We start from the raw sequence: 57,671 nt of genomic DNA on the forward strand, positions 1-57,671 counted from the left end.
GATGTGATCCAAAGAGCCTGAGATAAGCTCGCCGAATGCCTTTACCGTCTCGGAGACAGGTACGTATCTCGGAGCAAAACCTGTCGAATCAGCTGTAACGAAGAAAGGCTGTGACAGATAACGCTGAACCTTACGCGCACGGGATACCATGATCCTGTCCTGCTCGGAAAGCTCTTCCATACCGAGGATGGCAATGATGTCCTGAAGTTCCTTATATCTCTGGAGCATCTCCTGAACCTTACGCGCAACATGGTAATGCTCGGCACCAACTACGTCTTCCGTAAGCACTCTCGAAGAAGATTCGAGAGGATCGACGGCCGGATAGATACCGAGCTCGACTACCGCACGGGACAAAACGATGTTTGCATCGAGATGTGCGAATGTCGTAGCCGGAGCAGGGTCCGTTATATCGTCCGCAGGGACGTATACAGCCTGGATGGAAGTGATGGAACCGTTCCTGGTGGAAGTGATCCTCTCCTGAAGTTCTCCGACTTCTCCACCAAGCGTCGGCTGATAACCGACGGCTGAAGGGATACGTCCGAGGAGCGCGGAGACTTCCGATCCTGCCTGAACAAATCTGTAGATATTATCGATGAAAAGGAGCACGTCCCTGTGCTTTTCGTCTCTTAAGTATTCAGCCATCGTAAGACCGGTCAGAGGGGCTCTCATTCTCGCACCCGACGTCTCGTTCATCTGACCGAATACCATGATGGTCTTGTCGAGGACACCGGAAGCCTTCATCTCGTTCCAAAGGTCATTACCTTCACGTGAACGCTCGCCGACACCGGTAAATACCGAATATCCGCCGTGCTCGCTCGCGATGTTCCTGATGAGCTCAAGGATGAGGACCGTCTTACCTACACCTGCACCTCCGAACAGACCGATCTTACCGCCTCTTGAGAAAGGAACGAGAAGGTCGATGACCTTGATGCCCGTCTCGAGCATCGTCTCTGCAGGATACTGCTCTGTAAAGGAAGGCGCTTTTCTGTGGATGGGCCAGTAAGCATCACAGTTTACTTCGCCCTTATTGTCTATCGGGCGGCCGATGGCATCAAAGAGTCGTCCGGTAATGTTCTCGCCGACGGGAACCTTGATGGATGAGCCGAGAGATTCGCATACGAGACCTCTCGTAAGACCTTCAGTCGGATTGAAGGAAACGCATCTTACGATGCCGCTGCCCCTCTGCTGAAGGACTTCGGCGTATACATCGCTGTCACTCTTAACGACGTCAAGCTCGACTGCAGAAGTATCTTCCTCGGCAGATACCGAGGGAGTCTTTTTCATGATCCTTATGGATTCATTGATCTTCGGGATCTCGCCTTTAGCGAATTCGCAGTCGATTACAGGTCCTATTATCTGTACTACTTTGCCGTATGCCATATCTTATTCCTCACATCTTATCTGCCTGCTGTGCACCGTTGACGATCTCGGTAAGTTCTGTCGTGATCTTCGCCTGACGTGCGCGGTTGCTCATAAGCTCAAGTTTCTTCATCATCTCTTCCGCATTATCCGTAGCATTCTCCATCGCGGTAAGTCTTGCGGTCTGTTCGCTCGCGAATGCATCAACCATTGCGCCGTATACCATCGCGTTCGTATATGAATCGATGAGGTATCCGAATACCGCATCCGAATTCGGGAAATATTCAAGGTTATCTCCCTTTTGCACGGCCATTCCGGCATCGTCAAGATCCTTTGGCAGGAGTCTTGAAATGGACTTGGTATCAACCGGCAAAAGTCTTAATGCAACGGGCTCCATCTTTACCGGAGAGTCCATGCGTGTATATAAAAGATAAACAAGATCGTAATCATCTTTAAGGAATCTGTTCCTCATGATGGCGCTAACCTGTCTCGCATCTTTATAAGTCGGTTCCGAGATAGGGAACGAAAATCCCGAATTGACGTTATAACCGAATCTCGTAAGCTTTTCCCTGGCAAGACGCCCGAAAACATTGAGTTCATACTCAGTGGAGATATTCTTTTGCGAATTCTCCATCACCTTCTGTCTTATGTGGTCTTCGGTGATCTTAACCATGTTGTTATTGTATGCACCTGCAAGACCCTGGTCTCCGGAAAGAACGTAATATCCGATCTTCCAGGTATCACCTTCCTGCTTCTGGTCGAGAACGAAAAAAGGATTGTCGAGATGCTCGTTGTTCCTGATCATTTCCTGCATACTTTCGACGCAGAAAAGGAAGAACGGATACATCGATTCATGGAGGAGCTGCGAGCGGCGCATCTTCGCGCTCGACACGAGCTGCATGGCATTAGTCATCTGACTAATGTCATTGACGCTCTTCATTCTCTTCTTTATCGCGGAAAAGCTCTCCATAAGATCAGTCGTCCTCGACGTACTCCTCGTGTTCGGCAAGGAATGTTTCCTTATATTCCTCATATGCCGAATCGATCTCGGACTTTATCTCGTCTGTAAGCACCTTGCCGTCCGTAAGTTCCTCGAAGATATTGGGATGACGGAGTCTGATGTCATTAAACAATTCCTCATAGAACTCGGTAATGTCTTCCGTCGCAAGGAAATTGAACTTATCCGTTGTAGCGCAGTAGAGCAGCACGACTTCCGCGGCCATCGTAAGCGGAGCGAATCTCTCCTGCTTAAGGACTTCGTTGAGAACGACGCCTCGCTTGATCTGGAGCTGCGTATTCTCGTCAAGGTCAGATCCGAACTGCGAGAACGAAGCCATTTCGCGCGCCTGAGCAAGGGAAATTCTCAAAGGACCGGCAACCTTCTTGACAGCCTTTGTCTGAGCGGCACCGCCTACACGGGATACCGAGAGACCGACGTTTACGGCAGGTCTCTGACCCGAGAAGAAAAGTTCGGGTGACAGATAGATCTGACCGTCGGTGATCGAGATGACGTTCGTCGGAATATATGCGGAGATATCGTTTCCCTGTGTCTCAACGATCGGAAGCGCGGTAATGGAACCGCCGCCCAGTTCGTCGGACAGTTTAGCGGATCTCTCCAACAGTCTTGAATGCAGATAGAAGACATCGCCCGGATAAGCTTCTCTTCCCGGAGGTCTTCTGAGGAGCAGTGAGATGGCTCTGTACGCCTGCGCATGCTTCGAAAGGTCATCGTAAACGATGAGCACGTCCTTATGGTAGTCGTACATGAACTTCTCAGCGATGGCGCATGCGGCAAAAGGTGCCACATACTGCATTGCAGCAGACTCCGAAGCCGATGCGGCCACTATGACCGTATAGTCCATGGCGCCGTGCTTTTCAAGCAGTCCGGCAGTTGCAACGATATTTGCCATCTTCTGGCCTATGGGTACATAGACGCAGATAACATTCTCATTCTTCTGGTTGATTATCGCATCAAGTGCGATGGAAGTCTTACCTGTCTGACGGTCGCCGATGATGAGCTCTCTCTGTCCTCTTCCGATGGGGGTGAGGGCATCGATGGCCGTAATGCCGGTAAACAGAGGCGTATCAACGGGTGCTCTCTCAATGATTGTCGGAGCGGGTGACTCGACAGGTCTTTCCTCCGTATATCTGATGACGCCCTTGCCGTCTATAGGATGGCCCAAAGCGTCTACTACTCTTCCCAAAAGACCCATGCCTACAGGAACCGAGCATGTTGTCATTGTACGTTTGCAGCTCATGCTCTCGACAACGGTGTCCTCACCTGTAAGGAGAACGACGCCGACCTTTGTTTTTTCGAGGTTCATGGCGATGCCCGTCGCGCCGGACGCAAAATAAATGAGCTCATTAAGCATGCAGTTTCTAAGACCGGTTACCGAAGCAACACCGTCTGATATCGAGGCGACCTTACCGATCTCATCCTTATGTTCCTGGAAGAGCAATGTATCTTCGACGAGCTTATCAAGCTCCTCATCTGCCAGGCTCACGATCTCTATATTGTCGATGCTGAGCTTATGTGATTCGGGGAACTGCTCGAGTGCTTCCTCAAGATCTTCCTTGATCTTCGAAGCCGGGAATTCCTCCTTGGAAAGTGCAGCCTTGGAATCACCGCCGTCTTCATCGTTTGATTCAAACGATCGTGTCTGCTTGATGAATGCGCCTATTCTTCCGAGCTGTCCCTTGACGGAATAGTCGTAGCGGCTTCCCTGGTAATAGATGATAAAACCGCCGATGAGATCGTCGCGCTGTTCTATTGTAAGACGGTATTCCTCGATCTCATTGATCTTGGCAAACTTGGCGGCAACCCTGATGAGCTTGTCCTCAGAGATATCACCTGCGGTCTCGATCCTGAGGGACGGACCTTTTGCCTTTTTTTCCTTATTGTCAGCGGGGTTATTACTCACTCTTCTCTACCTCTTTATCGAGGATCTCTTCCGTGTGCTTAGCAGCGGACTTTTTGAGTTCTTCCTTGGAAACGGCGTCACCAATGATATGACCGGCAATCTGTACTGACAGATCTGCGATATCGTCCTTCATGGTCTCAAAGGCATTGCGCTTCATCCTCTCGGCATCTTCTTCGGCTCTCTCGATGATCTGCTGGGCCTCGTTATTTGCCTGATCGATGACGGCCTTGCTCTGCTTTTCGGCATTTGCCTTGGCCTCTTCCATGATCTCAGAACCTTTTCTCTTAGCATCGTCGATAGTCTCCTTAGAGGAATCGACTATCTTCTGAGCCTCTTCCCTGGACTGCCTTGCAGCTTCAAGTTCAGCATCAAGAGCTGCCTGACGGTCATTGATCATCTTAATGACCTTCTTATAAAAGAAAAGCCTGAAGATGATGAAGACCAACAGGATATTGAATATGGTTATGACCGCGGTGACGGCATATCCTGCAAACTGATCCGGCGAGAAGAGATTTGACTGCTCTCCTGCATCAAATAGCAGTGTCGGTAAATATGACATACTGTTATGCTCCCAAATTATTACGTGGATCTTCCCTGATTACTGGACTGTGAAGATCAAAAGGAATGCAACAACGAGTGAATAGATACCAATTGACTCGATGAATACGATCGAGAGAAGCAGCATGGTCTGGAGCTTGCTTATGATCTCAGGCTGTCTTGCACCGGCTTCAAGAGCTGCACTTGCCGCCTTACCCATGGCAAATGTGGAAGCAATTGCACCGCAGGAAATCGCGATAGCTGCCGCTAATGCTGCGATTCCTCTCGTCTCCAATGCAGCTAAGATAGGTAATGCTGCGATAAGAATGCCGTTCATATATGTTCCTCCTAAAATAATTATCCGGTTTTATCTGATCAGGCTGCTACAGCCTCAGACTTCTTATTCTTCTTTTTCTTTTGGTGTTCCTCAGGGTGCTCGTTATATTCGTTTATTGCCTCAACATTCTCGCCTATATAAGACATTGTAAGATATGAGAATACTATGGCCTGGATCAATCCGTCGACGATATCGAACCAGAGTCCGGCAACACCGGGAAGGATCAGAGGCACGGATATCGAGAGGAATTCCATAAATACGAAAGCTGCGAAAACATTACCGAAAAGCCTCAATGAAAGAGACAAAGGCTTTACTACATAGTCCAGGAGTTTGAAAGGCAGCATGATGCTGATAGGCGTCGTAAGTGTTACCCAGAAGCCCTTTATGCCGACGAACTTGATGGACATGACTATTACATAGATGATCGCCGTGATGGCGCAGCCTATAGGAAAGGCAACATTCTTTGCCGGAGGCGGAAGATGGAAATACGATATCGAGTTGCATGCAGTGATCACGATACCGAATGTCATGATCATCGGGGTAACTTCCTCTGCCTGCTTGCGGTTCATGCCGAAACTCATAGCCGTATTGATGACAAGCTCGGTCAGCGAGATGATAAGCGCCTGCCCCTTTGTCAGCTTCAGATCCTTGGAAGGCTTCCCGATCAGGATGCTGAGCAGGATTATAAAGATAATGACGGCTAACCAGGTCACGATGACCGCATCTGTGATCAGGAGCTTATAATCACCCAGATTAAAGTACATCTGAACCTGCATTATGGCTTCACTTATCTCGGCTCCGATATCCTTATGCGCGATATCGAATCTTTCAGCGAACTGCTCAGCGAACGCCGCAAAGAATTCCGACAGCCATGAACCGGCCAAAACCATTGCCATTGTCATAAATCAGATCGCCTGTCCCTTCTTTTCAATAAAGACATTTTAAACCTAAATGCATATAAAGTCACATATTTTAAATTAATAATGTAACCCTTGAAATAAGGTCTATGTCATTAATCTTTGTAAATTTACTACAAAAGCAGAATTTTTCCAAACACCCTCAGGATCAGACCTCATCATTCTGAAAACGGGACAGATGCTCAAACGGGAGGATCTGCCTTCCCCTGAAAAGACCGCATCCGTCGTTTATCAGATGGTTGTTATAGGCTTTGAACATATTCACCTTTATGTCGGCAAGGTCCAGTTCCTGCAGTTTTATGAGCCTCTCATAAGCTTCATCGAAAGTCTTGCACTTTCCCGGAGGGATGATGTTCCTTTTGCTGCGGTTCTCCTCCTGGCTCTTTTCATAGCCGAAATGATTTGCAGCGCCGATCTCGGCATAATCGTCCATATCCTTCGTCCGGAGCTGAACCTCGGTATAGCACCTGGCAGGATTGTCGTAGAAAGTGATGTGCATTGAACGGTATCCCGACGGTCTCGGCGTATGAACATAATCCCTGTAGTACGGACTGACGTTCTCATCAAGACCCGGAGCTCTCTCCCCTTCAGGAAGTCCCGAGAGTTCCGGAGTAAAGCCCCTTTCCTCAAGGAAACCCGGAAGAACATTAGCTATCTCATAAAGATACCTTATCTCCTGCGTTTCCAAGTCCTCATCATCTTTTACATGACACTGGGGCAGGGATATTACTATCCTGTAAGCAATAAGATCCCTGAAACAGTTCAGATTGTTCTTGATCTGGGCATCGCCGGGGAAAGTCCCGTGTTCCTTGTAATAGTTATAGATATATTCAAGTATGTATGCGTTGAACTTCTCTTCGGCGCGGATCAAAGACTTGATCCGTCCCTTGAAGGTGAATGCCAGGAACGGATATTTCTGCGTCATGTAGAGATAGAATTCCTTTATCCTGTGGGACTGTGACGTCAGGAAGTCCGTGTGCTCGAGCAGTTCCGTTATCTGGATAAGGAAATTGCTGTGTGCAAGATCTATCGGATTGTGCGTCTCCTTAGCTTCATTCTTCAGGTCAGCTGAATACCTGAGAAGGATCTTAAGGACGGTGTCGCCTGAATACAGATAATCATTTAATGTGATCATAAGATAAAATACCGCTTTCTTTATCTAGTTACCGAAATATTATACCCAAAGTACGAGGCTGTCTCTGCATATGCGGGAGACAGCCTCATACTAAAGCGGGTGTAAATATGAGTACAAAATACTCTTTACTGTCTTACTCTACGTCCTGCAATGCAGCGTAGTTTTCTTCACCGGTACGGATCTTAACGACCTTGCCTACGTTGTATACGAAGATCTTACCGTCACCGATATGTCCTGTATAAAGAACTTCCTTAGCCTTCTCGATAACCTTTTCGACAGGTATCTTGGAGACAACGACTTCAACTTTGATCTTAGGCAAGAGCGTAGCGTCTACCTCGACACCTCTGTACTTCTCGCCTGCACCCTTCTGGATGCCGCAGCCCATAACCTGAGTTACTGTCATACCGGTTACACCGAGGTCGTTCATAGCCTTTCTGAGCTTATCGTAGCGTGAGAGCTTTGCGATGATTACAACCTTATGCATGCCTGTGTCGATCTCAGGAGCAACTGCAACCTTGATCGCTGCATTCTTCTGAGCCTCAGAAGCTTCAGCATATTCGGGTGTACCGAGGTCTGTGTTCTCGTTCTCTTCCATCATTGCGCCTGAAACGTCCATGAGGGAGAAGCCGGAGTAAGCACTTGCAAGACCGTGCTCTGTAACGTCAAGACCTGTGAGCTCTTCTTCCTCGGAAGCTCTGAGACCGAAGATGGCCTTGATGATGAGGAATGTGATCGTAATAGTAACTGCTGTCCAAGCTGCTGTTGCGAGCATACCTGTCATCTGGATTCCAAGGAGCTTGAATCCGCCGCCATAGAACAAACCAACCATCTCGTTGCCTGCTGCATCAGCGATAGAGTAAGCAGGAGCTGTGTTTGTAGCGAAAAGTCCTACTGCGATTGTACCCCAAATACCGTTGAACATATGAACTGCAACTGCACCGACAGGGTCGTCAACTCTTAATACGTTATCAAGGAACCATACACCGAATACTACGAGTACGCCGGAAACAGCACCGATGATCGTTGCGCCTAATGCGTCTGTTACGTCACAGGGAGCTGTGATTGCAACGAGTCCTGCGAGGGAAGCGTTGAGACACATAGAAACGTCGGGCTTACCATACTTGATCCATGTGAAGATCATGCAGACTACTGTAGCGATTGCGGGAGCGATTGTTGTTGTTACGAATACAGATCCGAGCTGGCTCATATCTGTGCAGGCAGCGCCGTTGAATCCGTACCAACCGAGCCAGAGGATGAATACACCTAAAGCACCCATGGGGATGTTGTGGCCGGGGAAAGCGTTAACCTTTGTAACCTTACCTGCCTTATCCTTAACGAACTTACCGATACGGGGTCCAAGAATAGCTGCACCGATCAAAGCTGAGATACCACCTACCATGTGGATACAGTTAGAACCTGCGAAATCGTGGAATCCCATCTGAGACAGCCACCCGCCGCCCCATGTCCAGTGAGCTTCGATAGGATAGATGACTGCTGAGATAACTGCGGAATATACGCAGTAAGATAAGAATCTAGTTCTCTCTGCCATAGCACCTGATACGATAGTTGCTGTTGTGGCACAGAATACAAGGTTGAATACGAAATTAGACCAATCGAATGTAGCGTAATTTGTGAATATATCGAGGTTCGGGATTCCGACGAGTCCGAAAAGTGCATCTTCACCGAGGAACAAACCGAAACCGATTGCGATAAATACTACTGTACCGATACAGAAATCCATCAGGTTCTTCATGATGATGTTACCTGCGTTCTTCGCTCTCGCAAAGCCGCACTCCACCATCGCGAAACCAGCCTGCATCCAGAAAACCAATGCCGCGCCGATCAGGAACCAGACGCCAAAGACTTTCTCATCAATCAAGCTGCTGATTAAATTAGTGTCCATAAACTCTCCTCCTTCAAACCATTTCCAAAAGGTATTGATATTATGTCTCAATGCTTTTTGGCTATCGTTATTTGATTTCAAGTGCAATTGTAGCGTTAACCTCAAAACAAATAAAATACGAATAGTTTGAGCATAATGATACCTTTTGGGTATGATTTGATATTTGGCAAAACAGTCCCTGATGCCTGAAACCCTTTATTTCAGGCATTCCCGCGAAAATAAAGGCTCCGGGAAATCCGAAGCCTTTTATACTGATCAAATATTATTGAACAATTGACTATGCCTTATAGTCAAAAAACGATATCAAAATCTTACTTAAAATGTTTCTCCTCGATCTCTTTGATACCGTTTACTCGCGTTGCATGCCTTCCGCCTGCGAACTCTTCCTCAAAGAAAGCATCGATCATGCCGAGAGCAACGCCTAAGCCGACGACACGTTCACCGAACGCAAGGATCTGTGCGTCGTTATGCTGTCTACTCATCTTTGCCATGAACTCGTTAGTGCAGAGAGCGCACCTTATTCCCTTGTATTTATTGCAGACAAGAGAGATGCCGATACCCGTACCGCAGATGGCGATACCCCTTTCGGCTTTTCCGCTTGATACGTCTTCAGCGACCTTTATGCCTGCGTCAACATAAGAATAGGAATCCGTTCCGTTGGGAGCGCCGCCGTCAAGGACCTCAAAGCCCTTTTCCTCAAGGTACTTCCTGACCTTCTGTCTTAATTCATAACCTGCGTGATCTGATGCTATAGATACGATCATATATATGCCTTCTTTCTTATTAGATTTCGTGATGAATGTGCTTGAACTTTTTTGAACCGTCACAATATGGACCTACGATATCGCCGTTACCCACGAGACGGTACTTGTAAGAAACAAGTCCTTCAAGGCCTACAGGACCTCTTGCATGGATCTTCGATGTGGCAATTCCTACCTCTGCACCGAATCCGTAACGGAATCCGTCAGCAAACCTTGTCGAGCAATTTACAAGAACACTTCCTGAATCGACCATGGTCATGAAACGCTCGGCGGAAGCCTTGTTCGCGGTAATTATCGCATCGGTGTGTCCCGAACCGTAGTGATTGATATGTGCGATAGCTTCGTCAATATCCTTAACGATCTTGACGGAACACTTCATAGCAAGGTATTCGTGATGCCATTCTTCGGCCTTGTTAACGCCGAATGTCTCAGATACATAATCATCTCCGAAAACCTCTACCCCTGCATCCTGCAAAGCTTTAATGAATCCGGGCAGGAATGAATCCTTCAGAGCCTCATTTACGAGGAACGTCTCCGTGGCATTGCAAACAGACACATACTGAGTCTTTGCATCGAGTGCCACCTTAATAGCCAGATCCGTATCAGCCTCACTGTCGATATAAGTGTGGCAGACTCCGTCTGCATGTCCGAGCACCGCGATATTCGTGTTCTGCATTATGTACTGGACAAAAGAATTGGATCCTCTGGGTATGATGAGGTCGATATATTCATCGAGCTTGAGCATGTCAGCGATCTCGGAACGCAGCGTCAGGAGATTGAGCCAGCCTTCAGGAAGACCTGCATCCACACCTGCCTTGCTGATAACAGCAGCCAGTGCCTTATTTGTATTGATCGCCTCCGAACCGCCCTTGAGGAAAACAGCGTTTCCGCTCTTGATGCAGAGTGATGCGATCTGGACCAATGCGTCAGGTCTGCTCTCGAAGATAACTCCGATAACGCCGATAGGGCAAGTAACTCTTGTAAGCTCAAGACCGTCATCCAGAGTTGTCCTCAGCGTGACCTTGCCTACGGGATCTTCCAGATCGATGAGACTCTCGATTCCCGAGATGACGTCATTTAATTTATCTTCATTGAACTTAAGCCTTTTAATGAGCGGCGTCTCAAGAGCATTCTTCTCTGCCTCTTCGAGATCGGTCTTATTAGCGGCAAATATCTCTTCCTTAGAATCCCTTAAAGCCAAAGCTACATTAGCAAGTGCCTTGTTCTTAACATCGCTTCCCAATGAAGCCATGATGTAAGACGCTTCACGCGCAAACTTCGCTGTATCGTGGAGTTCAGACATGTGAGCCTCCTCCTTATATTTTTCTTCGAAAAATTATAACAAACATTCGAGCAACTTGCTTGCAAGGATGTGAGTTATAGTCAGTTTTTGAGCTGGCTTAAAAACTGACTGATAACGAACAGCCTTCAAATAAGGGTTGCGAGAAGTTTGGCTATATCGGAGATATAACAAACATTCGAGCAACTTGCTTGCAAGGAAACTATGCAAAAATTGCTATCGGGAAATTAGTGTCAAAAACACTTGTCAAGAGCCAATTTCGTTTTTTTATTGTACTTCCCTCGTGGACACCCATTTCCGAACAAAGGTTCAACGAACCTCAAAACGCCCTGATTCATTGACTTTCAAAGTTTTGCTAACATTCTGTAATTGTTTTGTCAACAAACAGTAATAATTTGTCAAATTCAATGTTTATCGGGCCTTCGGGGACTTTCGGATGTGAAGTGTTTGTTTTTATAGTTATAAACAAAGTTATGCACATTATGAACATTTTTGTAGATTCGCGGATTGTATCAATCGTGCTAAAATTCAGTTTCTCCGTCCCCTTTTCTTCCGCGTGTAATATAGGATTTTACAAGCAACTTATACTTTATTTTGATATACTTTCTCCTATGAAAATAATAATAACCACATTATTCGGACTTGAATCGCCCACCAAGGGAGACCTCCTGGACAGGGGCTACGAAAAAGACAGGATCACCGTGAATGACGGCGTTGTTACGCTCGAGGGTGATTATCTTGATGTAGCCCGGGCAAACATGTGGGCAAAACACGCCGAGCGCATCTTTTTCGAGACCGGCGAATTCGCCTGCGGCGCCTCTGATGATCCTGACACGAACTTCAACGCATTCTTTGAAGGATGCAGAGCGATCAAATGGTCTGACTTTATACCTGCCAACTGGGCATTCGTCGTAAACGGTTTTTCAAGGAAATCAAAACTCTACGGTGTCCCTGCCCTTCAGAAGCTCGCCAAGAAGGCTATCGCCGAGAGTCTTGCGGTATCAAGAGGACTCTCCGTTGATACGCTGATAAGCGAGAACGAGGAACTGGGCACGGTAAAGATACAGTTCGGCATCGTAAATGACACATGCCGTTTCATGGTCGATACATCCGGCGCCGGACTGCACAAGCGCGGATACAGACCGCTGACGCACGAAGCCCCTATCAGGGAGACTCTGGCTTCCGGTATGCTCACATACGCGAAATACCGTCCTTACGGCAACGAAGCGCTCGTAGATCCGTTCTGCGGATCGGGCACCATCGTTATCGAGGCAGCAAGGACTGCCTGCGGCATAGCACCCGGCAGAGACCGTCATTTCGCTTACGAAGCGCTCCCGTACATCGGGAAAGGCCCGTACCAGAGAGCACTCGAGGAAGCACGCGACAACGAAGATACAGAGCCCATGGACGACTGTTACTTCTATGGCTCCGACATCGATCCGAAAGCCGTTGAATCAGCTAAAAATAATGCAGAATCCGCAGGCGTCGGAAAGCTCGTAAAGTTCAGGCTCGCGGATGCAGCCAAGATGACGCCCGAGTATCTGGAAAAGCTCACTTCCCTTCCCCGCCAGCTGGTGATAACAAATCCCCCGTATGGCGGAAGACTCATGACGCCCGAGGATGCCGATAAGATATACCGTCTCATCGGACACAATTACCTCACGAGGGACGGCTTCTGCAAGAAAGGCCTGAGGCTCTCCGTTATCACTCCCGAGAATGCATTCGAGGAAGCGACCGGCTACAGGCCCGATAAGCGCGTCAAGCTCTATAACGGAGCCATAGTATGCACGCTGAGCAATTATTTCAAACTGGGTGACAGGAACAATGGTAACCGCTGATATACCCTTCTTTGATCTGAAGAAGATCGCCGATTCAGGCCAGGCCTTCAGGATAAAGGTAATAGACAACACTCACATAGAGCTGGTCGCTTTCGGCAGATACCTGCAGATCGCTCAGACCGGCGCTGAAACCTTCGCTTTCTCATGCACCGAAAAGGACTTCGAAAAGATATGGAGTACATTCTTCGATCTCGGAAGAGATTACGAAGGCATCGTCAGGTCCATTGACAGGAATGACCGTTATCTTACCGACGCGGCAGAATTCGGCAAAGGAATAAGGATCCTGAAGCAGGATGTTTTCGAGACGACGATAAGCTACATAATCTCGCAGAGGCGTTCCATCCCTTCGATAACCACATCCGTTGAGAGGATATCAAGGCTATGCGGAAAGAAGATAGCGGCTCCGAAGCTCGAAAAACCATTTGCAAGACCGCTATGCAGCGAATACTATGCCTTCCCCACACCGGAGGAACTGAACGGGCTGCCTTTTGAAGAACTCGAGAACACGGGCGTCGGATACCGCGCACCCTATATAGCTCAGGCAGCTGAAGGATTTGCATCTGGGAAACTCGTACCCGGTGAATTGGCAGCGCTTTCAGATGACGATCTTTACAAGGCGCTGACTTCCATGTACGGTGTCGGAAAGAAGGTCGCCAACTGCATCATGCTCTTCGCCTTCTCTAGAACCGCAAGCTTTCCCGTAGACGTCTGGATCCAGAGGATCGAAGACAGATATTACGGCGGACATTTCGACTGCACTCCCTATCCGGACACCGCAGGGATAATGCAGCAGTTCATGTTCTACTACGAGCGCAGGAAGGACGATCTCATAAAGCCGGACTGATCACTTGAAAAAAGTTGCCGGATAATTATGAAATAGCACTTGACACAAAAAAACTCTAACCTTATAATTACAAGGCTTGCTTACAAGCGGCATATATGCGGCCGTGGCGGAACTGGCAGACGCGCACGTTTGAGGGGCGTGTGAGTAACTTCATACGAGTTCAAGTCTCGTCGGCCGCACCAAACAAAGAGGTTGTCCTATCCGGGCAACCTTTTTTGTTTCCCCAAAAACTGCCGTCTTTCCTTGCCTTATTATTTATTTATTTGTATTATTTTCCTTGATTATGACGAGATTCTTCAGAGGTGGAAAATGGATTCTAACAACGCACGTTCAACACTCATGAGAGCTTCCCGCTTTCTGTTCGACAGTTTCAGGAAACCTCAGCTCCTGTTCTTTTCCGTTTTCGCTGCAGCATCTTTCATTTTGGAATTGCTCTCGTACATCGTTTCGCGCACCCAGGCCTCTGTCAATGTTCCGTCAATAATAACTTCAAGGATATGGTTCACGGGAATAATCCTGTTCTTCATTTCTTTTATCGGGATCGTTGTAGTCCAGATTATGGAAGATTACAGGAACAAGAAATACCTGCTGCCTTTGATATTTACGGCCATTCTGGCTTTCTTTATCTTCCAGATAGGCAATTATGCTTTCAGCGACTTAAGTTATGAATCCACCCAGGAAACAGTTTCGGGACTTAATGCATTTAAGGCTCTCGACTGGAATTATACCGGCAAGGGATATATCGGATATCCCGTAAAGCAGTACATGATCAACGCTTTTCCTTCTCTTATCTTGGGAAGAAGCTTTTTCGCGCTGAATCTCGGATTTGCCATCCCCTTCCTTACCGGTCTTACCCTTCTGTTTATCGAACTGCGTAAATTCCTGGCCTACATCGGAACGGATGAAAAGTATGCCATCCTCCCCATCCTGATGATATCCTTCTGCCCCTATATCGATGAGTACTACTACATCTTCGAACAGACGCTTACTCCCGTCGCCATTGCAATGATCCTCATAGCACTGTTCCTCAGGACCATGAGAAGGCCGTCTCTGTTCTCGTTTATGCTCTTTGCCATAACCGGAAGTATGCTGCCGTTCGTATATACGCCTGCACTGGCATTTATGGGACTTTTTACCGTAATCCTCTTCTATCATGCATTTATGGTGTTCAGAGGCAGATCAGTCTATTCGAAAAGAAGACAGAGCGATATCAATTACCTGGTTGCTGTCGGAATAACCGCTGTCCTTCCCATACTCAACTTCGTCTGCACCCTTATAAGCAAGCGCGAGGATGAATTCGTCACCACTTATAAGGAAGGTTTTTCCGCAGATACTCTCAGGAATTACTTTGTTTCCTTTGCCCGTTTCTTCACGACCGGCGACTCGCTCTTCTTCGGAGTGTTCGGTGCAATCGTACTGATCTATATGCTCGCATCCCTGACGATGAGGATAAAGTTCCACAATCTCATGATAGCCCTGTGGTGCATAGGTACCGCACTGTTCTCTTTCATGCTCCCCGGCGCAGCAGCCAAATTCAATTTCAACTACGATCCCAACGTTCTTGCTCAGAGAAACATGGTAATAATCCCCGTAGTTTCCGTCGCCTGCCTTTTGGCTGTCGCTGACTTCCTCGCCAAGCATGAGATATCATTCAGGAAAGATGCCCTTGCGGTCGTTTCAGCCGCTTTCATACTTTACGGCGTCAGTTCGTTATTTGCGGTCCACAAGGCCTTCACGATGAACAATTACAACCAGACAATGAAATATCTTATGAAGTACTGCCAGGAAGTCACCGAGTACCATGATGTGGCATACGACGATGAATTCTGCCTTGTAATCCATACAGACAACAATCTCTACAGCCATCCGGACGACTACATCCGCTACTTCTTCCCTAACATTAAACTCTATGTCTTCAAGGCAGAAGATTTCGGCGGCATCGGAATAAACGATGCCATATTCCCGCGCTTCGTATTCTCAGAGTCCGAAAAGACCAAGGATTTTTACTCGACTCCGTTCAACTCCAGATCATTCAACGACGTACGCTTTAATACCGAGTATTCACTGTACTTCCAGTATAAAGAACCGGATTACAGCTATGTAAGCTTCTATGACGATGACTATATTGCACGCTACGATCTGGGCGCATACGTAACGGAGCCTACCTGATCGTCTTAATTTTTGGTTTCCTTCATCGTTGATCAAAACTCAAGAAGAGTACGTTTTTTGGTGTGATTTACGTACTCAAAATTGCACATAGCCGACAATGTGAACTTTAGAGTACGGTTTTACAGAAAAAAGCGTACTCTAATTTACACAATCGGCATAAGCTTGATTAAGCTGATCCTTTTTGATTTTTTACTAATAATGCTTCCCCGGTAATAATGCCACTTTTTCACTGGTGCGATATCAAATCAGCACACTAGTCAAACGCGTATAATTTCGCACGCTTCGCTCTTTGAGCCTCGCGCTCTCAACGGTGTCCAAGTCTACATAAATCGAGTAGGGGGAATTTAATCCCCCTCTCACACCACCGTACGTGCCGTTCGGCATACGGCGGTTCAACTTAACTTCAAAGCGTGACGCTCATTGTAGTAATCAAGGCAACTGATAAGACCTGCCCTGCCAAGCACCTCTTTTGAGATCGCCCGTGATACGCAAGTCTTTGTCACGACCCATTGGTATCTGTCTCCACAATACGATGTCAGTCTTGCTAAGTCTTTGGAGACTCCGAGTTTTTGGAGTCCCCATTGTCTCTTGCTTGGCACCTTCCATTGTTTCCATATAATGGTTCTAAGCCTTGTCCTTAAGTGTGCGTCAATGTCTGATATTGTTGACTTCATATCCCCTAATGCAAAGTAGTTTATCCAACCTCTCGTTACTTGGTTAATCTTCTCAATTCTCAATCCTAATCTCATTGAATTCTTTCTTTGCGTCAAGGCTTTGAGTCTGCGTTTGAACTTGGCGACAGAGTCTTGGTGTGGTCTTGCTTTCCATTCAAGTGTCTTTGGGTCTTTGTAGAATCCGAACCCGAGGTATTTTACTTTTGTCGGTCTGACTATCTTAGTCTTCTCCGCATTAACCTTGAGACCGAGTTTCCTTTCTATCCAAGACGTGATGGAGTACATCACACGCTTTGCACTTGCTTCGCTCTTTACTGCAATTATGCAGTCGTCAGCATATCTTGCGAAGTGCAGTCCTCTGTTTTCAAGTTCTTTGTCCAATTCATTCAGCATTATGTTGCTAAGTAATGGTGAGAGGTTGCCGCCCTGCGGTGTTCCCATTTCTGTTTGCTCGTATCCTTCCGGGGTCATTACACCTGCCTTGAGATATTTGCGTATCAGAGATTCCGTGTCTCCATCGTTAATCAGTATGTGAACGTAGCTCATTAGTCTGTCTTGTGGTACGTTGTCGAAGAATTTCTCCAAGTCTATATTCACAATCCACGTGTAGTCCTCATTTAAGTATTCAAGGACTTTTCTTATTGCCATCTCACAGCTTCTGTTCGGACGAAAGCCATAACTGAACTCCGAGAAATGCGGGTCGCATATCGGTCCTATCACTTGTACTATTGCCTGCTGGATTACTCTGTCCATTGCTGTAGGGATTCCAAGTTTTCTCTTTCCGCCATTAGGTTTGGGTATTTCTACTCGTCTGACGGGTTGAGGCTTGTATTCCCTTCGTAGTATCTGCTCTTTTATCGTAGGCCAATTTGCCTTGATATACTCACCAAGTTCATCTGTACTGACACCGTCAACTCCGCCCGCACCCTTATTGGCACAGACCCTTTTGTAGGCTTCGTTCATATTGTCCTTATGTAAGATTTTGTCGAGCAGTTCTGACATTGCCTTGTGTGCTCTTCTCCTTTCCGCTCCCTCAGACTCAGCCTTATGTTGTGTGTTCAGATTTCATATACGTTTCATCCTACCACTGTCGGGCATATCCTCAGGACATACATTTGCGTCGCACGGTTAAATTGTTCCGCCCTTCCCGATTCCTCGGTACTATGGCTTCTGCTGACTTCTCACAGTTCGTTGTTACTACGGATCGTGCTCCGCCTGTGAGACCTCACGGGATAAGCCCCGAACCTTTCCCCGTTTACTCGCCTGATTTACGCATTGAAGTTACGGTTGCCTTTTGGACTTTGATGCGTTTGGTCATCTTATCCGTTCAATACGCCTTAATATCAGGTTTCTGTCCGTCGAGCCACGGTTTCGCTATTGCTTCTTCTCGCCTGTACCTCACGATACAAACCTTGCAAGTCGCTTTAAGGTTCGTCGGCAACTACGCCCCTCGGGACTTCCACCCGAGGTTCGGGACATGCCCGTCATACCAAATAAGGGGCTGTCTCAAAACAAAACGAGATAGCCCCTAACTATTTCAAAAGAAAACGGGTCCCGAAGGGCCCGTTTATTGTTAGAATTGAATTGTGAAAAAAACTCTAACATTACAGTCTGACTATAGCAAAAACGGGAGCTATATTCAACTGTCACTTCCAATTCAAACCGAATGTTTAATTCCCGTAGACGATTCAGTGCGACTCATAGATCAGGTTTTAGAGGAGATAGATTACAAAGAATTGTACCTGACCTACTCGTCCGAAGGACGAAATCCTGCAGTCGAACCGAAGACTCTGTTCAAGATAATGGTATATGCATATTCGCAGCATATCTATTCTTCGCGAGAGATAGAAAAGGCCTGTAAGTTAAATCTGGCGTTTATGTATCTGCTCAGAGGAGAAAATGTTCCTGACCACAATACCATAGCAAGATTCCGCCAAAAGCATCTAACGCATTGTGTAGAAGGCCTGCTTACTCAGCTGGTTAATCTGTTGGCTGAAGCTGACGAGATACAATTTGAGAACCTGTTTATAGACGGAACAAAGATAGAAGCCAATGCCAACAAGTATTCCTTTGTATGGCGTGGTTTTATTGAAAAGAGCGAAGCAAAGCTCCAGATAAAGGCAACCAAATATCTCAAAGAAGAATTGGGCATCACTGTTGTTCCCGAATACATCACGGCTCAGTATCTTCAGAAAGTGCTGAGTGATCTTGTGCTGATAGCAGACTGCCAGGGAACTGAATTTGTTTATGGCTCAGGCAAGAGAAAGACAGAATTACAAAAACAGATAGAAACAATAGAAGACTTTAAGACCAGACAACAAAAGTACGAGACTGCCCGGGCCACCTTTAAAGGCAGAAACAGTTATTCCAAGACAGATAAAGATGCAACCTTTATGCACATGAAAGAAGACTATATGCGTAACGGTCAGTTAAAGCCGGGATATAATATCCAGGCAGCCGTTGAGAGCGAATACATAGTTGGAATAGATGTATCAGCTGAACGAGCAGATATGCGTACTCTTATTCCTTTTCTGGACAAGCTTAACAGAAACTACGGCAGGAACTTCGGCAATCTGATTGCCGATGCAGGCTACGAGAGCGAAGAGAATTACGACTATCTCAAGCGCAATGGAATCACGCCGTATATAAAACCATCCAACTACGAGTATTCCAAAACAAAGAAATTCCAGAAGGATATGGAATTCAGGCTTGCAATGGATTACGACAAGGAAAAGGATGTATACACCTGTAAAGGCGGACGGAACCTCAAGTTATCCGGAAACAAACACAAGAAAGGTTTCATGGGTTATGAGAGCACTATTAAGATCTATAAATGCGAATCCTGTGAAGACTGCCCATACTACGGCAAGTGTTACAAAGGACAATACACAAAGAGCATTCAGGTAAGTGAGGTCTTCGATGCATTCAGGCAGGAAAGCCGGAACAATATCACTTCGGAAAAAGGAATCCAACTGAGAGTCAACAGATCCATACAAGCCGAAGGTGTCTTTGGAATAACCAAACAGGATTACGGATTCAAGAGGTTTCTTACGCGGGGCAAAGAAAATGTTGCAACTGAATACACATTGTTAGCAATAGCATTTGACCTCAACAAACTCCACAACCGAATACAAAGCGGGCGGATCGGACAAGCGCTGTTTCCTCTTTCCGAATCAGCTTAGAAAAACATAAAAACAGTTCGGAAACCATCCTGAACCGGCGTTAGCATGCTCAAAAAACAAGTTATCTACAAAAACTGCCATTGAGACTCGATTTTTAACGATTCTAGAGGTGTTTTGCGTTCGGTTTTGAACAATTTAAAAGGAGTTGCCTCTCTGTGAACTAGTCACTTTTGAGACAACTCCTTTGTTAAACTACGATCTTATGTTTCAGATCCTTCTTCTCTTAAAGCGATAGACTCCGAAACCTGTAAGCAATGCAACAGCAAATCCGATAATGATCACACCGATTATTGTCGTTATGCCGAGTTCCTCGCCGGTAGCCGGGAGAGGCTTATGTTCAGATGAATCGTTCTCAGATTTATATGTAGGATCGGCCTTATCGACCATAACGATCGGCGAACCTGCAATATAGATCTTGCCGCGGCAATCAAATGAACCGTCATCTTTCAGCTCAAACTCGATGGCATCAGCTGTCAGGTACTTCTTAGGTGTAACAGTCTCAGTAAGTCTGTATCTTCCTGCTCTGAGACCGATTACCTCAGATTGTGAAGTGTCTACAGTCTCATAAGAGATGGACATCTTATCTGCAGAAACCTTAGGATAGATCGTCTTGTTACCCTGGATAAGCGTAACACCGGACATATCATAACCGTCTAAGCTGGTCAGCGTAAGCTCTGCCTTAGCGATTTCCTTTCCTGCAACATCCTGCTTGGAGATCTTGATCTTAAGATCTGCCGGCGGAGGTGTAGGTGTCGGAGTATCTGTAACCGGAGGTGTAGGTGTATCCGTTACCGTAGGCGTAGGAGTATCCGTTACTGTAGGTGTAGGTGTATCCGTTACCGTAGGCGTAGGAGTATCCGTTACCGTAGGTGTAGGTGTATCCGTTACCGTAGGTGTAGGTGTATCCGTTACCGTAGGTGTAGGTGTATCCGTTACCGTAGGTGTCGGTGTATCCGTAACCGTAGGCGTAGGAGTATCCGTTACTGTAGGTGTAGGTGTATCCGTAACCGTAGGCGTAGGAGTATCCGTTACTGTAGGTGTAGGTGTATCCGTTACCGTAGGTGTAGGTGTATCAGTAACTGTAGGTGTCGGAGTATCCGTTACTGTAGGCGTAGGTGTATCCGTAACCGTAGGTGTCGGAGTATCCGTTACTGTAGGCGTAGGTGTATCCGTAACCGTAGGCGTCGGAGTGTCAGTTACCGTAGGTGTAGGTGTAGGTGTATCCGTTACCGTAGGTGTAGGAGTGTCCGTTACCGTAGGTGTAGGTGTATCCGTTACCGTAGGTGTAGGAGTATCCGTTACCGTAGGTGTAGGAGTATCCGTTACTGTAGGTGTAGGAGTATCCGTTACCGTAGGCGTCGGAGTATCCGTTACTGTAGGTGTAGGAGTATCCGTTACCGTAGGCGTCGGAGTGTCAGTTACCGTAGGTGTAGGTGTATCCGTTACCGTAGGTGTAGGTGTATCCGTTACCGTAGGTGTCGGTGTATCCGTTACTGTAGGCGTAGGTGTATCCGTTACTGTAGGTGTAGGAGTATCCGTTACCGTAGGTGTAGGAGTATCAGTAACCGTAGGCGTAGGAGTATCCGTTACCGTAGGTGTAGGTGTATCCGTTACCGTAGGCGTAGGAGTATCCGTTACCGTAGGCGTAGGCGTATCCGTTACTGTAGGTGTCGGTGTATCCGTTACTGTAGGCGTAGGAGTATCCGTTACTGTAGGTGTAGGAGTATCAGTAAGCGTCGGAGTAGGCGTGTCAGTTACTATGACATTGGCGTCGATCATGATTATAGGTGTCTTGCTGGTAACAACACCGTTTTCAATCGTAATAGTCTGCTGTTCAGCCTGCTCATAACCACCCGGAACATTTGTCTCTGTGAGCGTATAAGTTCCGTCGGGCAAGCCCTTGATCATAGTATCGCTGCCGCTTACTGTCGTGAAGCTGATCTTATTTCCGCTTACGTTCAGACCTGATGCAGGTCTTCCGTTCTGTGAAGCCGTAACTCCAAGCTTTCCAAAATCAACAGTGGTGTCATTAGCAGTAAGAGCAAGTGTTGCACCTACTACTTCCTTACCTGCACTGTCTCTCTTCTGGATCTCGATGTCAGTCTTGTGATCATCGATCATGATCACAGGATTGGACGGGCTTGTAACCTTACCTTCCTTGATCGTGATCGTCTGGCTTTCAGCCTTAAAATAACCGTTAGGTGTTGTTGTCTCAGTAAGAGTATATGTACCGTCAGGCAGGCCCTTTACTACGGTGTCATTACCGCTGACAGTCGTGAAGCTGATCGTGTTTCCGCTTACGGAAAGATCCTTTGCAGCAGCAGTACCCTGAGTTGCAGTAACTCCGATCTTGCTGAGATCAACTGTCGTATCCTGGGCAGTAATGGTCAGCTTGGCTCCGACTACTTCGTTGCCTGCGCTGTCCTGTTTACTGATCACTAATTCAGAATCGAATGCGTCTACCATGACTACAGGGTTGGCGCCTGTAACTTTGCCGTTTACGACCGTGATCGTCTGTGACTCAGCTGTAAGATAGCCGTTCGGTGTGGTTGTTTCTGTAAGAGTATATGTACCGTCAGGAATACCCTTGATGATGGTATTTCCGCTGTCGACAGTCTCAAAGCTGAGTTTATTTCCGCTGACAGCAAGATTCTTAGCCTCGCTGCCGTTCTGGGTTGCAGTTACGCCGAGCTTAGCAAAGTCTACTGTCGTATCAGCAGCTGTGAGTGTGAGTGTAGCGCCTTCAACTTCCTTGCCTGCGCTGTCCTCTTTTCTGATCTCAACATCGGTCAGTAATCCATCGACCATAACTACCGGGTTAGCACCTGTTACCTTGCCGTTTACGATCGTGATCGTCTGTGACTCGGCAGTGGAATATCCGTCAGGTGTAATTTCCTCAGTAAGAGTATATGTACCGTCTGGCAAGCCCTTAACGATCGTGTCATTACCGCTTACTGTCGTGAAGCTTATCGTATTGCCGCTTACGGAAAGATCCTTTGCAGCAGCCGTACCCTGTGTAGCTGTAACACCGAGCTTAGCGAAATCGACAGAAGTATCCTGAGCTGTGATCGAAAGCTTAGCTCCGACTACCTCGTTGCCGGCACTGTCCTGCTTCTTGATCGTTACATCCGTCTTGAATGCATCAACCATGACTACAGGGTTGGCACCCGTAACCTTGCCGTTTACGACCGTGATTGTCTGTGACTCAGCTGTGAAATACCCGTCAGGTGTGGTTGTCTCTGTAAGAGTATATGTACCGTCAGGTATGCCCTTGATGATGGTATTGCCGTCGGCAACTGTCTCAAAGCTGATTTTGTTTCCATTGACTGTAAGATTCTTTGCTGTCTTGCCGTCCTGGGTTGCTGTTACACCGAGCTTAGCGAAGTCGACTGTCGTATCAGCTGCTGTGAGCGTGAGTGTAGCGCCTTCAACTTCATTGCCTGCGCTGTCCTCTTTCCTGATCTCAACATCGGTCAGGAATGCGTCTACCATGACTACTGGGTTGGCGCCTGTAACTTTGCCGTTTACGACCGTGATCGTCTGTGACTCAGCTGTAAGATAGCCGTTCGGTGTGGTTGTTTCTGTAAGAGTATAAGTACCGTCAGGTATTCCCTTGATGATGGTATTTCCGCGGTCGACAGTCTCAAAGCTGAGTTTATTTCCGCTGATAGCAAGATTCTTAGCCTCGCTGCCGTTCTGGGTTGCAGTTACGCCGAGCTTAGCAAAGTCTACTGTCGTATCAGCAGCTGTGAGTGTGAGTGTAGCGCCTTCAACTTCCTTGCCTGCGCTGTCCTCTTTTCTGATCTCAACATCGGTCAGTAATCCATCGACCATAACTACCGGGTTAGCACCTGTTACCTTGCCGTTTACGATCGTGATCGTCTGTGACTCGGCAGTGGAATATCCGTCAGGTGTAATTTCCTCAGTAAGAGTATACGTACCGTCTGGCAAGCCCTTAACGATCGTGTCATTACCGCTTACTGTCGTGAAGCTTATCGTATTGCCGCTTACGGAAAGATCCTTTGCAGCAGCCGTACCCTGTGTAGCTGTAACACCGAGCTTAGCGAAATCGACAGAAGTATCCTGAGCTGTGATCGAAAGCTTAGCTCCGACTACCTCGTTGCCGGCACTGTCCTGCTTCTTGATCGTTACATCCGTCTTGAATGCATCGACCATGACTACAGGGTTGGCACCTGTGACCTTGCCGTTTTCGATAGTGATCTTCTGTGATTCAGCCGGGAAGAATCCTTCAGGTACGATCGTTTCTGTAAGAGTATATGTACCGTCAGGTAATCCCTTTATGTCTGTATTGCATCCGGATACTGTTGTGAAGCTGATCGTGTTTCCGCTGACAACGAGATCCTTTGCAGTCTGTCCGTTCTGTGTGGCAGTAACTCCGAGAGCACTGAAATCAACTGATGTCTTGTCAGCAGTGATCGTGAGGGTTGCGCCGGGAACTTCTTTTCCTGCGCTGTCTTCTTTTCTGATCGTGATATCAGTCTTGAAAGCATCGATCATGACAACAGGATTGCCGGGATTCTTAACAACACCCTTCTCGATGGTGATCGTCTTGGATTCGGCAGTCATGTATCCTTCAGGTGTTAATGTCTCAGTGAGAGTGTACTCACCGTCAGGCAGACCCTTGATGACTGTATCATTGCCGCTTACCGTAGTGAAACTGATCTTATTGCCGCTTACTGAAAGATCCTTTGCGTTTTCAGTTCCCTGAGTTGCAGTAACGCCGAGGTTTGCAAGATCGACATTCCTGTCAGAAGCAGTAATCGTAAGGGTAGCTCCGACAACTTCATTGCCGGCAGTATCAGCCTTTCTGATAGTGACATCCGTCTTATACATCTTATCGATCATTTCGACATGATTACCGCCGGTAATCAAACCCTTCTCGATGATGATAGTCTGTGATTCGGCTGTCTCATATCCGAAAGGAGCTGTCGTCTCTGTAAGAGTATATGTTCCGTCAGGCAGACCCTTGATCTTTGTATCGGAATCTGCGAGTGTCTCAAAGCTTACGGAATTGCCCTCGACCTTAAGATTCTTTGCAGTATCGTTACCCTGTGTTGCTGTTACACCAAGATCTGCAAGATTTACTGTCGTGTCATTATTAGTAAGTGTAAGGACAGCACCGGCAATCTCTTTGCCTGCAGTATCCTTCTTGCTGATATCCAGATCAGTCTTGTACATCTCATCAAGGATAACAACCGTAGTATTTTCGATGAAACCGTCATTCGGATTGGCGATAGGTGTAGTCTCGGTAATAGTTCCGTCTGCGCCTACAGTAAACTCGATAACGGAAGATGACGGCTTAAAGCCTGCAGGAGCGATCGTCTCAGTGAGTGTGTAATCACCGGGCTTGATGCCTTCGATAATTACCGGGCCTTCCTCAGAAGAAACAAAGGAAACATAACCTGTTGAAAGCTCGCCTTCGCTTGTGACATCCACACCGTTACGGAAGAGTTTGACATTCGTCATATCGATGCCTGTATCGTTTCCGACATAGGTAACGGTAAGCTTTGCGCCCTTGACCTCTTCGCCGTTAGGTTTGTTGACGTCGCGCTTGCTTATCTCAACGTAATTCTGCTTTACCTTATTATAGAAAGCGCCAAGGTCGAACTGGACACCGGACATCTTGATCTCGGTACCGTATACCTCACCGTATTCTCTAAAAATGACACCGTCACCAGTTACAGACTGATAATCCACAAAGTAGGTGAACTTACCATTTTCATCAACCTTGACTTTAAGTCTGATGTTGATGTGGCCGTTAGAGTTCTCGATACCCTTTGGAGCATTCGTTGTATCCTCAGTGATCGTGAAGAAGAACATCTTCTCCGTACCCTTAGGTACATTGTAATGGGCATTGGAATCATTGCATGTAAAGCTAAGGATCGGGAACGTAACTGTACCGATGGACTTTGCCCATACCTCCTGCTTTCTGCCATACGCACGCTGGAATTCTCCGCGGTAGCCGTTCTCACGCTCGTATTCCTGGATATAGAACTTATATGTATTATCGTCAGGAATGCTTACTGATGTATCCTGAACAACGGAACCGTGCGCTGCATAAGTATCCGTGAAGGCCTTGGTAAGAGCAAAGTGCATGTCACCGTAGCTGTCCTTGCTCGATCCGGAATAAAGGAAATGGAATTCCTTAGCCATCTCGAAAGTACCGCTTGTAACGACCCAACCGCTTGAGTTACCGTCACTTAATGTGACTTTCTTTGTAGCAGGAGCGAGAACTGCTCCACCGAAATCCTCAAGTTCGATGTTTGAGGACTCCATGATGTTCCAGATAACTGTCTCGTTGTAGTATCTCTGCTGATCAGCTGCCTTCGGATCTTTACCAAACGAATCGGTCTGTCCGACATATTCCACACCGTTCGTGATGACACGGGGTTGTTTCATATTAAGTGTTCCGCCGTTAAAAGCATTATCCTCAATATTGATAACGACAACAGAAGATTCGTTCTTGTAGATCCTGAATCCGCCGCTCTTCTGCAGATAATTGAGCAGTTGGGAATCAGCATCAACATTGATATATACAACCTTACCGTCAAATGAAGGGTCGGTAAGATCCACCTTTACATAAGAGTTCATATCCGTGAAATAGGGACTGTTAGGTATTGCAGCCTTGCCCTTCGGATTCAGAACATAAGCAGCGTCGTTTGCTCTATTCTGCAGGAAATATGCCCAGCCGATCTCGGCATCCTCTACCTTCTCCGTCGAGCAGATTCTGTTAATAAGTCTGTTAACGTTTACGGATGCATTCTCATTCTCGGCAGCGATGAAAGGCACACTGTCTTTCCACTCAAACCTGAAGTTTCCGTTAGGTCCCATCGGTTCTTTTGAGGGATCGAAATCATCACCGTAAACAACTTCAGGTGCCTCGAAATACAAAGCGCTCGCAGTTGTCGTACCGAATCTGATATATCTGTTATCAGCTGCACCGGGTGTATATGAACCGACCAGGAAAAGAGCCGTCGATGTAATGTAGTCGACATCGATATTATCCTTAACATGAACAAAGCTGTTGGTAGCGAAAGTAGACTCTGTGTGGCTGGTCTGAACGATCTCATTGGCTACAACACCATAGTCCACGGCACCGCCAAGGATAGTGGCGTAATTGATGGCGCTCGCCGAATCGAACCGCGTAGCGTCGGCATTTACCGTGCCGTTGATGTTGTCAGTATTGGGATATAAAGCCAAAGTTCCCAATACTACCGCGCCGGCTATGGCAGCCGAAGTTGCTCTTTTAAAATAATTGTGCATAAAAAATCTCCCGGGTTTAAGATTTTTTGATAGTTAAGTTTATGAACAATTTGTTAAAAAAGCAAGCGAAAAAGTACAAATTTAGAACAAATACGACACTGGTAGCAATAATTGTTATAAAAAAGCCGCCAATTTGTGATGATTTATCACATTTTGACGGCTTGTTTATCATTTTGTGATGTGATGCTTTTCGCGATCAGTTATTCGAGAAGAACCAGAGCAATACACCGATAACGGCAATGGCAATCGCGATCGCGATGGCAACCTTTGCAGGAGATACAGGTGCCTCGCCTCTGATCTGACCTGTCTGTCCGTTTACAACGATGTTATAGACCTTATCCTTGAACTTGAAGTTTGCGATCCAGATAGGAGCAAGAACATACTTATAAGTAACCTTTGAATAAGCTGTATTGAATGTAAGCTTCGATACGCTGTCAGCCTTACGCTTCTTCTTCTCCATGCTGCGGATCTCGCTGTCGATCTTGGACTTGATCTGACCCTTTGCGATATCCCATCCTTCATCGAGTCCTACCGTATATCTCTCGGCAAGGAAACCTGCAATGAATTCAGGCGAATACTTACGGAGCTTTGTGAAGTCGAACTTTGAAGCCTGCTTGATGTAAGGGTTGTTCGTCTTCTTGCTGGCATAGACGGTCTCATCGTCGATGAAGCGCTCGTAGATGCCGCGGTAAGTCCTGTAAGTAGTCGTTGTGTTGCCCTGGCTGTCCTTGCTGTTGAAACCCAGCTTGATCTCATAAGGAGATGTCGTCTGTGAATCGTATGTCCAGTAAGGAAGGTAAACACCGCTGAAGTTCTTTGCTTCGCAGCTCTTCTTGGCCTCATTGGGAGCGAAGAGCTTGCCCTTCATCCAGCCATGGAAGAGCTGTGCAGCCTTTTCCTTTGTGATCTCGAAAGGTACAACGCCGCCGGGAGCAACGACATCATCGTCGTTGTCAACGGGCATAACCTGTGTCGATCCGCAGTAAGGGCAGCACTGTGCAGTATCTGCGGTATCCATGATCGTCTCAGCTCCGCAGTTCTTGCAGACCAGAGACTTCTTCTCTTTACCCCAGTCAAGGCTCTCACGGTTCTTTGCGGAAGAGAAATCGAGCTCTTCAACATCCTGGCCGTTGTCCTCAGGCTTGGGAAGCTGCCTTGAATAGCCGCAGAACGGGCAAGTCATGGCAAGAGTATCAGGATCGTAAACAACAGTAGCGCCGCAATTAGGACACTTCTTATCAGTTACGTCTTCGGTTTGGCCCTCGGTAATGACTTCAATCTGTTCATCTGTGTTTCCCATGTTCTCTGCCATAGTATCACCCCTTTATATAAATTAATTATCAGAATTCTCTTCTTCTGCCCTTAGGATTCTCGGAAGCGCCGCCGTCATCGTCATCGTTGAAGGGTCTTCTTCCGCCGTTTCTTCCGGCAAATCCGCCTCTTCTCTCACGGTTAGGTCTTCCCTCTCTTCTTCTGGGTTCTTCCTCTACGAAGCCCTCAGGCTTGGGGAGGCAGTCGCGGATGGAGAGGTTGAGTCTGCCCTGGGAATCGATCTCGATGAGCTTGACGTGAACCTTGTCACCTTCGTGGAGAACGTCCTCGACCTTTTCAACTCTGTTCCATGCCATCTTGGAGATGTGGACAAGACCTTCCTTACCGGGGAGGAACTCAACGAAAGCGCCGAAGTCCATAAGTCTGGTAACAACACCATCGTACTCTGTGCCAACCTCAGGGTCGGAAACGATGCCGTTGATGATCATCTTTGCCTTCTCAGCCTTCTCAAGGTCAGGTGTGGAGATATAGACCATACCGTCATCGTTGATGTTGATCTGGGCGCCTGTGTCGGCAATGATCTTGTTGATGACCTTTCCGCCTGAACCGATGACTTCTCTGATCTTGTCAACAGGAACCTGCATGGAGATGATCCTGGGAGCCCACTTGTTGAGCTCTGCACGGGGTGCGGGGATGCAAGGGAGAATGATGTCGTTGATGATCTGGAGTCTTCCCTTGTGTGTCATCTCGAATGCAGCCTTGATGATGTCTAATGTAAGACCTTCAACCTTGATGTCGACCTGGATGGATGTGATACCTTCTGTTGTACCTGCAACCTTGAAGTCCATATCGCCGAAGAAGTCCTCGATGCCCTGGATATCCATGAATACGAGGAAGTTGTCGTCGTTATCGGGATCTGTGATAAGTCCTGAAGAGATACCTGCAACAGGTCTCTTGATCGGAACGCCTGCATCCATGAGCGAGAGTGTGGAAGCGCAGACGGAACCCTGTGATGTGGAGCCGTTGCTCATCGTGATCTCGGATACTGTTCTGATCGAGTAAGGGAACTCTTCCTCTGAAGGAAGAACGGGGATGAGAGATCTCTCGGCAAGAGCGCCGTGACCGATCTCACGTCTTCCGGGTGACTTGGAAGGCTTAGCCTCACCTGTGGAGTAACCCGGGAAGTTGTAGTGGTGCATATATCTCTTATATGTCTGCTCATCCAGACCTTCGAGCTTCTGTGCATCGTCAAGAGGAGCAAGAGTACAGATATTCATTACCTGTGTCTGACCTCTCTGGAAGAAAGACGAACCGTGAACTCTGGGGAGTACGCCTACTGCGCAGGACAGCGGTCTGATCTCATCAAGAGCTCTGCCGTCGACTCTGATGTGCTCACGGAAGAGGTAATCTCTAACGACCTTCTTTTCGAGCTTGTAGATGGCATCAGGTGCCCACTTTGAAAGGCCCTCTTCCTTCTCTTCGAGCAATGCGGCAACTTCTTCCTGAAGTGCAGCAACGTTAGCATCTCTTACTTCCTTGTCCTTTGAAAGAACTGCAGCACGCATCTTGTCCCAGCCGTATTCCTTGACAGCTTCGAAGATCTCTTCCGGAACGTCTGCTGACTCGTAAGTGAACTTCTCCTTACCGATCTCAGCAACGATGCTGTTGATGAACTCGCAGATCTTCTTGATCTCTTCGTGACCTTCTGCGATAGCATTGAGCATTACATCGTCAGGTACTTCGTTAGCACCGGCCTCAACCATGCAGATCTTGTTAAGTGTACCAGCAAGAGTAACGTACATATCTGACACTTCACGCTGCTCAAGTGTAGGGTTGATGATGGTCTTGCCATCGATAAGGCCTAATACAACGCCGCCGACAGGTCCCTTCCACGGAATGTCGGAAATAGCGATTGCGATAGATGTACCGAGCATTGCTGTAATCTCAGGAGAGCAATCCGGATCAACAGACATAACGAGGTTGTTTACGCAAACATCGTTTCTCAGATCCTTAGGGAACAAAGGTCTGATAGGACGGTCGATAACACGGGATACGAGGATAGCCTTCTCGCCCGGTCTTCCCTCTCTCTTGAGGAAGCCGCCCGGCATCTTGCCTACAGCATACATCTTCTCCTCATAGTCGACAGAGAGCGGGAAGAAGTCGATGCCTTCACGGGGGGTTGCACTTGCTGTTGCAGTTGAAAGGACTGTCGTCTCACCGTATCTTACGAGAGCGGAGCCGTTTGCAAACTGCGCGATCTTACCGGTCTCGACAACTAACGGTCTGCCGGCGATTTCAGTTCTGAAGATCTTTTCCATTCTGAAACTCCTTTAATAAAAATATTGAATTTTGGTAAAGGAGGTAGTTCGTAGATTCACGGTCCGAGCGATCTTTACCGGCGTTCGGGCAGTCAATCTACACACTACACTCCTTCTCGAACTTAATAATTATATACTAAAAGAAAAATAAGACAAACATTTACCATTACACAAAAAACGAGGTGCCTCAAGCATTTTGAGACACCCCCATTTCATCACCATGTCTATTTTTCGAAAGCCCCGTCTGTTCCCAAGACTCCGGATCAGCCTGTCAAAGAGTCGGAACAGTCTTTGCGATTATCTCCGCAAGACCCTTGTGCCCTGCCGGATCCAAGTGCAGCCCGTCTTCTTTTGAAGGCTTAATGTAAAGCTTTGCATCCAGGAAACCGCATCCGTGCTTGTCTGCGACCTTCTTGTAGAACTCGGAAAGGCGCCTGGACTTATCGATGGACACCCGGTCAAACGAACCGGCAAAAGGTCCGGTGAGGATATCCTCACTTATCTCCGGCGGAGATACTATAAGGATCTTCGGGATATAACCCTGCTTGAGGTCCATTACCTTCTCAGCCCTCTGAACGATCTCATTCAAACCTGCCGCGATATCCTCCGGCTTTGCATTATAAATGGTCTTCATGTCGTTAGTGCCGAGCATGATTATCAGGTAATCCACCGGCCTGTGCGTGCAGAGGATACCCTTTATGTAGTCGATGCCGTTCTTCCAGTCGTCATTAGGGTCATCGAAAACGGTAGTCCTGCCGTTAAGACCTTCTTCTATGATCTTATAATCCCCGCCAAGAAGCTCCTGGAGAAGGCAGGGCCATCTGACCGATTCCGGAAGTCTCTCGCCGTTAACGGGATTATGTCCGTAAGTATTTGAATCGCCGAAGCATACAACAGATTTCATATGATTATTCCTTTACAGTCTTCAAGTCATCGAGCCATACGTTCCTGGACGCATCGGAAGGCATCCTCCAGTCGCCTCTCGGTGACAGGGTTACGGTACCTACCTTGGGTCCGTCGGGTACGCATGATCTCTTGAACTGCTGCGAGAAGAATCTTCTCATGAATGTCTCTTCCCACTTGTAGATCGTATCGGCATCGTAAACGCCGTCAAATGCGATCAGAGCCATGCGGTAGATCTTCGAAGGGGCAAATCCGAATCTGATCATGTAGTAGAGGAAGAAATCGTGCAGTTCATAAGGTCCGACAGTTTCTTCCGTCTTCTGTGAGATCTTGCCGTCTTCCGTAGGCGGCAGAAGTTCCGGTGATACGGGCGTCGCAACAATGTCCGCAAGTGCCGCGGAAAGCGCAGGACTGGTCTCTGCCGTACGCGTTGACTCATAAGATACGAGATATCTGACGAGCGTCTTAGGAATGGAGCAGTTGACTCCGTACATGGACATGTGGTCGCCGTTATATGTAGCCCATCCGAGTGCGAGCTCGGAAAGATCTCCGGTACCTATGACAAGACCGCCCTCCTGGTTTGCCAGATCCATGAGGATCTGCGTACGCTCCCTGGCCTGTGCGTTCTCATATGTTACGCTGTGGTCTTCCATATCGTGACCGATGTCCTTGAAGTGCTGTGTGACTGCGGCTGAGATAGATATCTCCTTTAATGTGCAGCCGTATTCCTCAGCAATATTTATCGAATTATTCTTTGTCCTTGCGGTCGTGCCGAATCCGGGCATCGTAACGCCTATGATTCCCTTGCGGTCGAGCCCCAGTTTATCGAAAGCGTGGATCGTAACTATGAGAGCCAGCGTCGAATCAAGTCCGCCTGAAAGGCCGATCACCGCCTTGCTACAGTTGATGGCCTTGAGCCTTGTGTAGAGACCTGCAGCCTGCATGTTGAGGATGTCCTCGCACCTTGCGGCAAGATCCGTAGTGCTCTCGGGAACGAACGGAGTCCTGCTGATATGTCTTTCGAGCTCGATGTCAGGGAATTCGGCATCAAACTCGATGATGTCGATCCCGCTGTCTCCGTTTACATCGGAAGAAAAAGTGTTGCTCCTTCTCCTGTCCGCTTCAAGACGCTCTATGTCGATATCGGCAAAGAGGATCGCATCTTCGTCGCTGTCATTGGCAAAACGCTTGCTCTCGGCAAGGATCTTTCCGTTCTCAGCTATAATGTTGTGTCCTGCGAAAACAAGGTCCTGAGTCGACTCGCCAAGCCCTGCATCGCAATAAACATAAGCAGCCATGAGCTTTGCGCTCTGCATCTTGACCAGGTCTCTCCTGTACTTTGCCTTACCGATGATCTCATCGGAGCAGGACAGATTGAATATTACCTGAGCGCCGTTCTTTACATAGTCAGCCGAAGGGCTTGAAGCGACCCAGAGGTCCTCGCATATCTCGGCGGCAAAATAGAAACCGGCGCAGTTGAATACCGCCTTACCGAAGCAGACGTCATCTTCGGTCATGATTATTCCGTCATCCGTATAAGGAGTGAAATGTCTCAGTTCATAGAACTCAGAATAATTGGGGATATTCTGCTTAGGAACGATACCGATTATGTCGCCCTGATGGATGACTGCGGCAACGTTATAGAGCTTTCCGCCCAGTTCATAAGGAAGGCCTACGATCAGGACCGTATTGAGGTCCGACGTCATGTTTGCCAGGTCATAAAGTCCGTTTCTGGCCTTGTCGAGCAGGGCCTTCTGCAGGAACAGATCACCGCAGGTATATCCGGTAAGTCCGAGCTCCGGGAATACGATGACCGCACAGTCCTTGCTCGCAGCCTTTCTGGCTAACCTGACCGTTTCTGAAATGTTATGATCAACATCTCCCACCCTGACCTTCGGGCTTGCCGCCGCAACTCTGATAAAACCGTCAAGCATAGTGATGCCTCCCCGAAAAATATAATAACCTGTTAATTATACACCATCGCAAAACGACAAAAAAAGCGGTCCCCGAAGGGAACCGCTTTCCTGAAATAATCCGTTTGAAAGATTACTTTCTGATGCCGAGCCTTGCGATAAGAGTTCTGTAACGCTCGATATCAACTGCTGCAAGATAGTCAAGGATATTTCTTCTCTTACCAACCATCATGAGAAGACCTCTTCTGCTGTGGTGGTCACCCTTGTGGGTCTTGAGATGTTCTGTGAGGTGATTGATCCTGTAAGTAAGAAGTGCAACCTGAACCTCAGGAGAACCTGTGTCGCCCTCGGAGAGAGCATATTCCTTGATGATAGCCTGCTTGTCGAAAGATGCTGACATAAATCTTTCCTCCTTAAAATATAAATACGCCAAAATCGAAGGTAAGGGTCGGAGTCTTCCGCAAAACTGCGATTAAGGCAACTTGGTGATGATAACATCCGGAGTCTGTTTTGTAAAGCACAAACCTTAAAAGAACGGCATTTCCGTAAAAAAGCGGCTGCCCTCACCGGACAGCCGCCTGTAGTCTTACCACTTTTGCAGTATTACTTGAAGATGTGATATCTGCTGATGATAGGAGTAATCGTATTAGCAACTGTGGACATGAGCTTGATGAAGATGTCCAGAGCAACGCCTACAACGTCCTTACGTGTATCACCAATCGTATCACCGGTAACAGCTGCCTTATGCGCAGGAGATCCCTTTGCGTGACCCTTGAGCATACCCTGCTCGATGTACTTCTTAGCGTTGTCGAACGCACCGCCGGAGTTACCCATGAAGATAGCTCTCGGGATGGCAACGATCGTAGCACCTACGAGGATACCGCCTACGAACTCAGGTCCGAGGATGAAGCCGCCGATTACAGGAATGAGGAGAGCGAGGACTGAAGGAAGAACCATTCTGCGGATAGCTTCCTTAGCAGCCATTGCGATCATCATGTTGTAGTCAGGCTTAGCCTTACCGTCAAGAACTTCCTGTGTCATCTGCTTGTCTCCGACGTCAGCCATGATCTTAGCTGCATCGATCGTGTTGTCTGTAAGGATAGCGCTGAAGTATTCAACGAGGGCACCACCGAGGATACCGCCTGCAACTACGAAGAATGTAGCGAAGTTGAGTACAGGAACTGCAACGTCACCGGAGTAGCTGCCTACATAAGCCATGATGAGGGAAACTGTAGCGAAAGCTGCAGAACCGATTGCGAAGCCCTTACCGATAGCTGCTGTTGTATTACCAACTGCGTCGAGCTTATCTGTGATCTTACGAACGTCAGGTGCGAGGTGGCAAGCTTCTGCAAGACCGCCTGCGTTGTCTGCGATAGGACCGAAAGCGTCGATGGAAACTGTTGCACCGACGAATGCAAGCATACCGAGAGCGGAGATTGCGATACCATAGGATCCGCCGATGATACCGGAAACGATCAAAGCGATGATGATTACGAGTACAGGGAGAAGAACTGATCTAGAACCTACAGCGTCACCCTTTGTAACAACGAAAGCCTCACCCTCTGTGCACATCTCGGCGATCTTCTGCGTAGGCTTGTGATCTGTGGATGTGTAGTACTCTGTGATGATACCGATAGCGATACCGGATACGATTCCCATGATGGAAGAAACCCAAGGGGAAGCCCAGCCGAGCTTAAACTCTGTATAGAGAGGTACATCCTTGAAAATGAAGTAAGAAGCTACGCCGCCGAATACGACTGTGCAGCCGGCGGAGATCCATGTGGAGAGGTCGAGCTCTCTTGACGGATTGTCGCCCATCTTCTTGATGTTTGCGAGGCCAAGACCGATAAGGCATCCGACAAGACCGCAGCCTGCGAGGATGACCGGGAAAAGGATCGTGGCATTGAATGTAGCGTCTGTGATCTGAGACTCACCTTCTGCAAGAGCTGTCTTGAAGAGAGTAACTGAGATCATGATGGAAGCAGACATTGTAGCAACGAATGACTCCAAAAGGTCGGAGCAGTTGCCGGCGATATCGTTAACGTTGTCGCCGATGAAGTCTGCGATCGTGTTAGGGATTCTGGAGTCATCCTCAGGAAGGTCATGTCTGAGCTTACCGAGAATATCTGAAGAAATGTCTGCAGCCTTTGTGTAGTTACCGCCTGCAACACGGTTGAACATAGCAACGATGGAGCAGCCGAGCGAATATGTGGATATTCTCATGATGTAGGGGTTGCAGATAAGTCCGATCTGGATCAGGCCCTGGCTCTCTGCATCGTGCTGAACGCCGCCGAAGCAAAGGAGAACGCCGAGGAATCCCAGCATACCGAAGCCCTGAACTGCGAGTCCGCTGATGGAACCGCCGCAGAGTGCGACCTTAACTGTCTCTCCGATAGAAAGACTCTCTCTTGCCTTGTTCGATGTACGAACGTTAGCATAAGTAGCGCTCTGCATACCGAGAACGCAAACGATAGAGCTCATCAAAGCGCCCATGAGGAATGTGATACCGCTTGTCTTCTCAACAAAGAGTGTGAAGATAATTGCTACCGCACCTACAACGATGACGATGCTCTTGTATTCCGTCTTAAGGAATGTCTGCGCGCCGGAACGGATGATACCTGACAGTTCGATCATCTCAGGTGTTCCTTCGGGCATCTTCTTAATACGGAAGTAGTTGACCGCAACGTAGACAAGTGCAAGCACTACTACGCCGAGTACGATTAACCAGGAAGATGTTAATAAAGACATATACCGGGCCCCTCTCTTTAAGAATTTAGATATAGATTTTGCGAAGCATTCGGGCATAGTAAACCCATGCTCAGTTTAAACCGAACAGATTATACATATAATCATTTTCTTTGGCAATCAAAATAATACCGATTATTCCGCAGAAAATGGCGATTTTTTACGGGATCATTCCTTTACGAGCGAATCGACAAAGAGTATGGGATCGAAATCAGCCAGATCTTCCACTTTCTCGCCCAATCCGGCAAGAACGATGGGCTTGCCAGACTGGTATGCGACCGCGATGGCGACACCGCCCTTGGCGCTTCCGTCGAGCTTCGTGATGCCGACATAATCAAGGCCGGTGACTTCACCGAAACCTTCTGCCTGGATAACGGCATTCTGCCCTGTCGTGGCGTCTATTATCAGGAGAGACTTGATGACTGCGTCAGGTGCTTCACGCTCAATGACGCGTCTTATCTTCGCAAGTTCCTCCATAAGATTCTTCTTATTATGCAGACGGCCGGCAGTATCTACAAGGAGAACGTCCGTGCCTCTTGCCTGTGCCGCATGGATCGCATCGAAAACAACGGAAGCGGGATCAGCTCCCTCCTGCTCCTGTGCGATGACGGCCGTTCCGGTCCTCTCACCCCAGGTCTTGAGCTGTCCTACCGCAGCCGCACGGAAAGTATCGCATGCAGCCATGAGGACCTTCCTGCCCTCTTTCTTGTATCTGGCGGCCAGCTTTCCTGACGTGGTAGTCTTGCCGGTTCCGTTTACGCCGATCATCAGGATGATGTTGAGCTTCCCGGGTTCGATGGCAACGGTCCGGGGCTCGCCCAATATCTCGAGCATCCTCTCCTTGACCGAAGCGAGGACCGCTTCCTTGCTGTCATCACCAGTCTTCCTGATATTCTGCTTGACCCTGTTCATGATGTCTTCGCTCGCGGCAACTCCGCAGTCTGCCCTGATGAGAAGTTCTTCGAGCTCGTCGAGCATATCCTCATCAAAATGTCCGCTGGAAGCGGCAAGCTTCGTAAAACTTCCCGCAAAGAAGTTTCTTGTCTTTTCGAGTCCCTTTTTAAACAGATCTGCTAATCCCATTATCTAAGCTCCATAGAAAGGATCTTTGAAACGCCACGCTCTGCCATGGTAACGCCGTACATCTGGTCACAGGCCTCCATGGTACCCTTACGGTGCGTAACAAGAATGAACTGAGATTTGGCGGAATGTCTCCTTACGAAGTCCGTAAATCTCGTGATATTAACGTCGTCAAGCGCAGCCTCGACTTCGTCCAGGATAACGAACGGAGAAGGCTTAAGTTCCTGAATGGCGAAAAGAAGTCCGATGGCCGTAAGGCATCTCTCACCGCCCGACAGGAGCGAAAGGTTCTGCAGTTTCTTTCCCGGAGGCTGTGCCTTGATATCGATGGCACACTCCAAAACGTCTTCGGAATCGTTGCCGAGGACGATTTCCGCGGTACCGCCTCCGAACAGGTCGGTAAACACCTGGCTGAAGTTGTTGTTGATCGTAACGAAATGCTCGGTAAACTCAGACCTCATCTTTGTAAGCAGTTCGTCGATGACGGTCTCAAGGTCCTTCTTTGCGGCTTCGATGTCGTCCCTCTGCTTCGTCATGAACTCGAGACGCTCGGAAAGCTCACTGAATTCCTGCAGCGCTCCCAGATTGACCGGACCCAGAGCCTTTATGGAGTTCTTGAGTGTCTGTATCCTCTTGGTCTGCTCGCCGATCTTTGTTACAGGTTCGACGGAATCCTTGATGTTGTCATATGTTGTCTCGTAATCTTCCCAGAGCCTGTTCTTGTTCTGGTCGATCTCGAAGATTATCTTGTCGTATTTGCTTACATGGGCATTCAGTTTTTCCCTCAATGCCTGTATCTCGTCACTGCTCGCGGAAAGTCTGTCGCCGAAAGAGTTGAGATCTCCCGTAACGGCAGCCCTCTTCTCAAAGAGCTCTGCTATCTTTTCTTCCAGTACTTTCTGCTGCTTGGAATTCTCGTCGAGCTTGCTGTCAAGGTCGTTGATCTCCCTTGTGATGCTGTTGACGGTCTCTTTTGCTTCCCTGATGGATTCGCTGAACTTGTCGCGGCCCTGCTTTGCATCTTCGATCTGCTTCTTGATGTGACCTGCGAGATCCAGGATACCACTCCTCTCAGTGAGCTTGCGTTCCGCAAGTGACGCGGTCTCCCTGACTCTGGCAGCTATCTTCTCAAGTTCGACAGCCTGCTCCTCAGAGAGTCTCTGCTGCTCCTCTATCTCTTCGCGGTAATCGGAAAGCTCTCCGTTTATCTCGCCCTCGATCCTGCTGAATTCCTCGAGATCCTCTTCAAGTCTTATCTTCGACTTGGAGACTGTCTGCATGTTCTCATCGTAATTAGCAAGAGACTTCTCTATCTCACCGAGTCTGGTCTTTGTGTTGTTGTACTCACCCTCGGCCTTTACTTCCTCGAGCTGATAGTACTTCAGCTGCTCACCGAGCTGTGCGAGTTCGCGCTTCAGCGTGCCTATGCCGTCGTCAACTTCCTGACGCTGGTCTTCGGAATCTGACAATTTGGCTTCAAGGTCAGCGACAATCTTGGTAAGAGATTCGATCTCGTGCTTTCTTCCGATGATGCCCGTCCCGGCACCGGTTCTTCTCATGGATCCGCCCGTGAGGGATCCGCCCGGATTGACCGAATCGCCCTCCAATGTCATTACCTTATATGCGCGTCCGGTTCTGGAAGCGATGGCTCTTGCGGCATCCAGGTCGTTTGCCACAAGGATCCTTCCCAGAAGGTTTGCGACGATATCCTCAAGGTCGCGGCTGCATCTTACAAGATCCGAAGCGACTCCGATATATCCGTTTATGCTCCTGGCTTTTCTCAGGTCATCTTCATCGATGTATCTGGCTCTGATGTTCTCTATGGGGAGGAATGTGATCCTTCCGAGCCTCTTTTCCTTTAAAACGCCGATAAGTTCGGCGGCATCCGCCTCGCTCTTTGTTACCACGTTGTTGAGGGAATTGCCCAATGCCGTTTCTATCGCAGTCTCATACTTGGTATCCGTCTCGATAAGGTCGCCCAGGATACCGACGATGAGGCTCTTTACTGACCTGTCCGTCTCGGCAAGATCCGTAAGCCTCTTAACGGATTCCTGATATCCCTCTTTATTCCTGTCGACATCTTTCAGTGTCTTGAGCTTGGACTCTTCCGCAGAGAGCTTTCTGTTGTTGACCTCAAAGAACTGATTGAGTTCCACCTGACGGGCTCTCAATTCCTCGAGCTTGCCGTTGCGGACCTCGATATCCTTAGAAACGTCGCCCTTGATCTTCCTGATCTCGGTCAGAGCCTTTTCTTCTTCCTCGAGTCTCGCACTCAGTTCGGCCTTTCCGCTCTCGGAAGTGCTCCTGGCCTCCTGCATGTCCTTTATCTTGTCTTCCAAAGCCGCGATCCCGGCTTCGCACTCTGTTATCTTCTTTCTGGTCTCGAAAAGTTCTTCCGTCTTGGCCTTTACCTTGGAATCCGCCTTTCCTGCTTCCTTCCTGCTGGCCTCATATTCCTCGAACTTTGCCTGACGCTCTTTGTCGAGAGTCTCGCTTTGAGTCTTCGCCTCATCGGCTTCCTTAAGGAGACTGTCGGCCTTGGCTTTCTTCTCATTGAGTTCAGCGGTGAGCCTTTCGACTGTCTCATCGGTGGACTCCATCTCGGTCTTGAGTTCTTCTATTCTCTGGTTAGTCTGATTGAGTCTTTCAATGGAGACCTTCTTATCGGTCTGAGCCTCATGCTCGTACTCGGTCAGGTCTGAAAGTTCCTGTCTCCTGTCCTCGATCTCGTTATCAAGGGCTTCACTCTTTGAGATGATCTCCTGATGGCTCTTCCTGAGCTTCAGATATTCGTCCTCACGCTCTTCGATCTCTTTCTCGAGCTGTTCCTTGAGACCGGCCGAATCGCCCATCTCCCTGTTGGCTTCTGTGATCTTATGTACGAGGAGCGAAGTCTCGAGCCTTTTTAATTCTTCGTAGTTCTCGTTGAACTTGCGCGCCTTGCCGGCCTGCTCCTCGAGAGGTCCCTTGCGCTCTTCGAGTTCGCCTAAGATGTCATTGATACGGACAAGGTTCTGCTCTGTATTGGTGAGCTTTCTCTGCGCCTCATCCTTGCGGACACGGTACTTAACGATACCCGATGCCTCCTCGATGACCCTTCGCCTGTCTTCAGACTTTGTCGAAAGGATATCGTCGACCCTGCCCTGTCCTACGAGCGAATAGCCGTCGCGTCCGAGACCGGTATCCAGGAAAAGGACCGTAATGTCCTTGAGTCTGCAGTTAACCTTGTTTATCTGGTATTCAGACTCGCCCGACCTGTAGAGCCTTCTGGTGATGCAGATCTCGGGAAATCCGTAGTCGATATAGCCGTCGGAATTGTCGAAAGTGATGGATACTTCAGCATAGTTCATGGATTTTCTGGCGGTCGTTCCGTTGAAGATGACGTCCTCCATCTTGCCGCCTCTGAGCTGCTTTACGCTCTGTTCGCCCAGAACCCAGCGGACCGCGTCACTGATATTGGATTTACCGCTTCCGTTAGGACCAACCACGGCCGTAAGACCGCGGTCAAAGTCGATACAAGTATAATCGGGGAATGATTTGAACCCCTGAAGCTCCAGTTTCTTAAGATACATCCTATATTCAGTTCCGTCTAAATCCTAAAATAATCGCCCAAGTATTATAACCCATACAGGACCTTTTTGTAGGACAATCTTCTTTAGCGGCCTTCCGGATAGAGGCGCATGTATGCTTTTATGCCCTTCTCGGCGCACTTCTGCTCGGCATCCTTCTTGCTGTGACCCGTTGCCGTGGCGAGGAGTTCCTCGTCAGAATATACGCAGACATCGAATTCTTTCATGTGGGCGGGGCCGCGTTCTCCTGTCACTTCGAACCTGATCTTGTGCTGGAAGCCCCTCGTCTGCGCAAGTTCGAGCAGTTTGCTCTTGTAATCCAGGAAAATCTCTCCGTTTACCGCTTTCTGCACCGTTTCGGTAAGATTTTTCAAGATACATTTCTTTGCCTGCTCAAATCCGCCGTCGAAATAAACCGCAGCGATTACCGACTCAAAACAGTCAGCCAGCGTAGAATCCTTGTCGTTTCCGTTGCTCTGCGCCTCGCCCTTTCCCAGGAGCAGATAATCTCCCAGATGAAGTTTTCGAGCAACTTCCGCAAAAGACTTCTCGCAGACCGCAACGCTCCTCATCTTAGACAGATATCCTTCATCCGCCTGGGGTTTTAACTCGTAGAGCATCTGTCCCACCACGACATCAAGAACGGCGTCGCCTATAAACTCGAGCCTCTGGTTGGACTCCCAATGGCCCCTTCCCGTCTCGAAAACATATGTGGTATGGGTAAAAGCCGTCTCAAGGAGCGACTTGTCATTAAATGTATAACCCAGATCTTTTTCTAAACTTGAATAGTCAGTCATGGCAATAATTACAAGAAACGGCTGAATGCATCGATCCGCATCCAGCCGTCAAAACTTCTTAAGTTAATTCAGAGAATTGTTATCCCCGGCATATCAGCCCTCTGTAAGGCTCTGAATATACTCGACTGCATCCTTGACGGTAACAACCTTCTCAGCTACGTCATCAGGGATCTCGATATCGAATTCCTGCTCCATAGCCATAACGAGCTCAACCATGTCAAGAGAATCAGCGTTAAGATCATCAACGAAAGAGGAATCTTCTGTGATTGTATCCTCATCTACACCGAGCTGATCAACGATCATCTGCTTAATCGAGTTGAAAAGTTCTTCATTTGTCATAATTAGTACCTCCGTACGATTCTTGTTAAATCCACAAGTTGTTTTTAATGTAAGTTAAGGTTTTTGTCAATAGGTTATTTTGACTGCCAAAGTTCTTTGACAATTACCCTTTCAGGTATTGTTTTCCCTTTATAAGATAATCAACGCCTGAAACAATAGTCATAATAACACATATTCCGAAAAGTAAATTCCCGATTATCGTGACAGCATTGATACCGACAGGATATCCGGTAAATCCCAATCCGAAGATCTTTAAGAGCAGGGGCTCGAACATCAGATAGATGAGGGCGATCATCTGGGTTACAGTTTTGATCTTTCCTATCATCTTCGCAGCGATGACCTCACCCTTTGCGGCGGCGATCATGCGGAGACCCGATACGGCAAACTCCCTCAATATGACGATCATTACCGCCCACGCCGAGAGTCTTCCCAAATTAATGAACGCGAGCATGATGCTTATGACGAGTATCTTGTCGGCCAGTGAATCGAGGAATTTCCCGAGATCGGTTATGAGATTGTACTTACGGGCTATCTTTCCGTCGGCTGCATCCGTGAGCGACGCAACGATGAAGACTCCCGCAGCGACGAGCATCCCGTTGGAATTGATGAAATTGTTCCACCCTTCCGGCTGCCAGCCGAAAATGTTCACGGGGAGCATGAAAAGCAGCGTTACCGGCACAAGAACGATCCTCAAGATTGAAAGCTTGTTGGGTAGATTCATGGCCTGACTGCTCCTTTTATATATCATTATCATATGTTTTACGGGTTATCCCGCATAAAACAACAATAATAATATACGAAAAAAAACAATACGTCAAACTGTACTTAACAGATCAGACAGTCACGGCCGTCATGTCATATTCGTCTGAGCAGTCCACTATCCTGCATTCAACGAACGAACCGATCTTCAGTTCATCTTCCTGAGCGGCGACATATATGACAGGATCGACCTCAGGCGATTCGCCGTAGCTCCTGCCGACATAGAATATGCCGTCATCGGATACGGAGCAGATATTCACCTTTGTCACGGTGCCGAGGCGCTTCTTCGTCTGTTCCGCAGATATCTCCTTCTGAAGCTCATAGATCTCATCGTAACGTCTCTGCTTTGTCTCCTCGTCGACCTGGTCAGGCATATCATATGCGGGAGTTCCCTCCTCTGGCGAGAAAATGAAGCATCCGAGCCTGTCGAACTTCCACTTCTTCAGATTTTCCTTCATTACCTGAAAATCTTCTTCGGTCTCACCCGGGAAACCGACCATCACGGTGGTCCTGATTATGCAGTCGGGCATAGCCTCCCTGATCTTTTCGAGTCTTGATGTGATGAGTTCAGCATTATCTCTTCTGTACATGGCCTTTAATATCCTGTCCGAACCGTGCTGGACCGGGATGTCAAGATAATGAGCGACCTTGGGATTATTAGCCATCTCCTCGATGAGATCCGGAGTAATACCATCCATATAACCGTACATAACGCGGATAAGTTCGATGCCGTCGATCTCCGAAAGCTTTCTTAAGAGCTTGGAAAGACACCTCTCACCATAGAGTTCGATACCGTAATTGGTCGTGTCCTGTGCAGCAAGGACGATCTCCTTTACTCCCTTAGAAGCAATGATCTTCGCCTCTTCGATTATGTCTTCCATCGGACGCGATACGAATGTGCCTCTGATGAGAGGTATCGCGCAGAAACTGCATCTGTGCCTGCATCCCTCACCGATCTTCAGCCAGGCATATGCCTCAGTGGAAAGATCCCTGTCCTTTACAAGGTGCGAAAATCCTCCGACACCCGATGTAAGATTGATCTTTTCGGCATCCTGAACATCCATCTCAGAGACGAGCCTGTCAACAACGCCGACGATATCGCCGTAGTGTGCCGTACCGAGGACCGCATCGACCTCAGGAAGCTCTTTCAGGATGTCTTCAGGATATCTCTGGGAGAGACATCCCGTAACTATCAGTTTTTTTACGTTACCTTCAGGAACCTTGTGATCGGCACACACAAGGATGGCATCGATCGCCTCCTTCTTAGCCGATTCTATGAATCCGCAGGTGTTTATTACCACGATGTCAGAGTTTTCCACATCACTGATGACATCGTATCCTGCGTTCCTCAGTTCTGTCGACATGTTCTCGCAGTCGATGAGGTTTTTCGAGCATCCCAATGCCAGGAGCGTGATCTTTATCTCAGATCTTTCCATATTCTTATCCGTCCGTTCTCTGTCTCTTTACGAGTTCTGCAAAGAAACCGTTTTTCTTAATAAGTTCGTCGTAGGTGCCTTCTTCGGTAATGTGTCCCTTATCAAGCACGAGGATCCTGTCGCAGTGTATTATCGTGCTGAGCCTGTGCGCTATGACTATCCTTGTGCATCCCATCGCATCAAGTGATTCGGATACCTGACGCTGCGTCTTGTTGTCCAGTGCGCTCGTGGCCTCATCGAAAATAAGAAGCTTCGGCTCGGGAGCTATTGCGCGCGCTATCATGATGCGCTGTCTCTGACCGCCCGATATTCCGCCCTGTCCTTCAGAGATCATCGTGTTCATGCCCATCGGCATCGCACGAATATCATCGGCGATCCCTGCCTTCTCCGCTGCTTTCCAGGCATCATCCACTGTAAGCTGGGGAGCGCTGATAACGATGTTTGAATAAATGTCTCCCTGGAAGACACCGGCATCCTGCATTACAGTGCCGATCTTGCGCCGGAGCGAAGGAAGATCCAGGCCGGTCATGTCCTTTCCGTCGTAGAAGACGGCTCCTTTCTCGGGCTTTTCAAAACCGAGAAGGATCCTTACCAGTGTGGACTTGCCGCATCCCGTGCTTCCTACGATCGCAACATATTCGCCGGGTTTGGTCTTAAGCGAGATGTCATCGAGAACATAAGGCGAGTTCTCGTCATAGCGGAATGACACGTGATTGAGTTCGACCGAACCGGAGATCTGCGTGATTATCTCTTTTCCCTGCTTGGTCTCAGGCTCAGTCTTAAGGAACGGCTCAGCCATCTCAAGTATCGGCTGGATCTGCGCAACAGACAGGGCGATACTCGAAAGCGACATGAACGCGCCCATCAGCATTCCGTATGTTGCCGTAAAAGCATAGTAGGACGATACATCGACATTGCTCTGAACGGCCATGTAATACATGATGATATTCGAGAAAAGGCTGATCGCCGCGGATATTACCGAATTGATCTTGATGAACATCGGAGGGTTGTAAGAAAGCTCAGCTCCTTCGGAATAAACATTGAGCCATTTTGCAAACACGCGCTTTTCGGACCCTGACAGTCTGATCTTCTGAATACCCGTGATGAGGCCGTAACTGAGACCCGATTCCTTTGCGGAGCATTCCATCAGCTTCCTGTTTATCTTGATCTGCATCAGCGTGGATACGATCGAAAAAGCAACAGTAACGGCAATTATCACGAGCGAAGGAATAACGAGCGCGGGAGCGAAATTATAGATCTGTCCGATATAGATAAGCGAAGTGAGCGACGTAAGACCGGTACTCATGACCATGTTCATCATGAGAGAGCACAGGCTGTTTACCGAAGTGGCACGGCTCTTGAGCTCACCGGGGCTGTACTTTCTGAAGAAATTTGCAGGCAGTGACATAAGGCGCATCATCATCGAAGACTGCACTCCGAGAGATGTCTTGATACTAAGCCTGTTCTGAATCAGCATCTTCACACCGCTCAGGAGTTGTGAAGACAGCGCCACGCAGATCATGGATATGGCGATAGCGATAAGGACATTCTGACGTCCCGAAGAAAGCACGGGACCGGTAAGGAGCCTTGTTATCCTCGGCATGAGCAGACCCACTGCGGACAGCACGAATGTTGAAACGACTATCAGTATGATGTCACTCATGGACACGCAGTTCTTCATATATATGAGAAGATCAGGTATGGTCAGCTGTTTTTGCGGGAGCGGTCTGTAAAAGCAAAGCGCATCGATGTCAAACATCGCTGCTGTCTTACGGTTCAGCCTGGTCCTGTTGCCGGTGGAAGGATCTTTGAAGCTGTATCCGATGACAGCATCCGGCAGGAGCGCCACGGGAATGCCTCCCTCTTTGGTAAACGCAAGGACCGGACCGTAGGCATCCTTATACCAGCCTTCCTCAAGCTCAACCGCCCTGCTCATAAGTCCGTATGGACGCAGGCAGTATCCCACCTGCTCGGAAGTACCCTGTATTTTCTCAGGGATCTCAACCGGTTTGCAATGATAATACTTCAGTATCTCGTCAATAGCGTTTTTGGTGATGATACGTTCGTCGAGCATCCTCTCGGCGGTACGGCGTCCCATTACAATGCCCGCAACCTTTACGAGCGATTCCTCCAGGAGCTGCTGTTCAGCCTCACGGCGTTCTTGAATCTGATTCTCGAAATGACCCACTAAACAATGCTCCTTATTCGTTCGCTACCAGGTCGGCGTAGATGCCGCCGCCCGCTATTAGTTCATCATGCGTACCCCGTTCTGCGATCACACCGTGATCGAGAACGATTATCTCGTCGCAGTCCCTGACCGTGGAAAGACGGTGTGCGATAACTATACATGTGATTCCGCGGTCACGGATCGCATTGATGACATCATATTCCGTCTTGGCATCCAGCGCGCTGGTTGCCTCATCAAGGATAATGAGAGACGGATCCTGAGCCAGAACACGCGCGATCTCCATTCTCTGGCGCTGACCACCCGAGAGGTTCTTACCGCCGCTTACGAGCTTATGCTGATATGCTCCGGGCATCTTCATGATATCGTCATGAAGACTTGCGTCCCTTGCGGCGAGGATCATCTCGAAATCCATGATGGAACTGTCCCACATCTTGATATTATTCGCGATGGTATCATCGAAAAGGATTATGTCCTGATCGACAATGGCAAGAGATCCCGTCATTACCTCACGGGGATACTCACCTCTTTCATGACCGTCAAACAGGATCGTTCCGCTCCAGGGCTGATACAGTCCCGAAATGAGTTTTGAGATCGTGGATTTGCCGCTTCCGGAAGCGCCGACTATCGCAACACGTTCGCCCGTCTTAAGGCTCATGGAAAAATCTTTTATTATCGGTGCTTCCAGTCTCGAATAACCGAAAGTAATATTCTTGAGTTCGATATTTCCGCGGAGTTTTTCGAGCTTTGTAATCGTCGGTTCGACATTGATGGACGGATCTTCTGGATATTCCATGACGTCCTCGACACGCTCCATCTGCGTGCGCATCTCCTGGATGGTCTGCCCTGCTTCGATCAGCGTCATGGCAGGAGACATGAAAGAACCCAAAAATCCCTGGAACATCAATACTGAACCGAGCGTAAATTTACCTTCCATAGTCAGATAGATTCCCGCTATGAGAACCGCATAATTCGCCACGGTCGAGAAGAATGCCGGAATAAGTCCGATAAACTGATTCTCCTTTGCAGCCTTAACGTTCTGGGCATTGACCGAAGCCTGATAACCAGCCCATTTCTGGAAGAAACCGCTCTCCGCGCCGCTGGCCTTGATCGTCTCGATCATCTCGATCCCGCTTGCAGTGGTGGCCTCGAGTTTTCCCGCATCTCTCATCTGGACACGGGTTATATTGATCCTGCGGTTCGAAATTATCCTGGACATGAAGATATTAATTATCAGAGTGGATATACCGATCAGCGTAAGCATCGGGCTCTGCTTCAGCATAAGGAGCAGATAGAATACCATCATCGCGGTATTCAGCATCAGAGGTGCAAAGGTTCCGACCAGCGTGCCTGCGATGGAAGCATTCATGCCCATACGTGACTGTATGTCACCGGCAAGTCTCTGCGAGAAGAATTCCATTGGAAGACGGAGCACTTTCCACATATAGGAAGTGTTTCCTATGACAGCCATCTTTCCGTTGATGCGGAGTGAATAAATGGTCTGCGCCCATGTAACCGTCAGCTCTATCAGAGCAAGGACTATCATGAATACTATGAACGGGTAAAGCCAGTCCCTGTTTATGCCGGTAAGCAGACGGTCCATGAATATCCTTGAAGTAACCGAGTTCGCGATACCGAAAAGATATGAGATCGCGGTGGTGAGCATTACGAATACGATAGCGGCTCCGGCACCAACGAGTCTCTTTGCGGCAAAGCTCAGAGTACTCTTGCGCTTACCGCTCGGCTTGAACTCCGCAGAAGGCGTGGGGATAAGAACAACACCCGTAAACGACCTGTCAAATTCTTCCCAGGTTATCTTTATCGTTCCGCGTGCGGGATCGTTAATATATACATTTTTACCCCTGAAGCCGTTTAAAACCACAAAGTGGTTCATGTTCCAGTGGATTATGCAGGGAAAAGTGCCTTCCGCCTTAAGACTCTCCGGGCTCATCCTGAAAGCCTTGACATCAAAGCCGTAATGCTGTGCGGCAAGATAGATATTCTTGGCCTTTGAACCGTCTCGTGACACACCGCAATCAAGGCGGACCTGTTCGAGCGGAACCCACTTCCCGTAAAAAGCCATTACCATAGCAAGAGCTGCGGCACCGCATTCCAAAGCTTCCAGCTGCATTACAACCGGAACCTTTGCAACACCTTTTTTGACGGGGCTCTTAACTTTGACTGCGGCCATCTGTCCTACCTGCTCTCGATCAGGAAATCTATAGGTCTTACCTGCTCGGTAACAACAGTGCCGTCGTAGACACCGTCAGGCAAAGCGACTTCCATTAATCCGTATACTCTTCCGAAATCATCGGAAACGGTAGTCGCGATAATGTATTTCTCCGAAAGGATATAGACAGGCATGCCCTCCGTAATGTCCGCCGAACCGTCCGAAACCGTCGCAACATTATCCTCGACGATGATCTTAACATCCGCCGTAGTCTCAAGCGTGCCGATGGTCGCCCATACGAGCATCCCGGCAAGCAAAAGGATCACGGCAGCAAGAACGATCCAGATCGCAGGATTCGTTACCCTTAAATGTTCCGTCAGTTTATCAGGAGAAGAGATGCGTTCTATGGTTTTCTCGCGGAAGATCTGCTGTCTCTTCTGTTCACTCTTATTCTCTTCCAAATAATATGCCTCCGATCGCAATTGTTCTGCGCCGTTACATTATCTTCTCAGTATTGGCATCGAGCTCGGCAAGAACCTTGAAGATGAAATCCTTCGGCTGGTCAAAACCGTCATCCACCCATCTTGTAAGGATCGCAATGCATCCCTGGGCACGGTAGCTTGTCTGATAGGACAGTTTGATGTCCTTGATATCTGTAAGTGTCTTTTCAGCCTCGATCTGCATGAGAAGACCCTCTAACAGTTTCTCGAATTTGGTGCGGAGCATTCCTGGGGAATTCTCACTGAAAACCATCTTGAACACCAAGCGGTTCTTATCAACATAATCGACCAGGCTCTTAAAGAACTCGGCAGTCCTGAGCTCTGCAAGCTTAAGGACGAGCATACCCCATTCGATAAGTATATCCTGCTCAAGCTTGTCATAAAGATCATAAACATCCAGATAATGCTTGTAGAATGTAGCACGGTTGATATCCGCCTTATCCGTGATCTCCTGTACCGTAACTTTTCGCAGTTCCTTCTGCGTAAGAAGCTCCATCAAAACATTGCATATGGCGGTCTGTGTCTTACGTGATCTGCGGTCGGGTTTCTTCTCTTCCATTTAAGCTGCACTCCTGTTTTGAATAATCAATTATCTGTCAGTCATTCTCATATGTCTCAAGATATCCGCAATCCTGGCATGTACATATCTTTTCGACCTCATTGTACCTTACTGCCTGAGAATGACAATTAGGGCATTCCGTAAAAGGAACTTTACCGGTCTCTTCGATCGAATCGCGCATAGTGCCGAGGACTTTTTTCATGTGAGAGCCCTTCGGAAGCGGCTTGCTGCGGTATACGATCTTCGGCAATACGGGGCTCGTACCGCCTGCCACGCCGTCAAGCTGATCAATATTAAGCTCATTATTATCATCTTTCATAGCTTTGTCCTCCCTTAAATTTGTTTTACTTCTTGACCCTATTTTAACCATCACCATACATATCAGCAATAAACAATTCGTAACGATAATGTAGATAAGGCAACAGATAACGCTGTATCTGTTGCCTTTAGTAAACAAGTCGTAAACAAATTAAGGAAGAACCGGGATCAACCTTCCATATAACGTTTGAAAGCAAACCTGGCTGTCTCCGGGCTGTAGCCTCTTAACTGTGCGAGTTTTAAGAATTCCTCTTCCCTGTCGGAGACGTCATCACCGCAGTTCTTACCGAAAGAAGCTTCAAAAAGGGCCTTGCAGGTATCAGAATCGTCCGGAAGGGAAGCCGTAACGGTATCAGCACAATCAGGATCTATACCGGCTTCCAAAAGACGTCTGCATATATAATGCCTGCTCTCCTGCTTTTTCCCTGAACGGGTCGCGAGCACTTTGCGCGAAGCGCGCAGATCATCGATATATCCGGTATCGATAAGGTGCCTGACTGCACTGACCGCAATATCTTCCGTATATCCCTTCTGAATAAGATAGGAACGTATCTTGCCGGAAGAATATATGCCTGTACCGATATGCCTGATCGCACAGGTCACGGCTTCTCTGATTTTAATATCCTCAGACATCGATACCTAAGATATCATCGTCATCAGCATCATCTTCAGGAGCGGCATCAACACCACCGGATGCACCGATATCGGAATCGTCGTCATCTGCAGGCATATAAGATTCCCTGATCTTCTCTTCGATCTCGTCCCTGACTTCGGGATGATCGATAAGATACTGCTTAGCGGCATCTCTGCCCTGAGCAATCTTTGCACCATTATAAGCAAACCAGGATCCGCTCTTGTCAATGATGTTGTTCTCAACACCAAGGTCGATGATGCAGCCTTCGGATGAAACACCCTTGCCGTACATAATGTCAAATTCCGCTTCCTTAAACGGAGGAGCAACCTTATTCTTAACTACCTTAACTCTTGTGTGGCTGCCTACGACATCCGAACCGTTGCGGAGAGTCTCCACCTTCCTGACGTCAAGCCTTACGGAAGCATAGAACTTAAGAGCACGGCCGCCAGGTGTGGTCTCGGGATTTCCGAACATGACTCCGACCTTTTCACGGAGCTGGTTGATAAAGATACAGATGGTATTTGACTTGGAAACAACAGGTGCGAGCTTTCTTAAAGCCTGGCTCATGAGTCTTGCCTGAAGACCAACGTGGGAATCACCCATCTCACCCTCGATCTCTGCCCTCGGAACGAGAGCTGCAACGGAGTCTATGACGACAACGTCGATGCACCCGCTCCTTACAAGAGTCTCACAGATCTCGAGTGCCTGTTCACCTGTATCGGGCTGGGACAAAAGGAGATTGTCGACGTCAACGCCGATATTGCCGGCATATACGGGATCAAGTGCATGCTCAGCATCGATGAATGCGCATGTACCGCCCTGCTTCTGTGCCTCTGCAACACAGTGAAGGGCAACAGTAGTCTTACCTGAAGATTCAGGTCCGTAGATCTCGATGATCCTTCCCCTGGGGAGTCCGCCGATACCGAGTGCGATATCAAGAGTAAGCGCGCCTGTGGGGATCGTGTCGATCTCAACCTGTGACTTATCGCCAAGGCGCATTACGGCTCCCTGACCGAACTGCTTCTCGATCTGCGCCATGGCAGCATCAAGAGCTTTCCTTCTCTCGTCTTTATCCTGAACCTGGGCAACCGAGCCCTTTCCGTTATTCTTACTTTTAGCCATTGTGACCTCCTCGGATTGAACATTTGTTCTCATTTATGAGTTAATTCTATGTTTATGATACACTTTTGTCAACAAGATTTACCTTACAAATTCGAACAAATACAGACAAGGCCCATTAATCGTACACATCTTCACAAACAAACGTCCGAAGACCTTGAAATCATTGGGCTTCGCTTTAAACAGCAAGTGCCGGAAACTGATCCTGAAGCATCAAAAACGACAAAACCCGACAAATACCGACAAAACCGGCAAGAATACGACAGAGAAATATATACCGGAAGATACCTTTTCCGCCCCGTTACCTGAGCGTTTCTATATATTCAGCGTATCTCTGATTATGCGCCTTCATGGAGTCTTCGGCATCCACATACTCCAGGAATCCGGCCCTGTCCACCCATTTGTATTCAGTGGTCTCACCATCCTGAAGGACTACGCTCTTCTTGTCACAGCTGACTTGGGCAAGATAGGAATAATACATCGCATGGCTGGTATCCTTGAACAGAACGCCAACGAGTTCCAAAGAGTCCGCCGATATCCCTGTTTCTTCAAACAGTTCCCTTTTTGCAGCCTCCAAAGGCTCTTCGCCCGTTAACGCAGATCCTCCTGCGCTTGCCTCCCAGAATCCGGGATAGACATCTTTTTCCTCGCTTCTCTTCGTTAATAGATATGAACCGTCTTCATGAATAACCAGTATGTCAACCACGAGATGATATCTGCCTTCGGGAATATTCTGAAAGTTCCCGAAGCCTCTTAAAAAGGTTTCTCCGGTCTTATTCCCGTCTCTGTCGTAAAGATCCCAGATCTCCTGCACTCCCATATTTATCCTCCTGAATTCAAAACAACAGTTATGATATCAGATATCAATATCCCTTTGTCCTGTCGATCACGTTTTCGAGCGGCAGGCCATTTCCGTATCTCGAGAGGTTCGCGCAAAACAGTCCGACATTCACATCGAGAGTATGGTCGAGTGTGAGATTCCCCGCAACATGCGGTGTGATGATGAGGTTAGGCGTCTTCCAGAGCCTGTTGCCTTCAGGAAGAGGTTCGTTCCTGAATACATCCAAAGCTGCGCCAGCAAGCCTTCCTGAGTCAAGCGCGTCAGCAAGCGCATCCTCATCTATGGCCGTACCCCTGCCGACATTGACAACATATGAACCTTCGGGAAGAAGTCCTATCCGTTCACGGGACAGGATATCTCTCGTTTCCTGAGTATCCGGAAGACTCATTACGAGCAGATCGGTCTCCGGAAGCAGTCCGTCAAGCTGAGAGACTTTTATTACCTTATCGAAAACGGGCTCATCACATTCTCCGCTCCTGCAGACTCCTGTAAGGCTAAGCGGTTCAAACGCCCTCGCCCTTCTTGCGAAGCAGCATCCGATATCACCCGTTCCGAGCACAAGGATCCTCGCGTTCTTGAGCGACTTCTGAGGCAACGGGCTTCCCCATTTGCCGTTAAGCGAATCACGGTATGTCACATCCAGCCTACGCATCATTAGAAGTGAAACTGCGATGATGTGTTCTGCGATGGTCACCCCGTACGAACCTGATGAATTGGTAATAATGCAGTCTTCATTGGCGAAAACGCCGGGCTTCATAAGATAATCCACTCCGGCAGAAGGAACGGCCAGCCACTTGAGAGCCTTGCTCGTACGCGCGGTCTCCATACCGAATCCGTAGATGACCTCGCATTCTTTGAAATCCGACGGAATATCCTCTTCTTTATCAACGAAAACAATTTCTCCGCCGATCCCGGCAGCAGTCTTTCTGATCTGCTCCCTGTGCGTATCCTTCAATAACTTATTAATAACTACTATCTTCATGGATAAAACTCACACCGTCTTCACCGGCGTACTTACCGGGATATTCTCGTAGACCCATTTCGAAACGCTGTATTCAAGCCTTATACAGCCAGCTGAGATATGTTTGCCGAGCGTACCGTTCTGGAGTGTTCCGTTGTAATTATATGTAACGCTGTGTAGGTAGTACGGACCGTTCCACTGGGTCGCATAGTAACAGAGTGAACCGTGGGAATAGAAATACGACTTATGACCTGTGACCCTGTAGTTTCCACGGGGTGTCTCATGACCTGACTTGCCACAGGACATCGGATATATCTTGTACAAGGACCAGTTTCCGACGCTTCCCTTAAATATCTCTATATAGCAGTTATCGATATCGGCGATTATATAGTAATCGGTAGGGCTCATGAAAAGCTGTTCGTTAATGCAGCGGACGTGCTTCGCGGCATTCTTATAGCACCAGCCGAGATTGCCGTCCTCATCAAGATCGTAATAGTCGTCGCAGATGCAGGTCATGCCGTTAAGGTGACCGACATAATTCTTCAGAAGGATCTTTTTGATCCAGATATTATAGGAGCGGCAAAGTTGGACGAATTCATTAGAAGAGAGAAATTCCCTGAAAACGAGATATCTGCTGTAGCCTGATTCGAGCTTTGATACGTAATATGCCTTGCCTGACTCGTCCGACTCCCTACCGTAACAGCCTCTGTACAGATCTTCGACAAATTCCTCGTCACTCTGCTTCAGGTCCTTGTATTCCTTTGAAAAATAGAAATGATACATCACGTCATAAGCAGCAGAGATGCCGCCGTCAAGACTTCTTGCAAGCTCCGTCTTCTCTTCCGCATCCGCATGCATCTGACGGGTAACGATCGCATAAAGACGTCCCACAAACTGATAGTATTTCTCATCGATCTCCTCTTCTTCCGTAACTTCCGCTTCTTCGGGGGACGCCGCTTCAACGGTTCCCTTCATACCGCCGTCATAGAGGCACATGACTGTTGCGGCAGTCAGGAGCAGGCAGAAGATCTTCAGATAGAGTTTCTTACACATCAACAATTCTCACAGTCGAACTGGTTTTAAGGACATCTTATCACTATTGTCTCCGATTCTTAAACAAAAGGTTAACTAAATGCTCCGTTTATTCTTTATCAGGATCTAAGTGTTATAATCTCTACTATAAGATTACCGGGAGGCAATAACATGAAGACGGATATCATCAGCATCTACGCATCAGGAACAGGCATGGACAAGGCTTTGGAGATCAGTGAGAGAACAGGATCTTACATGGGCCTTGACCACAAAGCGGGACTTCGTCTTCGTTTACTGTCAGAGGAGATTATCGAATTCATGCGTGCCTTCACTGAAGACATGAAGGGCGATTTCTGGCTCGAGACTGAAGATAATAAAGTAGAGATCCATCTTAAGACAGATATAGAAATGGACTTAAAGACCAGAAGCGAACTCCTCGCAGTTTCATCTTCTGGAAAGAACGCTGCCGCTAAAGGCTTTATGGGAAAGATCCGCGAGATGATCGCATCTGCCACACTTCCCGACGATCCCGAGACAAAAGCCATGGCAGACCAGGCTCTGGGACTTATGGCTCTTGGCAGCCAGATGGGCAGATATGCAGGCACATATTCCTGGTCGATGACAAGCTACATCGCATCCATTGACAAGGCTTACGACACAGAACCTCAGGCCCAGGAAGCCAAGGATGAACTGGAGAAATCCATAGTCGCAAATCTTGCCGACGACGTTCAGGTAAGCATCGTCAACAAGAGCGTGGAGATCATTATCATTAAATCATTCTGATAATTTCGGGGCACCTGATTCTTCAGCCCAGGATTTCGGGACGTCATCTATCCTGACGTCTGCTTTTGCCACGATCTGATATTTATCCTCGTAGACGATCTCCCCGGGTGAATTCGTATATACCAGATAGTACGGATGGTTATACCTTTCAAGGAGCCAGAGCGCGGGACGGATCATCTTCATCATGTCTTCTGAATTCTCCGTCTTAAACCAGCAGACCACCGCTTCCTGCCTCATGCACTGAGGGGGCCACGGAAGATTCTCCGCAAACCAGGCATCGATCTCCTGAAACAGCTGGGCATCCTCCTCTTCCATGGTGTCGTTTCTTATAAGATCCCAGCACATGCTGAAGATGCCCTTTCCGGTCATTGTATTGCGGGCGAGTTCCTTGCCCTGTATCCTGACATATTTGAACTTAAGATTAGCCATAACAGCCCTCCCGGAGATTTCAGATCTTTTTCTTGAGAGTCAGGATGTTCTTACCGTCTCTATACTCATAAGAAACGTCATCCATGGACTTTCTTGTAAGAAAGATCCCCAAACCGCCTATCTCCCTTTCTTCTGCCGACAGCGTCACGTCAGGTTCTTCGCGGGCAAGCGGATCATACCGGACTCCCGAGTCCTCGAAAACGATCTCGGCAACTCCTTCGACGATCCTCATCCTTACGGTTGCATCGCCTTCCCCGCCTTTATCCTTGTATGCGTAGTGACAGATATTCACGTATATCTCTTCGACAGATACGCTTATCTGCATTGCGGCTTTAGGAGAACTCTCCGCCGCATCGAGTCTTTCTTCGATGAAGCCCTGGATCTTATCAAGATTATCCACTTCCGCTCTTACCGTTATCTCATCGTATTCCATAACATTATCCGCCTTACTTTTTCCTGTGTATTTGAATGTCAGCATCGTGATATCGTCAAACTGCGGTGCGCCGTTAACGAACATATCAACACTGTACTTAACGTCAAAATCTATACCCATCGCAGATCTCTCTCCGCGGGTCTCGTCGTTGAGCGAAGCAAGGAGCCTGTCCAGACCGAAAAGTTCCTGATCGCGGTTTGTCGCCTCGGCAACACCATCCGTATAAAGGAAGATGATATCGCCGGGTTCAAGCCTGGTCTTTTCCTCTTTAAAACGAATACCGTCCATGCAGCCCAAAGGAGGTGAATGTTTGGTCTTTTCGACCTTGAAAGGTTCCGTGCCTTTCTTGAATACCGGGTATTCATGTCCGGCATTGGAATATGTAAGTTCACCTGTGGATACCGTCAGAATGCCGAGCCATACGGTAACGAACATATTCAGATCGTTGCTCTCGCACAACTGCGAATTTACGTTGCCCAATATCCTTGACGTGCTGCCCTCTTTGCCTATGGCTAGCGTCTGACTCTTGATGAGCGACTTTGATACCATCATATACAAAGATGCCGGTATTCCCTTTCCTGATACATCGGCTATGACCAGTGCCAGATGATCGTCGTCGATAAGGAAGAAATCGTAAAAATCTCCTCCGACCTCCTTGGCAGGAGACATGGATGCAAAGATATCGAATTCCGTCCTGTCCGGATACGGCGGGAAGATACGCGGAAGCATGTTCTCCTGAATAACTGCCGCCATGTGCAGTTCATTCTCGGCAACCGACTTCTCTTTTCCCTGTACGACATTAAGAATGCAATACATCAGAAGGAACGTTGTCATGAACACCGGGCACAACAGTGATATGCCGTAGAAGAATATCGAGATAATTCCGACGGCGACAGGTACGAATGAGTAAACGAACAATGCGACTATCTGATACGGCTTAAATCTCCTGCGCGCAAATACGACAAGTATAAGCGTGAGTATCATTACGGCGAATGAATAGATGTAAGCCACAGTGAAGAAATCGCCTCTGTGATATACGCCGTTCTCATCGACGGTGAAATAATATCCGAAGAAGATATTGAGCAGCCTCAAGCCCAATGCCATGAAAAGACCTGTCCTGAATATGACATCGTACTTATTGCTTCTCTGTTTCTCAACGTTGAGGAATGTGATGACATAACGCCAGAAGATATAAGCAAGTATGGGCGAGACACAGTAAAACACGGTATTCGCGCCAACACACAGGATCCTGTATTCCGGCTTTCCGTCGACGAGCCAGCAGAGCATGTCGGCATTGAGTCCGACAAAGTCCGTTACCAGCATCAAAAGGAAATAATTAAGGTTGTCACCGTTCCATTGTTTATCCAGTATGCAGCAGATATAAAGGATGTATGCCAGTACCATGGCACAGAGAT

At 48.1% G+C, this 57,671-nt stretch carries 41 protein-coding genes and 1 tRNA gene (2 of these 42 cut by a window edge); 6 read left to right on the forward strand and 36 right to left on the reverse strand.

Translation table 11 applies throughout. The annotated features are described in order from the left end of the window. The 10 genes from atpD to BO18_RS14730 all read right to left on the reverse strand — a co-directional run. A protein-coding gene (gene atpD / locus BO18_RS14685) for a F0F1 ATP synthase subunit beta (protein WP_034447532.1) crosses the window boundary here: on the reverse strand, positions 1–1,380 show its 5' portion. 72 nt of this gene lie to the left of the window's left edge; only the first 1,380 of its 1,452 coding nucleotides appear in the window; it begins with the start codon at positions 1,378–1,380; the stop codon falls past the left edge of the window. Between the two features lie 10 nt (positions 1,381–1,390). After that, complete coding sequence (gene atpG, locus BO18_RS14690; RefSeq protein ID WP_034447535.1) at positions 1,391–2,329, reverse strand: ATP synthase F1 subunit gamma; 939 nt, start codon at positions 2,327–2,329, stop codon at positions 1,391–1,393. Positions 2,330–2,333: 4 nt separating this feature from the next. After that, on the reverse strand, positions 2,334–4,280 hold the full coding sequence (gene atpA, locus BO18_RS14695; RefSeq protein ID WP_081861074.1) for a F0F1 ATP synthase subunit alpha: 1,947 nt from the start codon (positions 4,278–4,280) through the stop codon (positions 2,334–2,336). Beyond that, entirely contained in the window at positions 4,273–4,839 is a 567-nt protein-coding gene (gene atpF / locus BO18_RS14700) for a F0F1 ATP synthase subunit B (RefSeq protein WP_034447538.1), read from the reverse strand. The genes atpA and atpF overlap by 8 nt, the downstream gene beginning before the upstream one ends. A 39-nt stretch (positions 4,840–4,878) precedes the next feature. Then, positions 4,879–5,154, reverse strand: coding sequence for an ATP synthase F0 subunit C (gene atpE / locus BO18_RS14705; RefSeq protein ID WP_051688794.1), 276 nt, complete (start codon positions 5,152–5,154; stop codon positions 4,879–4,881). A 38-nt stretch (positions 5,155–5,192) separates the two neighbouring features. Beyond that, on the reverse strand, positions 5,193–6,056 hold the full coding sequence (locus BO18_RS32875) for a F0F1 ATP synthase subunit A (protein ID WP_051688795.1): 864 nt from the start codon (positions 6,054–6,056) through the stop codon (positions 5,193–5,195). Between the two features lie 163 nt (positions 6,057–6,219). Further along, positions 6,220–7,206 (reverse strand): guanosine polyphosphate pyrophosphohydrolase, encoded by a 987-nt coding sequence (locus BO18_RS14715; protein ID WP_034447540.1) that lies wholly within the window; start codon positions 7,204–7,206, stop codon positions 6,220–6,222. Positions 7,207–7,339: 133 nt separating this feature from the next. After that, the gene (locus BO18_RS14720) at positions 7,340–9,109 is read right to left on the reverse strand and encodes an ammonium transporter (RefSeq protein ID WP_051688796.1); all 1,770 of its coding nucleotides are present in this window, start codon (positions 9,107–9,109) and stop codon (positions 7,340–7,342) included. A gap of 311 nt (positions 9,110–9,420) precedes the next feature. Further along, positions 9,421–9,873 carry a ribose 5-phosphate isomerase B gene (gene rpiB, locus BO18_RS14725; RefSeq protein ID WP_185752472.1) on the reverse strand — a complete coding sequence of 151 codons (453 nt, stop codon included), beginning with the start codon at positions 9,871–9,873 and terminating at the stop codon, positions 9,421–9,423. Positions 9,874–9,892: 19 nt separating this feature from the next. After that, complete coding sequence (locus tag BO18_RS14730; RefSeq protein ID WP_034447542.1) at positions 9,893–11,173, reverse strand: glutamate-5-semialdehyde dehydrogenase; 1,281 nt, start codon at positions 11,171–11,173, stop codon at positions 9,893–9,895. Between the two features lie 608 nt (positions 11,174–11,781). Here BO18_RS14730 and BO18_RS14735 point away from each other — a divergent pair. The 4 genes from BO18_RS14735 to BO18_RS14750 all read left to right on the forward strand — a co-directional run bounded on the left by BO18_RS14735 (position 11,782) and on the right by BO18_RS14750 (position 16,021). After that, a complete protein-coding gene (locus tag BO18_RS14735) occupies positions 11,782–13,008 on the forward strand; it encodes a THUMP domain-containing class I SAM-dependent RNA methyltransferase (RefSeq protein WP_185752473.1) in 1,227 nt (408 codons plus the stop codon). Then, positions 12,995–13,852, forward strand: a complete 858-nt coding sequence (locus BO18_RS14740) for a DNA-3-methyladenine glycosylase family protein (protein ID WP_034447543.1) — start codon at positions 12,995–12,997, stop codon at positions 13,850–13,852. The genes BO18_RS14735 and BO18_RS14740 overlap by 14 nt, the downstream gene beginning before the upstream one ends. A gap of 97 nt (positions 13,853–13,949) precedes the next feature. Then, a tRNA-Leu gene (locus tag BO18_RS14745) sits at positions 13,950–14,034 on the forward strand. A 127-nt stretch (positions 14,035–14,161) separates the two neighbouring features. After that, the gene (locus BO18_RS14750; protein WP_034447548.1) at positions 14,162–16,021 is read left to right on the forward strand and encodes a hypothetical protein; all 1,860 of its coding nucleotides are present in this window, start codon (positions 14,162–14,164) and stop codon (positions 16,019–16,021) included. A 392-nt stretch (positions 16,022–16,413) separates the two neighbouring features. Here BO18_RS14750 and ltrA read toward each other — a convergent pair whose 3' ends face one another. Further along, the gene (ltrA, locus tag BO18_RS14755) at positions 16,414–17,697 is read right to left on the reverse strand and encodes a group II intron reverse transcriptase/maturase (RefSeq protein ID WP_034447549.1); all 1,284 of its coding nucleotides are present in this window, start codon (positions 17,695–17,697) and stop codon (positions 16,414–16,416) included. Positions 17,698–18,332: 635 nt separating this feature from the next. On the opposite strand from ltrA, the gene BO18_RS14760 reads away from it, so the two are divergent. Then, positions 18,333–19,877, forward strand: a complete 1,545-nt coding sequence (locus tag BO18_RS14760; protein WP_034448571.1) for an IS1182 family transposase — start codon at positions 18,333–18,335, stop codon at positions 19,875–19,877. Between the two features lie 207 nt (positions 19,878–20,084). On the opposite strand, the gene BO18_RS32880 is transcribed toward BO18_RS14760, so the two are convergent. The 23 genes from BO18_RS32880 to BO18_RS32885 all read right to left on the reverse strand — a co-directional run bounded on the left by BO18_RS32880 (position 20,085) and on the right by BO18_RS32885 (position 54,632). After that, complete coding sequence (locus tag BO18_RS32880; RefSeq protein WP_051688799.1) at positions 20,085–27,161, reverse strand: SpaA isopeptide-forming pilin-related protein; 7,077 nt, start codon at positions 27,159–27,161, stop codon at positions 20,085–20,087. A 196-nt stretch (positions 27,162–27,357) separates the two neighbouring features. Next, positions 27,358–28,473 carry a TFIIB-type zinc ribbon-containing protein gene (locus BO18_RS14770; protein ID WP_034447552.1) on the reverse strand — a complete coding sequence of 372 codons (1,116 nt, stop codon included), beginning with the start codon at positions 28,471–28,473 and terminating at the stop codon, positions 27,358–27,360. 28 nt (positions 28,474–28,501) lie between these two features. After that, entirely contained in the window at positions 28,502–30,751 is a 2,250-nt protein-coding gene (locus tag BO18_RS14775; protein ID WP_066738344.1) for a polyribonucleotide nucleotidyltransferase, read from the reverse strand. 271 nt (positions 30,752–31,022) lie between these two features. Beyond that, complete coding sequence (locus BO18_RS14780; protein WP_034447553.1) at positions 31,023–31,655, reverse strand: SGNH/GDSL hydrolase family protein; 633 nt, start codon at positions 31,653–31,655, stop codon at positions 31,023–31,025. Between the two features lie 4 nt (positions 31,656–31,659). After that, positions 31,660–33,588 (reverse strand): NAD(+) synthase, encoded by a 1,929-nt coding sequence (locus BO18_RS14785; protein WP_034447554.1) that lies wholly within the window; start codon positions 33,586–33,588, stop codon positions 31,660–31,662. A gap of 112 nt (positions 33,589–33,700) precedes the next feature. Beyond that, positions 33,701–33,967, reverse strand: coding sequence for a 30S ribosomal protein S15 (rpsO, locus tag BO18_RS14790; RefSeq protein ID WP_034447557.1), 267 nt, complete (start codon positions 33,965–33,967; stop codon positions 33,701–33,703). Between the two features lie 203 nt (positions 33,968–34,170). Further along, positions 34,171–36,315 carry a sodium-translocating pyrophosphatase gene (locus BO18_RS14795; RefSeq protein WP_034447558.1) on the reverse strand — a complete coding sequence of 715 codons (2,145 nt, stop codon included), beginning with the start codon at positions 36,313–36,315 and terminating at the stop codon, positions 34,171–34,173. A 165-nt stretch (positions 36,316–36,480) separates the two neighbouring features. Beyond that, positions 36,481–37,395, reverse strand: a complete 915-nt coding sequence (gene ftsY / locus BO18_RS14800; protein WP_034447562.1) for a signal recognition particle-docking protein FtsY — start codon at positions 37,393–37,395, stop codon at positions 36,481–36,483. Continuing rightward, positions 37,395–40,964, reverse strand: a complete 3,570-nt coding sequence (gene smc / locus BO18_RS14805; protein WP_034447564.1) for a chromosome segregation protein SMC — start codon at positions 40,962–40,964, stop codon at positions 37,395–37,397. Before smc ends, ftsY begins: the two co-directional genes overlap by 1 nt. An 83-nt stretch (positions 40,965–41,047) precedes the next feature. After that, a complete protein-coding gene (gene rnc, locus BO18_RS14810; RefSeq protein WP_034447565.1) occupies positions 41,048–41,758 on the reverse strand; it encodes a ribonuclease III in 711 nt (236 codons plus the stop codon). Between the two features lie 93 nt (positions 41,759–41,851). After that, positions 41,852–42,097 (reverse strand): acyl carrier protein, encoded by a 246-nt coding sequence (acpP, locus tag BO18_RS14815; RefSeq protein ID WP_034447567.1) that lies wholly within the window; start codon positions 42,095–42,097, stop codon positions 41,852–41,854. Between the two features lie 103 nt (positions 42,098–42,200). Beyond that, entirely contained in the window at positions 42,201–42,818 is a 618-nt protein-coding gene (gene pgsA / locus BO18_RS14820; RefSeq protein ID WP_034447568.1) for a CDP-diacylglycerol--glycerol-3-phosphate 3-phosphatidyltransferase, read from the reverse strand. Between the two features lie 112 nt (positions 42,819–42,930). Then, complete coding sequence (rimO, locus tag BO18_RS14825; RefSeq protein WP_034447569.1) at positions 42,931–44,292, reverse strand: 30S ribosomal protein S12 methylthiotransferase RimO; 1,362 nt, start codon at positions 44,290–44,292, stop codon at positions 42,931–42,933. Positions 44,293–44,296: 4 nt separating this feature from the next. Beyond that, the gene (locus BO18_RS14830; protein ID WP_034447570.1) at positions 44,297–46,480 is read right to left on the reverse strand and encodes an NHLP bacteriocin export ABC transporter permease/ATPase subunit; all 2,184 of its coding nucleotides are present in this window, start codon (positions 46,478–46,480) and stop codon (positions 44,297–44,299) included. A gap of 13 nt (positions 46,481–46,493) precedes the next feature. Beyond that, positions 46,494–48,668, reverse strand: a complete 2,175-nt coding sequence (locus BO18_RS14835) for an NHLP family bacteriocin export ABC transporter peptidase/permease/ATPase subunit (RefSeq protein WP_051688800.1) — start codon at positions 48,666–48,668, stop codon at positions 46,494–46,496. Positions 48,669–48,673: 5 nt separating this feature from the next. Further along, positions 48,674–49,108 (reverse strand): hypothetical protein, encoded by a 435-nt coding sequence (locus tag BO18_RS14840; protein ID WP_034447571.1) that lies wholly within the window; start codon positions 49,106–49,108, stop codon positions 48,674–48,676. Between the two features lie 34 nt (positions 49,109–49,142). Further along, complete coding sequence (locus tag BO18_RS14845; RefSeq protein WP_034447572.1) at positions 49,143–49,706, reverse strand: TetR/AcrR family transcriptional regulator; 564 nt, start codon at positions 49,704–49,706, stop codon at positions 49,143–49,145. A gap of 37 nt (positions 49,707–49,743) precedes the next feature. After that, the gene (locus BO18_RS14850; RefSeq protein WP_034447574.1) at positions 49,744–50,025 is read right to left on the reverse strand and encodes a hypothetical protein; all 282 of its coding nucleotides are present in this window, start codon (positions 50,023–50,025) and stop codon (positions 49,744–49,746) included. A gap of 167 nt (positions 50,026–50,192) precedes the next feature. Beyond that, entirely contained in the window at positions 50,193–50,657 is a 465-nt protein-coding gene (locus BO18_RS14855) for a regulatory protein RecX (RefSeq protein ID WP_034447576.1), read from the reverse strand. After that, on the reverse strand, positions 50,650–51,780 hold the full coding sequence (gene recA / locus BO18_RS14860; protein ID WP_051688801.1) for a recombinase RecA: 1,131 nt from the start codon (positions 51,778–51,780) through the stop codon (positions 50,650–50,652). The genes BO18_RS14855 and recA overlap by 8 nt, the downstream gene beginning before the upstream one ends. A 298-nt stretch (positions 51,781–52,078) precedes the next feature. After that, a complete protein-coding gene (locus BO18_RS14870; RefSeq protein ID WP_051688802.1) occupies positions 52,079–52,597 on the reverse strand; it encodes an NUDIX hydrolase in 519 nt (172 codons plus the stop codon). 43 nt (positions 52,598–52,640) lie between these two features. Further along, positions 52,641–53,600 (reverse strand): D-2-hydroxyacid dehydrogenase, encoded by a 960-nt coding sequence (locus BO18_RS14875; RefSeq protein WP_034447580.1) that lies wholly within the window; start codon positions 53,598–53,600, stop codon positions 52,641–52,643. Between the two features lie 9 nt (positions 53,601–53,609). Beyond that, positions 53,610–54,632 carry a DUF4214 domain-containing protein gene (locus BO18_RS32885; protein WP_051688803.1) on the reverse strand — a complete coding sequence of 341 codons (1,023 nt, stop codon included), beginning with the start codon at positions 54,630–54,632 and terminating at the stop codon, positions 53,610–53,612. A gap of 150 nt (positions 54,633–54,782) precedes the next feature. Here BO18_RS32885 and BO18_RS14885 point away from each other — a divergent pair, with 150 nt between their 5' ends. Next, a complete protein-coding gene (locus BO18_RS14885; protein WP_034447582.1) occupies positions 54,783–55,394 on the forward strand; it encodes a hypothetical protein in 612 nt (203 codons plus the stop codon). On the opposite strand, the gene BO18_RS14890 is transcribed toward BO18_RS14885, so the two are convergent. Continuing rightward, positions 55,386–55,823, reverse strand: coding sequence for a hypothetical protein (locus BO18_RS14890; RefSeq protein WP_034447583.1), 438 nt, complete (start codon positions 55,821–55,823; stop codon positions 55,386–55,388). The two genes, BO18_RS14885 and BO18_RS14890, sit on opposite strands and share 9 nt — an antisense overlap. Before the next feature lie 19 nt (positions 55,824–55,842). After that, on the reverse strand, positions 55,843–57,671 hold the 3' portion of the coding sequence (locus BO18_RS32890; protein WP_051688804.1) for an ATP-binding SpoIIE family protein phosphatase. Its footprint extends 151 nt past the window's final position; only the last 1,829 of its 1,980 coding nucleotides appear in the window; the start codon falls outside the window, past its right edge — the gene reads right to left on this strand; the stop codon is at positions 55,843–55,845.

It is taken from the genome of Butyrivibrio sp. AE2032, from assembly GCF_000702965.1.

Bases quoted from the DNA above. Each gene is read 5' to 3' on its own strand.
- pgsA (WP_034447568.1), bottom strand. From the start codon at position 42,818: ATGAATCTACCCAACAAGCTTTCAATCTTGAGGATCGTTCTTGTGCCG.
- atpG (WP_034447535.1), bottom strand. From the start codon at position 2,329: ATGGAGAGCTTTTCCGCGATAAAGAAGAGAATGAAGAGCGTCAATGAC.
- BO18_RS32880 (WP_051688799.1), bottom strand. From the start codon at position 27,161: ATGCACAATTATTTTAAAAGAGCAACTTCGGCTGCCATAGCCGGCGCG.
- rpsO (WP_034447557.1), bottom strand. From the start codon at position 33,967: ATGTCAGCATCTTTCGACAAGCAGGCTATCATCAAGGAATATGCTCTC.
- ftsY (WP_034447562.1), bottom strand. From the start codon at position 37,395: ATGGGATTAGCAGATCTGTTTAAAAAGGGACTCGAAAAGACAAGAAAC.
- BO18_RS14855 (WP_034447576.1), bottom strand. From the start codon at position 50,657: ATGTCTGAGGATATTAAAATCAGAGAAGCCGTGACCTGTGCGATCAGG.
- BO18_RS14795 (WP_034447558.1), bottom strand. From the start codon at position 36,315: ATGTCTTTATTAACATCTTCCTGGTTAATCGTACTCGGCGTAGTAGTG.
- rpiB (WP_185752472.1), bottom strand. From the start codon at position 9,873: ATGATCGTATCTATAGCATCAGATCACGCAGGTTATGAATTAAGACAG.
- recA (WP_051688801.1), bottom strand. From the start codon at position 51,780: ATGGCTAAAAGTAAGAATAACGGAAAGGGCTCGGTTGCCCAGGTTCAG.
- BO18_RS14875 (WP_034447580.1), bottom strand. From the start codon at position 53,600: ATGAAGATAGTAGTTATTAATAAGTTATTGAAGGATACGCACAGGGAG.
- atpF (WP_034447538.1), bottom strand. From the start codon at position 4,839: ATGTCATATTTACCGACACTGCTATTTGATGCAGGAGAGCAGTCAAAT.
- acpP (WP_034447567.1), bottom strand. From the start codon at position 42,097: ATGACAAATGAAGAACTTTTCAACTCGATTAAGCAGATGATCGTTGAT.
- BO18_RS14720 (WP_051688796.1), bottom strand. From the start codon at position 9,109: ATGGACACTAATTTAATCAGCAGCTTGATTGATGAGAAAGTCTTTGGC.
- BO18_RS14835 (WP_051688800.1), bottom strand. From the start codon at position 48,668: ATGGCCGCAGTCAAAGTTAAGAGCCCCGTCAAAAAAGGTGTTGCAAAG.
- BO18_RS14715 (WP_034447540.1), bottom strand. From the start codon at position 7,206: ATGATCACATTAAATGATTATCTGTATTCAGGCGACACCGTCCTTAAG.
- ltrA (WP_034447549.1), bottom strand. From the start codon at position 17,697: ATGTCAGAACTGCTCGACAAAATCTTACATAAGGACAATATGAACGAA.
- BO18_RS14775 (WP_066738344.1), bottom strand. From the start codon at position 30,751: ATGGAAAAGATCTTCAGAACTGAAATCGCCGGCAGACCGTTAGTTGTC.
- BO18_RS14890 (WP_034447583.1), bottom strand. From the start codon at position 55,823: ATGGCTAATCTTAAGTTCAAATATGTCAGGATACAGGGCAAGGAACTC.
- BO18_RS14735 (WP_185752473.1), top strand. From the start codon at position 11,782: ATGAAAATAATAATAACCACATTATTCGGACTTGAATCGCCCACCAAG.
- BO18_RS14870 (WP_051688802.1), bottom strand. From the start codon at position 52,597: ATGGGAGTGCAGGAGATCTGGGATCTTTACGACAGAGACGGGAATAAG.
- BO18_RS14750 (WP_034447548.1), top strand. From the start codon at position 14,162: ATGGATTCTAACAACGCACGTTCAACACTCATGAGAGCTTCCCGCTTT.
- atpE (WP_051688794.1), bottom strand. From the start codon at position 5,154: ATGAACGGCATTCTTATCGCAGCATTACCTATCTTAGCTGCATTGGAG.
- smc (WP_034447564.1), bottom strand. From the start codon at position 40,964: ATGTATCTTAAGAAACTGGAGCTTCAGGGGTTCAAATCATTCCCCGAT.
- BO18_RS14850 (WP_034447574.1), bottom strand. From the start codon at position 50,025: ATGAAAGATGATAATAATGAGCTTAATATTGATCAGCTTGACGGCGTG.
- BO18_RS14730 (WP_034447542.1), bottom strand. From the start codon at position 11,173: ATGTCTGAACTCCACGATACAGCGAAGTTTGCGCGTGAAGCGTCTTAC.
- BO18_RS14845 (WP_034447572.1), bottom strand. From the start codon at position 49,706: ATGGAAGAGAAGAAACCCGACCGCAGATCACGTAAGACACAGACCGCC.
- BO18_RS14885 (WP_034447582.1), top strand. From the start codon at position 54,783: ATGAAGACGGATATCATCAGCATCTACGCATCAGGAACAGGCATGGAC.
- BO18_RS14780 (WP_034447553.1), bottom strand. From the start codon at position 31,655: ATGAAATCTGTTGTATGCTTCGGCGATTCAAATACTTACGGACATAAT.
- BO18_RS32885 (WP_051688803.1), bottom strand. From the start codon at position 54,632: ATGTGTAAGAAACTCTATCTGAAGATCTTCTGCCTGCTCCTGACTGCC.
- BO18_RS14770 (WP_034447552.1), bottom strand. From the start codon at position 28,473: ATGGCAGAGAACATGGGAAACACAGATGAACAGATTGAAGTCATTACC.
- BO18_RS14785 (WP_034447554.1), bottom strand. From the start codon at position 33,588: ATGCTTGACGGTTTTATCAGAGTTGCGGCGGCAAGCCCGAAGGTCAGG.
- BO18_RS32875 (WP_051688795.1), bottom strand. From the start codon at position 6,056: ATGACAATGGCAATGGTTTTGGCCGGTTCATGGCTGTCGGAATTCTTT.
- rnc (WP_034447565.1), bottom strand. From the start codon at position 41,758: ATGACTGACTATTCAAGTTTAGAAAAAGATCTGGGTTATACATTTAAT.
- BO18_RS14740 (WP_034447543.1), top strand. From the start codon at position 12,995: ATGGTAACCGCTGATATACCCTTCTTTGATCTGAAGAAGATCGCCGAT.
- rimO (WP_034447569.1), bottom strand. From the start codon at position 44,292: ATGGAAAGATCTGAGATAAAGATCACGCTCCTGGCATTGGGATGCTCG.